Origin of the sequence: Streptomyces marokkonensis (genome assembly GCF_039539045.1) — a bacterium.
GTDB lineage: Bacteria > Actinomycetota > Actinomycetes > Streptomycetales > Streptomycetaceae > Streptomyces > Streptomyces marokkonensis.
Window position 1 is genome coordinate 1 of record NZ_BAABCQ010000044.1, and the last position, 47,348, is coordinate 47,348.

At 71.4% G+C, this 47,348-nt stretch carries 48 protein-coding genes and 3 pseudogenes; 25 read left to right on the forward strand and 26 right to left on the reverse strand.

Going from position 1 to position 47,348, the window contains the following annotated elements:
* Positions 1-23: 23 nt before the first annotated feature.
* Both ABEA26_RS13705 and ABEA26_RS13710 read right to left on the reverse strand, forming a co-directional pair.
* Positions 24-665, reverse strand: a complete 642-nt coding sequence (locus ABEA26_RS13705; RefSeq protein WP_345592331.1) for a response regulator — start codon at positions 663-665, stop codon at positions 24-26.
* The gene (locus ABEA26_RS13710; protein ID WP_345592333.1) at positions 662-1,858 is read right to left on the reverse strand and encodes a sensor histidine kinase; all 1,197 of its coding nucleotides are present in this window, start codon (positions 1,856-1,858) and stop codon (positions 662-664) included. Before ABEA26_RS13710 ends, ABEA26_RS13705 begins: the two co-directional genes overlap by 4 nt.
* Positions 1,859-2,010: 152 nt before the next feature.
* Here ABEA26_RS13710 and ABEA26_RS13715 point away from each other — a divergent pair, with 152 nt between their 5' ends.
* Both ABEA26_RS13715 and ABEA26_RS13720 read left to right on the forward strand, forming a co-directional pair.
* A complete protein-coding gene (locus ABEA26_RS13715; RefSeq protein WP_345592335.1) occupies positions 2,011-2,598 on the forward strand; it encodes a hypothetical protein in 588 nt (195 codons plus the stop codon).
* A complete protein-coding gene (locus ABEA26_RS13720; protein ID WP_345592336.1) occupies positions 2,595-2,789 on the forward strand; it encodes a DUF5708 family protein in 195 nt (64 codons plus the stop codon). The genes ABEA26_RS13715 and ABEA26_RS13720 overlap by 4 nt, the downstream gene beginning before the upstream one ends.
* Here the strand turns inward: ABEA26_RS13720 and ABEA26_RS13725 are convergent.
* Together ABEA26_RS13725 and ABEA26_RS13730 are read right to left on the reverse strand one after the other, a co-directional pair.
* Positions 2,786-3,358, reverse strand: a complete 573-nt coding sequence (locus ABEA26_RS13725; RefSeq protein ID WP_345592337.1) for a cob(I)yrinic acid a,c-diamide adenosyltransferase — start codon at positions 3,356-3,358, stop codon at positions 2,786-2,788. The two genes, ABEA26_RS13720 and ABEA26_RS13725, sit on opposite strands and share 4 nt — an antisense overlap.
* A gap of 13 nt (positions 3,359-3,371) precedes the next feature.
* Positions 3,372-3,512, reverse strand: a pseudogene (locus ABEA26_RS13730) (ABC transporter permease); the annotation flags it as partial.
* 37 nt (positions 3,513-3,549) lie between these two features.
* Here ABEA26_RS13730 and ABEA26_RS13735 point away from each other — a divergent pair.
* From ABEA26_RS13735 to ABEA26_RS13755, 5 genes and pseudogenes are all read left to right on the forward strand, one after another.
* The gene (locus ABEA26_RS13735; RefSeq protein ID WP_345592338.1) at positions 3,550-4,344 is read left to right on the forward strand and encodes an RNA-guided endonuclease InsQ/TnpB family protein; all 795 of its coding nucleotides are present in this window, start codon (positions 3,550-3,552) and stop codon (positions 4,342-4,344) included.
* Positions 4,345-4,362: 18 nt separating this feature from the next.
* Positions 4,363-4,782 (forward strand): annotated as a pseudogene (locus ABEA26_RS13740) (TetR/AcrR family transcriptional regulator); the annotation flags it as partial.
* Between the two features lie 154 nt (positions 4,783-4,936).
* On the forward strand, positions 4,937-5,785 hold the full coding sequence (locus tag ABEA26_RS13745; protein WP_345592339.1) for a 3-hydroxyacyl-CoA dehydrogenase family protein: 849 nt from the start codon (positions 4,937-4,939) through the stop codon (positions 5,783-5,785).
* A 192-nt stretch (positions 5,786-5,977) separates the two neighbouring features.
* A complete protein-coding gene (locus ABEA26_RS13750) occupies positions 5,978-6,301 on the forward strand; it encodes an STAS domain-containing protein (RefSeq protein ID WP_279561763.1) in 324 nt (107 codons plus the stop codon).
* 323 nt (positions 6,302-6,624) lie between these two features.
* Positions 6,625-9,300, forward strand: coding sequence for an ATP-binding protein (locus tag ABEA26_RS13755; RefSeq protein WP_345592341.1), 2,676 nt, complete (start codon positions 6,625-6,627; stop codon positions 9,298-9,300).
* Positions 9,301-9,396: 96 nt separating this feature from the next.
* On the opposite strand, the gene nucS is transcribed toward ABEA26_RS13755, so the two are convergent.
* Positions 9,397-10,068 carry an endonuclease NucS gene (nucS, locus tag ABEA26_RS13760; RefSeq protein WP_121749232.1) on the reverse strand — a complete coding sequence of 224 codons (672 nt, stop codon included), beginning with the start codon at positions 10,066-10,068 and terminating at the stop codon, positions 9,397-9,399.
* Positions 10,069-10,348: 280 nt separating this feature from the next.
* On the opposite strand from nucS, the gene ABEA26_RS13765 reads away from it, so the two are divergent.
* Complete coding sequence (locus ABEA26_RS13765) at positions 10,349-10,741, forward strand: SCO5389 family protein (protein ID WP_345592347.1); 393 nt, start codon at positions 10,349-10,351, stop codon at positions 10,739-10,741.
* A gap of 78 nt (positions 10,742-10,819) precedes the next feature.
* Here ABEA26_RS13765 and ABEA26_RS13770 read toward each other — a convergent pair whose 3' ends face one another.
* Positions 10,820-11,848, reverse strand: a complete 1,029-nt coding sequence (locus tag ABEA26_RS13770; protein WP_345592349.1) for an LLM class flavin-dependent oxidoreductase — start codon at positions 11,846-11,848, stop codon at positions 10,820-10,822.
* A 278-nt stretch (positions 11,849-12,126) separates the two neighbouring features.
* Between ABEA26_RS13770 and ABEA26_RS13775 the strand changes: the two genes are divergently transcribed.
* A complete protein-coding gene (locus ABEA26_RS13775) occupies positions 12,127-12,459 on the forward strand; it encodes an ATP/GTP-binding protein (protein WP_345592351.1) in 333 nt (110 codons plus the stop codon).
* Positions 12,460-12,510: 51 nt separating this feature from the next.
* Here the strand turns inward: ABEA26_RS13775 and ABEA26_RS13780 are convergent, their stop codons facing one another.
* From ABEA26_RS13780 to mce, 7 genes are all read right to left on the reverse strand, one after another.
* Complete coding sequence (locus ABEA26_RS13780; protein ID WP_345592353.1) at positions 12,511-13,380, reverse strand: ABC-2 transporter permease; 870 nt, start codon at positions 13,378-13,380, stop codon at positions 12,511-12,513.
* Positions 13,377-14,672, reverse strand: a complete 1,296-nt coding sequence (locus ABEA26_RS13785; protein ID WP_345592355.1) for an ABC transporter ATP-binding protein — start codon at positions 14,670-14,672, stop codon at positions 13,377-13,379. The genes ABEA26_RS13780 and ABEA26_RS13785 overlap by 4 nt, the downstream gene beginning before the upstream one ends.
* A gap of 142 nt (positions 14,673-14,814) precedes the next feature.
* Entirely contained in the window at positions 14,815-15,591 is a 777-nt protein-coding gene (locus ABEA26_RS13790; protein ID WP_345592357.1) for an ABC transporter permease, read from the reverse strand.
* Positions 15,588-16,574 (reverse strand): ABC transporter ATP-binding protein, encoded by a 987-nt coding sequence (locus tag ABEA26_RS13795; RefSeq protein WP_345592359.1) that lies wholly within the window; start codon positions 16,572-16,574, stop codon positions 15,588-15,590. Before ABEA26_RS13795 ends, ABEA26_RS13790 begins: the two co-directional genes overlap by 4 nt.
* Positions 16,575-16,727: 153 nt before the next feature.
* Complete coding sequence (locus tag ABEA26_RS13800) at positions 16,728-17,663, reverse strand: coiled-coil domain-containing protein (RefSeq protein WP_345592361.1); 936 nt, start codon at positions 17,661-17,663, stop codon at positions 16,728-16,730.
* 207 nt (positions 17,664-17,870) lie between these two features.
* A complete protein-coding gene (gene scy, locus ABEA26_RS13805; RefSeq protein ID WP_345592364.1) occupies positions 17,871-21,854 on the reverse strand; it encodes a polarized growth protein Scy in 3,984 nt (1,327 codons plus the stop codon).
* A 233-nt stretch (positions 21,855-22,087) separates the two neighbouring features.
* The gene (mce, locus tag ABEA26_RS13810) at positions 22,088-22,528 is read right to left on the reverse strand and encodes a methylmalonyl-CoA epimerase (RefSeq protein ID WP_345592365.1); all 441 of its coding nucleotides are present in this window, start codon (positions 22,526-22,528) and stop codon (positions 22,088-22,090) included.
* Positions 22,529-22,677: 149 nt separating this feature from the next.
* On the opposite strand from mce, the gene ABEA26_RS13815 reads away from it, so the two are divergent.
* The 3 genes and pseudogenes from ABEA26_RS13815 to ABEA26_RS13825 all read left to right on the forward strand — a co-directional run.
* The gene (locus ABEA26_RS13815; RefSeq protein WP_345592367.1) at positions 22,678-23,937 is read left to right on the forward strand and encodes an acetyl-CoA C-acetyltransferase; all 1,260 of its coding nucleotides are present in this window, start codon (positions 22,678-22,680) and stop codon (positions 23,935-23,937) included.
* 64 nt (positions 23,938-24,001) lie between these two features.
* Positions 24,002-24,961: a methylmalonyl Co-A mutase-associated GTPase MeaB gene (meaB, locus tag ABEA26_RS13820; protein ID WP_345592369.1), complete on the forward strand. Its 960-nt coding sequence runs from the start codon at positions 24,002-24,004 to the stop codon at positions 24,959-24,961.
* 159 nt (positions 24,962-25,120) lie between these two features.
* Positions 25,121-26,410, forward strand: a pseudogene (locus tag ABEA26_RS13825) (MFS transporter); the annotation flags it as partial.
* Here ABEA26_RS13825 and ABEA26_RS13830 read toward each other — a convergent pair.
* Positions 26,350-27,177: a PepSY domain-containing protein gene (locus ABEA26_RS13830; protein WP_345592371.1), complete on the reverse strand. Its 828-nt coding sequence runs from the start codon at positions 27,175-27,177 to the stop codon at positions 26,350-26,352. The pseudogene ABEA26_RS13825 and the gene ABEA26_RS13830 overlap by 61 nt on opposite strands.
* 125 nt (positions 27,178-27,302) lie before the next feature.
* Here ABEA26_RS13830 and ABEA26_RS13835 point away from each other — a divergent pair, with 125 nt between their 5' ends.
* Both ABEA26_RS13835 and ABEA26_RS13840 read left to right on the forward strand, forming a co-directional pair.
* Positions 27,303-27,971, forward strand: coding sequence for a response regulator transcription factor (locus tag ABEA26_RS13835; protein WP_345592373.1), 669 nt, complete (start codon positions 27,303-27,305; stop codon positions 27,969-27,971).
* Positions 27,968-29,485, forward strand: coding sequence for a sensor histidine kinase (locus ABEA26_RS13840; RefSeq protein WP_345592375.1), 1,518 nt, complete (start codon positions 27,968-27,970; stop codon positions 29,483-29,485). Before ABEA26_RS13835 ends, ABEA26_RS13840 begins: the two co-directional genes overlap by 4 nt.
* Before the next feature lie 55 nt (positions 29,486-29,540).
* Here the strand turns inward: ABEA26_RS13840 and ABEA26_RS13845 are convergent, their stop codons facing one another.
* The 4 genes from ABEA26_RS13845 to ABEA26_RS13860 form a co-directional block, all read right to left on the reverse strand.
* Positions 29,541-30,017 carry a MarR family winged helix-turn-helix transcriptional regulator gene (locus tag ABEA26_RS13845; RefSeq protein ID WP_345592377.1) on the reverse strand — a complete coding sequence of 159 codons (477 nt, stop codon included), beginning with the start codon at positions 30,015-30,017 and terminating at the stop codon, positions 29,541-29,543.
* A 101-nt stretch (positions 30,018-30,118) separates the two neighbouring features.
* A complete protein-coding gene (locus tag ABEA26_RS13850) occupies positions 30,119-30,895 on the reverse strand; it encodes an AIM24 family protein (RefSeq protein ID WP_345592379.1) in 777 nt (258 codons plus the stop codon).
* The gene (locus ABEA26_RS13855) at positions 30,892-31,542 is read right to left on the reverse strand and encodes an AIM24 family protein (protein ID WP_345592381.1); all 651 of its coding nucleotides are present in this window, start codon (positions 31,540-31,542) and stop codon (positions 30,892-30,894) included. Before ABEA26_RS13855 ends, ABEA26_RS13850 begins: the two co-directional genes overlap by 4 nt.
* A 1-nt stretch (position 31,543) precedes the next feature.
* The gene (locus ABEA26_RS13860) at positions 31,544-32,176 is read right to left on the reverse strand and encodes an AIM24 family protein (RefSeq protein WP_345592383.1); all 633 of its coding nucleotides are present in this window, start codon (positions 32,174-32,176) and stop codon (positions 31,544-31,546) included.
* Between the two features lie 215 nt (positions 32,177-32,391).
* Between ABEA26_RS13860 and ABEA26_RS13865 the strand changes: the two genes are divergently transcribed.
* Entirely contained in the window at positions 32,392-32,736 is a 345-nt protein-coding gene (locus ABEA26_RS13865) for a DUF3817 domain-containing protein (protein WP_279561784.1), read from the forward strand.
* Positions 32,733-33,026 carry an MTH1187 family thiamine-binding protein gene (locus ABEA26_RS13870; protein WP_345592385.1) on the forward strand — a complete coding sequence of 98 codons (294 nt, stop codon included), beginning with the start codon at positions 32,733-32,735 and terminating at the stop codon, positions 33,024-33,026. The genes ABEA26_RS13865 and ABEA26_RS13870 overlap by 4 nt, the downstream gene beginning before the upstream one ends.
* 146 nt (positions 33,027-33,172) lie before the next feature.
* Here the strand turns inward: ABEA26_RS13870 and ABEA26_RS13875 are convergent, their stop codons facing one another.
* Positions 33,173-33,469 (reverse strand): sulfatase, encoded by a 297-nt coding sequence (locus ABEA26_RS13875; protein ID WP_345592387.1) that lies wholly within the window; start codon positions 33,467-33,469, stop codon positions 33,173-33,175.
* A 134-nt stretch (positions 33,470-33,603) separates the two neighbouring features.
* On the opposite strand from ABEA26_RS13875, the gene ABEA26_RS13880 reads away from it, so the two are divergent.
* Positions 33,604-33,828, forward strand: coding sequence for a GntR family transcriptional regulator (locus ABEA26_RS13880; RefSeq protein ID WP_345592389.1), 225 nt, complete (start codon positions 33,604-33,606; stop codon positions 33,826-33,828).
* A 126-nt stretch (positions 33,829-33,954) separates the two neighbouring features.
* Entirely contained in the window at positions 33,955-34,464 is a 510-nt protein-coding gene (locus tag ABEA26_RS13885) for a MarR family winged helix-turn-helix transcriptional regulator (protein WP_279561786.1), read from the forward strand.
* A 36-nt stretch (positions 34,465-34,500) separates the two neighbouring features.
* Here the strand turns inward: ABEA26_RS13885 and ABEA26_RS13890 are convergent, their stop codons facing one another.
* The 4 genes from ABEA26_RS13890 to ABEA26_RS13905 form a co-directional block, all read right to left on the reverse strand.
* Positions 34,501-34,935, reverse strand: coding sequence for an NUDIX hydrolase (locus ABEA26_RS13890; RefSeq protein ID WP_279561787.1), 435 nt, complete (start codon positions 34,933-34,935; stop codon positions 34,501-34,503).
* Positions 34,932-35,570, reverse strand: a complete 639-nt coding sequence (locus ABEA26_RS13895) for a dTMP kinase (RefSeq protein ID WP_345592392.1) — start codon at positions 35,568-35,570, stop codon at positions 34,932-34,934. Before ABEA26_RS13895 ends, ABEA26_RS13890 begins: the two co-directional genes overlap by 4 nt.
* The gene (locus ABEA26_RS13900) at positions 35,567-36,595 is read right to left on the reverse strand and encodes a radical SAM protein (protein WP_345592394.1); all 1,029 of its coding nucleotides are present in this window, start codon (positions 36,593-36,595) and stop codon (positions 35,567-35,569) included. Before ABEA26_RS13900 ends, ABEA26_RS13895 begins: the two co-directional genes overlap by 4 nt.
* A gap of 211 nt (positions 36,596-36,806) precedes the next feature.
* Positions 36,807-37,274, reverse strand: a complete 468-nt coding sequence (locus ABEA26_RS13905; protein ID WP_345592396.1) for an ATP-binding protein — start codon at positions 37,272-37,274, stop codon at positions 36,807-36,809.
* 238 nt (positions 37,275-37,512) lie between these two features.
* On the opposite strand from ABEA26_RS13905, the gene ABEA26_RS13910 reads away from it, so the two are divergent.
* The 3 genes from ABEA26_RS13910 to ABEA26_RS13920 all read left to right on the forward strand — a co-directional run bounded on the left by ABEA26_RS13910 (position 37,513) and on the right by ABEA26_RS13920 (position 39,616).
* A complete protein-coding gene (locus tag ABEA26_RS13910; RefSeq protein WP_486388972.1) occupies positions 37,513-38,757 on the forward strand; it encodes a helix-turn-helix domain-containing protein in 1,245 nt (414 codons plus the stop codon).
* A gap of 10 nt (positions 38,758-38,767) precedes the next feature.
* On the forward strand, positions 38,768-39,241 hold the full coding sequence (locus ABEA26_RS13915; protein ID WP_345592400.1) for a hypothetical protein: 474 nt from the start codon (positions 38,768-38,770) through the stop codon (positions 39,239-39,241).
* Positions 39,242-39,400: 159 nt separating this feature from the next.
* Positions 39,401-39,616 (forward strand): transposase, encoded by a 216-nt coding sequence (locus ABEA26_RS13920; protein ID WP_425587834.1) that lies wholly within the window; start codon positions 39,401-39,403, stop codon positions 39,614-39,616.
* 250 nt (positions 39,617-39,866) lie between these two features.
* Here ABEA26_RS13920 and ABEA26_RS13925 read toward each other — a convergent pair whose 3' ends face one another.
* The gene (locus ABEA26_RS13925) at positions 39,867-40,511 is read right to left on the reverse strand and encodes a nitroreductase (protein WP_345592411.1); all 645 of its coding nucleotides are present in this window, start codon (positions 40,509-40,511) and stop codon (positions 39,867-39,869) included.
* A 183-nt stretch (positions 40,512-40,694) separates the two neighbouring features.
* Here ABEA26_RS13925 and ABEA26_RS13930 point away from each other — a divergent pair, with 183 nt between their 5' ends.
* The 3 genes from ABEA26_RS13930 (at position 40,695) to icmA (ending at position 43,528) form a co-directional block, all read left to right on the forward strand.
* Complete coding sequence (locus tag ABEA26_RS13930; protein ID WP_345592402.1) at positions 40,695-41,336, forward strand: TetR/AcrR family transcriptional regulator; 642 nt, start codon at positions 40,695-40,697, stop codon at positions 41,334-41,336.
* 56 nt (positions 41,337-41,392) lie between these two features.
* A complete protein-coding gene (locus ABEA26_RS13935) occupies positions 41,393-41,734 on the forward strand; it encodes a DUF3817 domain-containing protein (protein ID WP_345592404.1) in 342 nt (113 codons plus the stop codon).
* Between the two features lie 93 nt (positions 41,735-41,827).
* Positions 41,828-43,528 carry a coenzyme B12-dependent isobutyryl-CoA mutase large subunit gene (gene icmA / locus ABEA26_RS13940; protein WP_345592405.1) on the forward strand — a complete coding sequence of 567 codons (1,701 nt, stop codon included), beginning with the start codon at positions 41,828-41,830 and terminating at the stop codon, positions 43,526-43,528.
* Between the two features lie 197 nt (positions 43,529-43,725).
* Here the strand turns inward: icmA and ABEA26_RS13945 are convergent, their stop codons facing one another.
* Positions 43,726-45,078, reverse strand: a complete 1,353-nt coding sequence (locus ABEA26_RS13945) for a WD40 repeat domain-containing protein (RefSeq protein WP_345592406.1) — start codon at positions 45,076-45,078, stop codon at positions 43,726-43,728.
* 354 nt (positions 45,079-45,432) lie between these two features.
* Positions 45,433-46,065, reverse strand: a complete 633-nt coding sequence (locus ABEA26_RS13950; protein ID WP_345592409.1) for a TetR/AcrR family transcriptional regulator — start codon at positions 46,063-46,065, stop codon at positions 45,433-45,435.
* Between the two features lie 235 nt (positions 46,066-46,300).
* Between ABEA26_RS13950 and ABEA26_RS13955 the strand changes: the two genes are divergently transcribed.
* On the forward strand, positions 46,301-47,278 hold the full coding sequence (locus ABEA26_RS13955; protein WP_345592410.1) for a tetratricopeptide repeat protein: 978 nt from the start codon (positions 46,301-46,303) through the stop codon (positions 47,276-47,278).
* Positions 47,279-47,348 lie beyond the last annotated feature (70 nt).

The window sequence follows — 47,348 nt, forward strand, 5'->3', positions numbered from 1 at the left end:
GCCGTCAGCAGCCGGTGCGAGTGCTAGACGCCCAACTCCTGGGCCAGCACCGCGGCTTGCACCCGGCTGCGCAGCTCCAGCTTTCCCAGCAGCCGGCTGACGTGCGTCTTCACCGTGGCCTCGGCCATGTCCAGCCGCGCGGCGATCGCCGCGTTGGACAGCCCCTCGCCGAGACAGGACAGGACCTCCCGCTCGCGCCGGGTCAGGCCCCCCAGCACCGCCGGATCGGCGGTCGGCTCCCGTACCGGCTTCGCGGCGAACTCGGTGATCAGACGCCGGGTGACGGCCGGGGCGACGATCCCCTCGCCGCCCGCCACCGTGCGCACGGCCGTGAGGAGGTCCGTCGCCTCCGTGTTCTTCAGCAGGAAGCCGGCGGCCCCCGCACGCAGCGCCCCGAACACGTACTCGTCCAAGTCGAAGGTGGTCAGCACCAGCACGTCGGCGAGTTGTTCGGCGACCACCAACCGGGTCGCCGACACCCCGTCCATACGGGGCATCTGTACGTCCATCAGCACCAGGTCGGGCCGCAGTTCCCGGGCCAGTGCCACCGCCTGCTCGCCGTCCGCGGCCTCCCCGACCACCTCGATGTCCGGTGCGCTGCCCAGGATCAGCACCAGTCCCGCGCGGACGGCGGACTGGTCCTCGGCGACGAGGACGCGGATCATGTCGGGTCTCCTTCGGTCAGGGGCAGGGCGGCGCGTACCGACCAGATCTTGCCGCCCGCCGAGTCGGGGTCCGCCACCGGCCCGGCCTCGAACGTGCCGTGCAGCAGCGCGGTCCGCTCCCGCATGCCGACCAGACCGGCACCCGAGCCGGGGGCGCGCGGGGTGTCGCGGTCGCCGTACGGGCTGCTCACCCGGACGGACAGGACGTCGTCGCGCCGGGTGAGCCCGACCCGTACCGTCCCCCGCGAGGCGTGCTTGAGCGCGTTGGTGAGCGACTCCTGCACGATCCGGTACGCGGCCAGCTCGACCGGCGCGGGCAGCCCCTCGCCGGACACCGTCTCCAGGGTGACGTCGAGCCCGTTGGCGCGGGCGCCGTCGACCAGCGAGGCCAGGCCGTCGAGGGTGGGCGCGGCGGCCGGCTCCCGGTCCCCGGTGTCGTCCCGCAGGATGCCGATCAGCCGTCGCATCTCGGCCAGCCCCTCGACACTGTTCTCGCGGATCACACCGAGCGCCTGCCGGGTGGTGGCCGGATCGTCCAGGGAGAGCGCGGCCGTGGAGTGGATGGCGATCGCGGAGAGGTGGTTGGCGACCATGTCGTGCAACTCGCGGGCCATCCGAGACCGTTCGGCCGTCACCGCCTGGACCCGGTCCATCTCCGCGAGCAGCGCGGTCTGCTCGGCGCGCAGCAGGGCGGCGTCGGCGGTCTCGCGGTGGCTGCGCACGATCAGCCCCGTCGAGGCGGGCGCGAACGCCACGAAGGCGACGGCGACCCCGATGAGCAGCACCTCGGGCACCCGCCACACGGCGAACGGCACCACGGTCGCGGCCACGGTGAGCAGCCCGGTGATCCACGGAATGCGGCGGGCGAAGGCGGGCGGACCGTACAGGACGGCGGCGTACATCACGTCGGTGTACATGATCAGCGTGACCAGGCTGCCCTGCGTGAGCGTGTCCGCGATCAGCGCGGCGGTGCCGATCAGCAGCCCGGCGCGCGGCGCGGCGCGGCGCAGCAGCTCGCAGCCGGCCATGACGGTGAGCGGGACCAGCAGCGGCCAGCGGCCGTCGAACGGCACGATCGGGTCGTCGGCGGGCCGTACGCCCAGACCGATGCCCCACAGCAGCAGCCCGCCCAGCAGACCCGCCGACGCGGCGCACACGTCGAAGAGGTGCGGGCGGGGGAGTCGTACGGCCATGCCACCATCCAACACGGCCCCGGTCCCGCTCGCCTGATCCCGGGGGACGGTCCGGCGCTGCATCTTTCGATGTACCGGAGGTTCGTCACCGGCGACGACGAACGCGGCGGATTCCCACGGGAGCCTGGAAGGGTGAACGAGGGGAGTACGTCATGGTCGTCGCGTTGATCATCGCCTGCGAGGTCGGCTTCTGGGTGCTGCTGGCGCTCGGGCTGGCCGCCCGTTACCTGCTGAAGTGGCGCCGCACCAGTGTGTTCCTGCTGCTGTGCGAGCCCGTCCTGGAACTGGTGCTGTTCGCCGTCACGGCGATCGACCTGAGGAACGGCGCCGAGCCGGGCTGGGAGCACGGCCTGGCGGCGCTGTACATCGGCTACACGGTCGCGTACGGGCACTACACGATCCGCTGGCTCGACGGCCACGCCGCCCACCGCCTGGCCGGCGGCCCGCCGCCGCCGAAGCCCCCGCGGTACGGCAGGGCCCGGGCTCGGCACGAGGCCCGGCTGTGGCTGCGCACGCTGCTGGGCGCGGCCGTGGCCTGCGCGTTGCTCCAGGGCGCGGTCTGGTACGTCGGTGACGGGGACGTGTCGTCCCTGCGGGCCTTCCAGTGGGTGGCCATCAGGGTCGCCGCCATCCACGGCCTGGTGGCGCTCGGCTATCTGATCTGGCCGAAGAAGGACCCGGCCGGGACGCCGGAGGTCACGGCCGAGCGGCAGGCGGAGAAGGAGGGGGCGCGCTGGTGAGGTATCTGCCGGAGCGCAACCTGTGGGAGGGCGGGGCCACCCTCGTGGCCGGCCTCGCCCTCTGGCTGTTCGCCGGTGACGTGGACGTCCCCGTCGTCGACCTGCCGAAGGTCGGCATCGTGATGATGTGCGTCGGCGGCGCGCAGACCGTGTGGGGCCTGATCCGGTCGGCGCGCCGGCAGCGCGGCTAGCGCTCCCCGCCCGGCACCCACAGCACGTCGCCGATCTCCTTGTTGGCCACGCGGGCCAGGATGAAGAGCAGGTCGGAGAGGCGGTTCAGATAGGTCGCGGTGAGCGGGTTCATCGCCTCGCCGTGGGCCTCCAGCGCCGCCCACGTCGAGCGTTCGGCCCGCCGGACCACCGTGCACGCCTGGTGCAGCAGGGCCGCGCCGGGCGTGCCGCCGGGCAGAATGAAGGAGCGGAGCTTCTCCACCTCGGCCAGGAAGCGGTCGCAGTCCGCCTCCAGCTTGTCGACGTAGAACTGCTCGACCCGCAGGGGCGGGAACTCGGGCTGCTCCACCACCGGCGTGGACAGGTCGGCGCCCACGTCGAACAGGTCGTTCTGGACGCGGACGAGGACCTTGACGACCTCCTCGTGCAGGCCGCCCAGGGCGATCGCCGTGCCGATCACCGCGTTGGCCTCGTTGGAGTCGGCGTACGCGGAGATGCGGAGGTCGGTCTTGGGGACCCGGCTCATGTCACCGAGGGCGGTGGTGCCCCGGTCGCCGGTCCGGGTGTAGATGCGCGTCAGATTGACCATGGGCCCAGCGTAGTTAGGCTCCGGCGGTGCGGAAGACACCTGTGCCCACCGTCACGGCCAGCGCGGTGAAGGCGACGGCGACCAGGACGCCGTACAGCATGTGCGCCGTCGCGTAGCTGCCGACGTACGCGTCCCGGACCGCGTCGGCCTGATAGCCGGGCAGGGGCCCGGTCCTTCCCCCGTTCCTGCGCTTGCCGCAGGCGAAGACGTTCCGAGTCACTTTCCGCAACAGCCAGTGGCACATTGCGTTCGCCGTCATCCCTGTCCCGATCGAGGCCCCGGGAATCGGTGAGGTCATGGGCATCGACCGGGGCGTGAAGATCACCGCCGCTCTGTCGGACGGGCAGAAGCTGAACTGTCCGCAGCTCACCACTCGGGAGCGGGCACGGATTCGCAAGCACCAGCGGCGCGCGACCCGCGCTCCCAAGGGCAGCGAACGCAAGAGGGCCGAGTACGAGAAGGTTGCCGGGCTCAAGGCCCGTGAGGCGAACCGGCGCAAGGACTGGTGCGAGAAGACCTCGACCATGCTTGCCCGCACCTACGGTCTGATCCGGTTCGAGAAGCTGAACGTCAAGACCATGACCGCCTCCGCGAGAGGGACGGCCGAGCAGCCAGGCAAGCAGGTCGGGCAGAAGGCGGGGCTGAACCGGGCGATCCTCGCCCAGGGCTGCGGTTTGCTGCGCCGACGCACAGGCGAGAAGGTTCCCGGCCGGGGCGAAGACGTGCCAGCCCCGTACACATCGCTGCGGTGCAGTGCCTGCGGATGGATCGAGAAGGACTCGCGCAAGAGCCAAGCCGACTTCGCCTGTGTCTCCTGCGGATTCACCTGCAACGCCGATGAGAACGCAGCACACAATGTCGCGGCAGGACAGGGGGTGATTCCCCGCCCCCGGCGTGCAGCCGGTGCCGGAGGGGTGACAGCGGCCACCAGCCGCTCGAGTGCCCGTGAACCACAACCTACCCGGGTTGGAATCCCCCTCTTCTGAGAGGGGGAGGATGTCAACGTGTACAACTACTTTCCGGCCAAGGAGGACCTGTTCCTCGACCGCTCCAAGGGCGTCGTCGAGGTCGAGACCGTCTCGCCCCGTGTGGGGCTGATGGACGGCTACGCACAGTTCATGACGGTCATCCAGGAGTCGCCCGCCCTGCGTTCACGGATGTGGGCGATCGGCCAGGAGGTGCTCGCCGACCTGGAGCAGACCCTGCGCGAGGAGACGGGCGGTGCGGAGGACGGCATGACGGCCGCCCTGATCGCCGGTCAGATCAACTGGCTGCACGGCACGGCCCTCGCGGCCATCGGACAGCGCATGGTCGCCGGCGGAAAGCCCTCGGAGGTCTCCCGGGACGTGCTCCTGCTGCTGGGCGAGATGGAGGAGCTGTTGAACGAGAAGGTGCTCAACTACGCCGTACGGGGCGCGGGGTGACGCCCGGATGGCACACGTGGGTGTGATGTCCGTCATTTGAGACGTGACGCGCGTTACTAACCGGTCACACAGCCCCTCGGTCCCGATAATCTCCGGCCGAGAAGACAGGGCCGGGCAGGCCCTCGAGGAAAGCCTGCATCAGGGGAGTCGCACAGTGGCACGGAAGCTCGCCGTCATCGGAGCCGGTCTCATGGGATCCGGAATCGCCCAGGTCTCAGCCCAGGCGGGCTGGGACGTCGTCCTGCGCGACGTCACCGACGAGGCGCTCCGCCGTGGCACCGACGGCATCCGGGCCTCGTACGACAAGTTCGTGGCGAAGGGCAGGCTCGCGGCCGACGACGCCGAGGCCGCCCTCGCGCGCATCACCGCCACCACCGACCTGGACGCCGTCGCCGACGCGGACGTCGTCGTCGAGGCCGTCTTCGAGAAGCTGGAAGTCAAGCACGAGATCTTCCGCGCGCTCGACAAGCTCGTGAAGGACGAGGCGATCCTCGCGTCCAACACCTCCGCCATCCCGATCACCAAGATCGCGGCCGTGACCGAGCGTCCGGAGCGGGTCGTCGGCGCACACTTCTTCTCGCCCGTTCCGATGATGCGGCTGTGCGAGCTGGTGCGCGGCTACAAGACCAGCGACGAAACGCTCGCCGCCGCACGGGAGTTCGCCGAGTCCACCGGCAAGACCTGCATCGTCGTCAACCGCGACGTCGCCGGCTTCGTGACCACCCGCCTCATCTCCGCCCTCGTCGTCGAGGCCGCGAAGCTGTACGAGTCGGGCGTCGCCACCGCCGAGGACATCGACCTCGCCTGCAAGTTGGGCTTCGGCCACGCCATGGGACCGCTGGCCACCGCCGACCTGACGGGCGTCGACATCCTGCTGCACGCCACGGGGAACATCTACACCGAGTCCCAGGACGAGAAGTTCGCCCCGCCGGAGCTGATGCGCCGGATGGTGGACGCCGGTGACATCGGCCGCAAGAGCGGGCAGGGCTTCTACAAGCACTGAGGTCGCGTCAGCCCCGGCGAACGTCACACGCCGGGGTGAATTCGGTATCGGTTCGCTTACAGGTAGCAACCTCCGATCGTTTCGGCCAGTCAGAGGTTGCAACACCTGATATCGCCGAGAGACCACACGAAGCATCACGAAGAATCACCACGAAGACGAAGAGACGACAAAGACGCACGCCGGGGAGCGCATATGCACATCAGGGGCGACCACGTCGAGCTGGTCGTCGGGGGCCGCCTCGACGTCCGCAGCGCGGCGGACGCCCGTACGGTCCTGCACTCGGCCGTCGACGACGGAGTCGGCGACCTGGTGCTGGACCTGACCGAACTGGACTCCTGGGACGCCACCGGACTCGGCGTGATCATGGGGGCCCACCGGCGGGCCGGCCGCTGTGGCCGGCGGCTGGTGCTGCGCGGCGTACCGCCGCAGATGCAGCGCCTTCTGGTGGCCACCCGGCTGCACCGGATCCTGGCCATCGAGGGCGGCATCGGCGTGGAGACCCTGCCCAGGGTGTGACGCCCGGGCGTTCACGCGCTCACGCGCCGGGGTGTGACGCCACGGGCCGGTGTGGCCCGGTGGGCCGGGGAGGCCCGGACACCACTCGGCGAACCGCCCGACAATCACCCGACACACGCAATCCTCACGAGACTGTGACGTCTTGGACGGGTCGCCACCCCGGACTGTCGGGGATACTGAGCGAAGGTTTAGGGTCTGGCTGCCCGCCATTTCGTGACCCACCGGCGGGCCCGGACCAGAAGCGACAGCGCGGTGTGCGGCAAGGCCGGGAGGGGTGGTCCCGACCCGGGCCCGCACACGACGCTTTTGGGGGGCTTGAACCTATGGACCCGAACAACCGGGGACCCGAGGAGCACGGCCAAGACGGCGACCACCAGGCGCCGCGCCCACGCCCGCCCAGGGACCCCCTCACATCCGACTTCGGACAGCACTCACCCGCGCTCGCCCGCACGGTGCAGCTCGTGTCCGGCGACTTCCTGCTCACCGTCAACCCCGTCGACGGCAGCGAGATCGAGGTCTGCCCGCCCACGGAGCGGCCCGCCCGTCCCGAGAAGCTCACCGCGGCCGAGCGGGCCGAGGCGGAGCGCGTCGCGCGGCCGCCCGTCCCCCCGGGACCGGTCCGGACCGTGCTGGGCCTGCTGGCCCGCGAGGACGAGCGCGAACGCCTGGTGCGGCTGCTCGCCCGCGGCCGTTCCGTCCGCCTCACCGGCCCCGCCGGCTCCGGCCGCAGCAGCCTCCTCGACGTCGTCGCCGAGGACTGCGCGGGCCTCGCACCCGACGGAGTCGTCCGGCTCAGCGGCTTCCACCGCACGGCGGGCGACCTGCTCCACGACCTCTTCTACGCCGTCCACCGCGCGCCCCTGCACCGCCCGGAGCGCGACGAACTGCTCGCCCGGCTCCGGGAGGTCGGCGCGGTCGTCGTCCTGGACGACGTCGAGTTCGGCGGCGCCGCTCTCGACGAGCTGCTGGACGCCACCCCCGAGTGCGCCTTCCTGATCGGCGCGACCCCGGACGTGCCCGCGCCCTCGGCCGACTCGGCCGTCGAGGAGGTCTTCCTCACCGGACTGGACCGCTCGGACGGCGTGGAGCTGCTCGAGCGCGCCGCCGGCCGGACCCTCACCGACGAGGAGGCCAACTGGGCCGGTGACCTCTGGTTCGAGTCCGAGGGCCTGCCGCTGCGCTTCGTCCAGGCCGGCGCCCTGCTGCGCCGGCGCGACCGGCAGCGGGCCGGCGAAGACGCCGTCGACGAGTTCGGCGTCTTCGCCGACGCCCTCCCGGCCGACGGCACGCCCTACGACGCCGCCGAGGCCGACGAGGTGCCCCTGCCGTCCCTCGGGGAGGCCGCCGCACCCGCGCCGCTGCTCGCCTCCCGGCTGAGCGCCTCCGCGCGCGCCACCCTGGAGTTCGCCGTCGCGCTCGGCGGCGAGGTGCCGCACCAGGCGCATCTGCCCGCCCTGATCGGCGACACCCACGCGGACGCCGCCCTCGGCGAGCTGACCGACTGCGGACTCCTCTCGCCGGTCGGCTCCCGCTACCGGCTCGCCGCCGGGGTGCTCAACCAGCTGGAGGGCGCCGGATACGCCGACGACGTACGGGAACGCGCGCTGGCCGCCGCCCAGCACTACGCCTGGTGGGCCGGGCACCCCTCGGTCACCCCGGAGCGGGTCTGCGCCGAGGCCGACGCCGTGCTGGCCGCCCTGGCCGTGCTGACGCCGGCCACGGCCCCGCCCGCGGACGACGAGGACTGCCCCGCCGTCCAGCTGGCCCGGACCGCGGCGCCGGCGTTCGCCGCCGGGCTGCACTGGAGCGCCTGGGAACGGGCGCTGCGCTCCGGCACCGAGGCCTCCCGGCTCGCCGGTGACGTCGCCGAGCAGGCCTACTTCCACCACGAACTCGGCGTCCTCGCGCTGTGCGAGGGACAGCTCGACCGGGCCCGCGCCGAGCTGGAGGCCTCCATCGGGCTGCGCGGCGCCCTGTCCGACAAGCGCGGCGCCGTCGCGGGCCGCCGTGCCCTCGCGCTGGTCGCCGACCGGACCGGGGACACGCCCGGCCTCGGTACCGGCGCGGCCGCGTTCGGCGGAGCGGGGGCCGCCGCCGGATTCGGCGCCGTCGGCTTCGGTCCGAGGGCGGGGGAGGAGGTGCCCGACGCCCGGAACGAGGAGTCGGCGTCGCCGCCCGGGGGCGTACCCGCGCCCTTCCCGCCGCTCCAGCCGCCTCCGCAGTCCCCGACCCTGGTCACCAGGCGGGACCCGGCCACCGGGCCGTCCCGCAAGGCGGGCGTGAACATCAAGGGCTTCGCGCGGCGCAACCTGGTGGCCACCGGAGCGGGCGCGCTGCTCGTCGCCGTACTCGGCACGGTGGTGACCCTCGGCGCCACGTCGGAGAACGACGCCAAAGACCCCTCCGACCAGGTCGGCGTCAACCCGTCGGCCAGTCAGGGAGTGGACGACGGCAGCCTCGGCGCGGACCGGCCGAAGGACGACGGTGAGGGCTCGGGCGACACCGCCGGGGCGACCGGCAGGCCGACCGACCCCGGCCCGGACGGCACTCTCGGGACGTCGGACGACCCGACGCCGACGGATTCGGCGTCGCCGTCGGACGACGCGAGCGACCCGAGCGACTCGGGCGACTCGGGCGAGCCCGAGGACCCTGACTCGTCGGACCCGAGCGACTCGGACGAGCCGGACGACCCCGACTCGCCGTCCAAGCCGCCCACGTCCGACGAGCCGCCGCCGGACTCGACCTCGCCGAAGCCCACCGACACCGAGCCGGATCCCGAGCCCAGCACGTCGTCCGGTGAGCCCGATCCCAGTCCCACCGACACACAGCCGCCCGATCCGTCGACCCCGGAGACGTCCAACAGCGCCAGCGGCCCCGTCGCACCGTCCACCACCGTCGGCTCACCCGCCGGGACGGCCTCGCAGAGCGGCACCGCGAGCACCGGGACGGGTACGGGGACGCCGAGCGGGACCGGACCAGCGGCAGGCCGGATCATCTGACCGCTCTCCGGGACGGCGAGGAACAGCGCAGAAGGGCCGGGTCCGTCACACGGACCCGGCCCTTTCGCACGTGATGTGACGCGACGAGGCTCCCGCTCAGAACAACCGCAGCTTGTCGTCCTCGATGCCGCGCATGGCGTTGTAGTCCAGTACCTGGCAGCCGATGCCGCGGTCCGTGGCGAGGACGCGGGCCTGCGGCTTGATCTCCTGGGCGGCGAAGACGCCGCGCACCGGGGCGAGATGGGGGTCGCGGTTCAGCAGCTCCAGGTAGCGTGTGAGCTGCTCCACGCCGTCGATCTCGCCGCGCCGCTTGATCTCGACCGCGACGGTCCGGCCCTCGGCGTCCCGGCACAGGATGTCGACGGGGCCGATGGCGGTCATGTACTCGCGGCGGATGAGGGTGTAGCCCTCGCCCAGCGTCTCGATACGGTCGGCGAGCAGCTCCTGGAGGTGCGCTTCCACGCCGTCCTTGATCAGGCCGGGATCGACGCCCAGTTCGTGCGAGGAGTCGTGGAGGATCTCCTCCATCGTGATGATGAGCTTCTCGCCCGCCTTGTTGACGACGGTCCAGACGCCCTCCTCCTCGCCCGTGCCCTCCTTCAGGGCGCAGGGCGGCGACATCCAGTTGAGGGGCTTGTAGGCCCGGTCGTCGGCGTGGATCGAGACGCTGCCGTCCGCCTTGACCAGGATCAGCCGGGGAGCCGAGGGCAGGTGTGCGGTGAGCCGTCCGGCGTAGTCGACGGAGCAGCGGGCAATGACGAGACGCATGGTCGGCAACGCTACTCGACGCGCCCGGCCCGACGCGATTCGCCCGTGCCGGGACGACCCCGCACGCTGCCCCACTTCTCCCATTGGCCCCACCTTGCACACTGGCCGATTGTCTGCCTACAGGAGGGGGCGCATATAGGCATTCTCCTGGTGCGGTCACGATCGGTTGCTTACGGTATTGAACGGGAGGTCGCGAGGTATGTACGCAGCGTGTTCAATGTCGCGCACTCCCCTAACTGTCCGGCAACCCCTGCCAGTCGGGGGTGCGAGAGGAGAACCCATGTCGCTCGACGTCTCACCGGCCCTACTCGAACAGGCCGAGCGAGGCGAGGTCGACGAAGCAGCCTTCGTCGACTGCGTCCGGACCTCCCTGCCCTACGCATGGGAGATGGTCAGCGCCCTGGTGGCACAGCTGAAGGTCGACGGCGGTGCGTTCGCCGACAACCAGACGCCCCCGCCGGACGAGCAGGCGCGCGGTCAGCTGCTGCGCGCGCTCGCGAGTGACGCCATACGCGGTGCACTGCAGCGGCACTTCGGAGTGCGGCTGGCCTTCCAGAACTGCCACCGGGTGGCGGTGTTCCCGTTGGACTCCTCCGTCGACGAGAAGCTGAGCCGTTTCACCTCGGTACGCAGCCAGGTACTCAACCAGTCGCCCGAGTTCCGCGACTGCTGAAGCGACGGTCGTCCGCTTGCCGTTCCGTACGAGGGAGGTGCAGTTCGTACCGGGGCGGCAAGCTCCCCGCGCACCTTCTCAGCGGAGCTGGGGGAGTACTTCGTTCCCGAGCCGCCGTACGTTCTCCTCGGTCGCCGCGAGATCTCCGGACCCCTCGACGAGCAGGGCGAAGCGGTTGATGCCGGTCCGCTCGCCGGTCGCCGCGAGCCGGTCCGCGCACAGCCGGGGCGGGCCCACCGGGTGCAGTTGGCAGAGCAGTTCGGTGTAGGCGTAGGGGTCGCGCATCTGCCGGGCGCGGTCGTCCACCGTGACATGGGCGTCGAGCCCTTGCCGGAGCCAGCCCGGCATGGCTTTGAGCAGGGTCTCCGCCGCGTCCGTGCGGCGGTCCGCGATCTGGCAGACGCCGGCCGACACATGGGCCGCGCGGTCGATCTCCGCCGCCGGCCGCCGGGCCGCACGGGCGTGCCTGCGCCACAGGGCCACCATCTCGGCCTTCTCCTCGTCCCCGACGTGCATCCCGAGCAGCATCGGCAGCCCCCGCTCGGCCGCCGTGCGCACGCTGGCCGGAGAGGTGCAGGCGACGACGACCTCCGGACCCGTGCCCTCCGTCAGGGACTCGGAGGGGCGCGGGACGACGGGCACCTCACGGAACCTGTAGCGCTCGCCCGAGGTGCCGACGGCCGGGTCGCGCAGCCAGCGGACCAGCAGATCGAGTGACTCCGGAAAGCCCTTCTCGTAGGCCTCCAGGCCCGCGCCGAACACTTCCAGGTCCACCCACGGGCCGCCCCGTCCCACGCCCAGCGAGAACCGGCCGCCGCTGGTGACGTGCAGCAGCGCGGCCTGCTCGCCGAGCGCCACGGGGTGGGCGGTGGGCAGTACGCTGACCGCGGTGCCGACCCGGATACGACGGGTGCGGCCCAGCAGCAGCGCGGCCAGCGTGACGGCCGACGGGCACGTGCCGTACGGCACGAAGTGGTGCTCGGCCAGCCAGACCGTGTCGAGCCCGGCCTCCTCGGCCACCTCGGCCGAGCGGACCGCGCGGTGCAACGCCTCCCCCTGGCCCTGGCCCGGGAACTGGGCGCCCAACACGAAACTTCCTACGCGCATTGCCTTTTTCCTGCTTCCTCGGCCCCGACACGGAGCTCCCCCACAGGGCATAACCGTCTGACACGTGCCGAGGACACGGCCGGGCGGAGGGATTTGCGGATTGTCTACAGAATCAGCCGTTGTGGCGGTGCCGTACCGGCTGTCGTGAAGGGGCCGCGACGGCTTCCGCGAGAGCTCCGCGGGGGAGTCGGGGTGGTCGTCGACGTACGCGTATTCCTGTCCGTGCCGCGTAGGCTGGACGCCGCCCGCATTCCCTGTACAGCTCCGTGAGGTGTCCCGTGTCCCCGCGTCGCAACCGACCCAAGGAAGCCGGTTCGCCCGGCCGGAGCGCCGAGGACGACGGCTCCGGCCGCTACGGCGGCTGGCAGTCGTCGGAGAGCTGGCAGGGCGAGGACTGGAGCGTACGGCATGTGGCGGGCGCGAGCGCCCAGGGCAAGTCGTACCGCTGCCCGGGCTGCGACCAGCTCATCCCGGGCGGTGTCCCGCACGTGGTGGCCTGGCCGGCGCACTCGGGGGTCGACGACCGCCGGCACTGGCACAAGTCCTGCTGGAACGCGAAGGACCGCCGCACCACGCGGGTGCAGCGGTCCCGTAACGCGCCGAGGTTCTGAACGCTTCTGCCCATGGCGCTCCCGAACGTCGCGTTCGTGGGCGTTCCGCGCCTACACGTCCCGCCTCTCCAGCAGCGCGTACGCGCCGGCGTACGCGACGGCCGTCACGCCGAGCATGATCCACAGCGGGTCCCAGCCGGACGGGCCGGAGTCGCTGAGCGAGTTGGCGTAGAAGATGCTCATCTGGTTGGGGATCGAGTACTCGAACAGCGCCTGCTGCACGTCCCTGAGCGACTCGATGAACATGAACAGCGCGATCACCAGCGGGGCGAGCAGCGTCCCGATCATGATCGTGATGGCGCCCGCGGAGTGCCGGATGATCGAGCCGATGGCGAGCGACAGCAGTCCGAGCAGCGCGATGTAGAACGAGACACCGAACGTGGCCTTCAGCCACTCGCCGCCGGTGGGCTCGTCGACCCCGTTGCCCTCCAGGAGCGCCGTGTGCATGAGGGCGACGAGCGCCGTGCACACCAGCGTCACGACGAAGGCCACCAGGAAGAACACGATCGCCTTCGCCGCGAGGACCCGGCCGCGGCTCGGGCAGGCGGTCATCGTGGTCCGCACCATGCCGGTGCCGTACTCCGAGGCGGTGGTCATCACACCGAGGGTGATGACGCAGATGCTGCCGAGGAGCAGCCCGAAGAAACCCAGCTCCAGGGAGTTCGCGCCGGTGAGGTCGGACGAGGTGCTCGCCACCACCAGGCCGGTCAGCAGTCCGACCCCGACGACCAGCAGGACGAACACGCCCAGCGTCCACATCGTCGAGCGGACCGACTTGATCTTCGTCCACTCGGAGGCGAGCGCGTGCCCGAGGTGCGTGCGCACCACCGGGATCGGCGACGTGTAGGTGGGGTACGGAGACCCGGGCGCCGCCTGCCAGTCGGGTGCGGCCTGCTGCGTCGGGGGCTGGGGCGTGCTCATCGGGCGTCCTCGGACTTGGTCGGGTCGGTGACGGGCGCGGCGGAGGGCGGGGGCGGAGGCGTGGGAGAGGGAGCGGCGCCGGGCGGCGCGGTGACCGGGGCGGGCGCCTGCTGCGGTTGCGGGGCCTGCGGGGTCTGCGGGGTCTGCGCCGCGTAGGGGTTGGCGGGCGGACCGCCCGGTGCCGCGCCGGGCGCCGCCGGGGCGCCGTACGGGCCCGCCGGGGCCTGGCCCGGCGCGCCCTGGGGCGGCGGGAAGGGCTGGGAGCCCTGCTGGGGCGGTGGCGGGGCGTACCAGCCCGGCTGGCCCTGTCCGGGCACCGGCATCGGCGGCTGCGCGCCGGGCGGCAGCGGCTGCTGGAGCCCGGCCTTCTGGTCGGCGGTCGAGCGGTAGTCGACGGCGCCCTGGGTCATCCGCATGTACGCCTCCTCCAGCGAGGCCTGGTGCGGCGACAGCTCCCACAGCCGTACGTCACTGCCGTGCGCGATGTCACTGATCCGGGGGAGTGCCAGCCCGGCCACCCGCAGCGCGCCGTCCTGCTCGGACATGACGTGCCCGCCGGCCTCGGTCAGCGCGGACGTCAGCTTCTCGCGCAGCTGCGGCTCGCTGTCCGGCGTCCGCACGCGCGCGAAGTCGGCGGAGTTGGCCGAGATGAAGTCCTTCACGCTCATGTCGGAGAGCAGCTGGCCGCGTCCGATGACGATCAGGTGGTCGGCGGTCAGCGCCATCTCGCTCATCAGGTGCGAGGAGACGAAGACGGTACGGCCCTCGGCGGCGAGCGCCTTCATCAGGTTGCGGACCCAGTGGATGCCCTCGGGGTCCAGGCCGTTGACCGGCTCGTCGAACAGCAGCACCTGGGGGTCGCCGAGCAGTGCCGCGGCGATGCCGAGCCGCTGGCCCATGCCGAGGGAGAAGCCCTTGGAGCGCCGTCTGGCGACCTCCTGGAGGCCGACCACGCCGAGCACCTCGTCCACGCGCCGGGCCGGGATGCCCGAGAGCTGGGCCAGGCTCAGCAGGTGGTTGCGGGCGGCCCGGCCGCCGTGCACCGCCTTGGCGTCGAGCAGCGCCCCGACCTGGCGGGCGGCGTTGGGCAGCTTGCGGTACGGGTGGCCGCTGATCGTCACATGCCCGGAGGTCGGGTTGTCCAGGCCGAGGATCATGCGCATCGTCGTCGACTTGCCCGAGCCGTTGGGCCCCAGGAAGCCGGTGACGGCGCCGGGCCGCACCTGGAAGGACAGGTTGTACACAGCGGTCTTGTCGCCGTAGCGCTTGGTCAGGCCGACAGCCTCGATCATGCTCCGCACCCATCGAAAGGTTCAGGGACAGCAGGGCACACGCCCCCGTAAGGGTTAGGAGGATAACGAGGCGCTGACGGTTCCGTTCAAAGCCAGGCAAAATCTGGGCCTGAACGGTACCCGTCCAGCGTCCGCCCGGTCCTCAGGCGTCCCGCTTCTTCAGGACAACGTACCCGCCGACGAGTGCCGCGATCACCCACACGGCCATGATCCCGAGACCGCCCCAGGGACCGTACGGGACGTCGTCGTCGATCGGCGCGACCACCTGCATGATCTTGCTGCCGGCCTGGTCGGGCAGGAACCGGCCGACCTTCTCCGTCGCCGGGACGTTGCCCAGGATGTTGGAGATGAGGAAGAAGAACGGCATCAGGATGCCCAGCGACAGCATCGGTGAGCGCAGCATCGCGGCGACGCCCATCGAGAACATCGCGATCAGGGTCATGTACAGGCCACCGCCGATGACCGCGCGCAGCACGCCCGGATCGCCGATCGACGCCTTGAGGTCGCCGAGCATCGCCTGCCCGAGGAAGAAGGTGGCGAAACTGGTGACCATACTCACGACGAGGGCGAGCACCGTGGCCACCGCGATCTTGCTGAACAGGAAGGTGCCGCGTTGCGGCACGGCGGCCAGCGAGGTGCGGATCATGCCAGAGCTGTACTCGTTCCCCACGACCAGTACCCCGAAGACGATCATCGCCAGCTGGCCGAGGCTCGTCCCGGCGAAGCTGATGAAGGTCGGGTCGAAGGAGAGCTGGTTCTGCTCGCTCAGGTTGTCGAACTCGCTCTTCGACAGCGCCGAGATCAGCATGCCGAGCGCGATGGTGACGACCACGGCGAGGCCCAGCGTCCACACGGTGGACGCGACCGACCGGATCTTGGTCCACTCGGACCGGACGACCTGTGCCGCCGCCATGCTCATCCCTTCCTCCAGTCGCTGCCCCACTGCTGTTGCTGTTGCTGTTGCTGCTGCGGCGGGGGCACCGCGCCGGGCGGCTGCCCGTCGTGCGCGTGGTACTCGACGGACTCCGCGGTCAGCTGCATGAAAGCCTCCTCCAGCGAGGCCCGCTGCGGGCTCAGCTCGTGCAGCACGATCTGCTGCCGTGCCGCCAGCTCCCCGATCGCCGCGGACCAGTCGCCGTCCACCTCGAGGACCTCGGCGCCGGCCTCGACGACCGTGATGCCCTCGCCGTGCAGTACGTCGAGCAGCCGCTCGCGCTGCGGGGTGCGGATCCGGACGTAACTGCGCGAGTTCTCCGCGATGAAGTCGGCCATCGAGGTGTCCGCCAGCAGCCTGCCCTGGCCGATGACCACCAGGTGGTCCGCCGTCAGTGCCATCTCGCTCATCAGGTGGGAGGAGACGAAGACCGTACGGCCCTGGGAGGCCAGTGTCTTCATCAGGTTGCGGATCCAGTGGATGCCCTCGGGGTCGAGGCCGTTGACCGGCTCGTCGAACATCAGGATCCGCGGGTCGCCGAGGAGCGCGCCGGCGATGCCGAGCCGCTGGCCCATGCCGAGGGAGAAGCCCTTGGTCTTCTTCCGGGCGACCGCCGTGAGTCCGACCGTGTCCAGCACCTCACGGACTCGGTTCGCCGGAATGCCGTTGCTCTGCGCGAGGCACAGCAGGTGGTTGTAGGCGCTGCGCCCGCCGTGCCATGCCTTCGCCTCCAGCAGGGCGCCGATGTAGGTCAGCGGGTCCCTGAGCTGGTCGTAGCGCTTGCCGTCGATACGGACGTCCCCGGCGGTGGGCCGGTCCAGGCCCAGCACCATCCGCATGGTGGTCGACTTGCCCGCGCCGTTGGGTCCGAGGAAGCCCGTGATGATGCCGGGTCTGACGGTGAAGGAGAGATTGTTGACCGCCACCTTCTCGCCGTACCGCTTGGTCAGCCCCTCGAGCTCGATCATGGCGACCACGCTAAAACGGGACGAAGCCCTCTGCCACCCCAGTGACAGAAGGCTTCGCCCTTGCTCCGTACTCGTCCGGGGCTCCGTACTCGTCGTCCGGTGCTCCGTACTCGTCCGGCGCCCTGTGCCTGTCCGGCCGGCGTACGGCTCGCGTCAGCGGGACTGCTGGGCCGGCACCCCGCGGGAGGCGGGCTCTTCCTCGGCCGGCGTACCGGCGGCGGCCACCGCGGCGCCCGTGAGCGTCGCCAGCATCTCGCGCACGTTGGTCAGCTGCGCGTTGATGGAGTCGCGGCGGTTGGTGAGGGCCGCGAGCTCGCGCTCCGATTCCGAACGGATCCGGTCCGCCTTGGCGTTCGCGTCGGCCACGATGTCCTCGGCCTGACGCTGCGCCGTCTCGACGGTCTGGCGGGCGCGGCGCTCGGCGTCCGTGCGCAGCTTCTCCGCCTCCAGACGCAGCTGCTCCGCGCGGTGCTCGATCTCCGCGAGGCGCTTCTCGGCCTTGGCCTGACGGGAGGCCAGGTCGCGCTCGGACTGCTCGCGGCGCTTGGCGAGGTTCGTCTCGAAGTCGGCGGCGGCCTGGGCGGCCTTGGCGCGGGTCTCCTCGAAGAGGGCGTCCGCCTCCTCGCGCTTGGACTGCGCGTCCTTCTGCGCCTCGGAACGCAGCTGCGAGGCGTCGCTCTTGGCCTTCTCGACGATCCGGACGCCCTCGTCCTCGGCCTTGGACTTGCGCTCCGCGGAGTACGATTCCGCGTCGTTGCGCACCTGCTGGGCCGCCGACTCGGCGAGCTCGCGGTGCTGCTCGGCCGCCCGCCGGGCCTCCTCACGCAGGTCCTTCGCCTCTTCCTCGGCGAGACGCAGGATCTTCTCGACCCGGGCACCGAGACCGGCGTACGACGGCTCCGCGTCGTTGACCTGTGCCTGGGCGTTCTGGGTCTCGAGGTGGAGTTCCTCGATGCGCTTTTCCAGAGCGGTGATGCGGGCGAGAGCGCTGTCACGGTCGGAGACGAGCTTGGAGATGCGTTCGTCCACCTGAGCGCGGTCGTACCCACGCCGCACAAGCTCGAAGCCGTAGGGGGAAGTGTCGCTCATGGGGTTCCTGTCGAAAGAGACCGGTGAGGTGATAGAGGGAATCCTAGGCGCCAATGCGGTGCGTCATCGAGCGGATGCACGTTTGGTACGGAGAATGACACCTCTTTCGGGTGGCTGACCCCCGGATGGCTTGCCAAAGTTCTGGTCAAGGGTCTGGACGGAAACCCGGCCAAAGATCTCCAGGAAACACCGGATCCGCGCCCGGCGCTAGCCGTCTGACGACTTGCCACCCGAACGTGGGGCACCGACCGTGGCCCCCGCCTTGACCCCGTTGTCCTTGCCGCCACCCGTCGGCGCCTCGAAGGACTCCAGCGCCTCCAGCACGTCCTGCACCCGGGAGATCTCCGTGTTGATGTCCTCGCGGCGCCGCACCAGGGTCTCCAGCTCGCGCTTGCCCTCGTCGACCGTGTGCCGGGCCTCCTCGACCGCCTCGGCCCTGATCGCCTCGGCCTCCCGGACCAGGGACGCCTTCTTCTGCTCGGCCTCCTTGAGCAGCGCCTCCGCCTTCTTGACGGCGGCGATACGCACCTTGCCGGCTTCGGAATTGGCCTCCGACACCAGCTCCTTGGCCTTCGCCTCCGCCTTGGCGAGCTGCTCCTCGGCGGCCTTGACGAGCGCGTCGCAGCGGTCGCCGGCCGACTTCATCGTGTCGGCGGCCTCGCGGCGGGCCCGCTCGTGCAACTCCTCGATCTCGGACGTGAGTCGCTCGCGCAGTTCCTCCGCGCGCTCCCTTATGGCGGTCGCGTCCCGGCGGGCCCCGACCAGCAGCTCGTCCGCGTCCGTACGGGCCTTCTCCACCCGGGTGTTGCCCTCGACCGTCGCCTCCGCGACGATCCGATCGGCCTCCGTGCGGGCCGCGCCGACCATCGTGTCGGCCTGCGACTCGGCGTCCGCGGTGGCCTTCTGGGCCTGCTGCTGGGCCTCGGTGAGCAGCTTGTCGGCCTCGGCCGCGGTCTCCGTGATGAGCGTGTCGACCTGCTCGGCCGCCTCCGAGCGCCGCTTGTTGGCGTCCTTGCGGGCCTCGTCGAGGGTGCGCTCGGCCTCCTCGCGGGCGGCCGTGGTGACCCGTTCGGCCTCCGCCGCCGCCTCGGCCCGGACGCGCTCCGCCTCGGTGCGGACGCGCTCGGCGTGCTGCTGGGCGGAGCCGACCGTGTCGGCGGCTTCGGCGCGCAGTCGCTCCGCCTCCCCGGTGGCGTCCGAGACCAGCTGCTCGGCCCGGGCGCTCGCCTCGGACCGGACCCGGTCGGTCTCGGCGACCGTCTCGGCGCGCAGCCGCTCCGCCTCGCCGGCCGCCTCCGTGCGAACCCGCTCGGCCTCGTTCGCCGCCTCGGTGCGGACGCGCTCCGCCTCCGTGACCGTCTCCGTCCGGAGCCGGTCGGTCTCGGCCACCGTCTCCGTCGTGAGCCGCTCCGCCTCGGAGCGCGCCTCGGTGATCAGGGTGTCCGCCTGCGTCGCCGCGTCGGACCGGATGCGGTTGGCGTCCTCGCGGGCGTCCGCCCGGGTCCGTGACGCGGACTGCTCGGCCTCGGCGATCGCGTCGGAGGCCTCCGTGCGCACCCGCTGGGCGTGCTCGGAGACGTCCGCGCGGATCCGGTCGGCCTCCGCGATGGCCTCGGACATCGTCCGCTCGGCCAGCGCCTTGGCGGCCTCCGACTCCTCCTGCGCCTCGTGCCGCAGCCGTCCGGCGTCCTCGCTCGCCCGCTCCCGCTCCGCGTAGGCGTCGGCGCGGACCCGGTCCGCCTCCTCCTCGGCCTCGCGCCGGACGCGCTCCGCCGCGTGCTCGGCGGCGCTGCGCAGTCCGGTGATCTCCTCCTGGGCCTGCTCGTGCAGACCGGCGACCGACTCCCGTACCTGCTGCGCGTGCTGCTCGGCGGCCGACACCATCTCGGTCGCGCGCCGGTCGGCCTCCTCGACCAGCCGGGTCGCCTCGGCCTGCGCCTCCTCCACGCGGTTGCGCGCCGAGGCCAGCAGCTCCTCGCTGCGCTCGCGGGCCCGCTCGCGCTCCTGGTCCGCCTCCTGCCGGGCGTCGCCGAGCAGCTCCTCGGCCTCGCGGCGGCGCCGGGCGGCCTCCTCCTGGGCGGCGGCCAGCGTCTCGGAGGCCTCGGCGGCGATGCGCTCGGCGGCGGTCTGCGCCTCCGCCCGCACCCGGTCGGCGCTCTCCTGCGCCTCCGACTTCAGCCGCTCCGCCTCGTTCGACGCCTCGGACCTCAGGCGTACGGCGACGGTCTCACCCTCCGCGCGGGAGGCGGAGGCGTCCGCGGCGGCCTCGGTACGCAGCCGCTCGGCCTCGGTCTCGGCCTGCTGCTGGAGCGTACGGACCCGCTCCGCGGCCTCGGTGCGGAGCCGCTCGCTCTCCTCGGCGGCCTCGCGGCGGATCCGCTCGCCCTCCTCGCGGGCCTCGGTCAGCGCCTGCTCGGCCGCCGTGCGGCGCTCCTCGGCCTCGGTCTGCAGCCGCGTCAGCTCCCCGGCGGCCTCCGCCTGCCGGGCCTCGACGGCGCGCTCGGTCTCCTCGCGCAGCTCGCGGGCGGCCCGCTCGGCGTCCGCCTGCAGCTCCTCCACGCGCTCGGCGGCCTCCGCGCGGTGCCGCTCGGCCTCGGCGCGGGTGCGCTCCAGCGTCTCCTCGGCCTGCCGGCGCAGGGTCGTCGCCCGTTCGATGGCCTCGGTGCGGACCTTCTCGCTGTCCACCGTCGCGGTCTGCCGCAGCTCGTCGGCGTCCGCCTTGGCCTTGGCGAGCAGCTCCTCGGCGGTCTTCGCCGCCTCCTCGATCTGCGCCACGGCCTCCTTGCGGGCCTCGGCGCGGATCTTCTCGCCCTCGGCGACGGCGTCGGCGCGCAGCTGCTCGGCGTCTCCGCGCAGCCGGCGCGCCTCCTCCTGGAGCTCGACCGTCTTGGCGCGGTACTCCTTGGTGTCGTCCTTCGCCGCGCCCTTGAGCTCGGCGGCGATGTCGTGCGCCTCGGCGCGCAGCCGGTCCGCCTCGGCCTCGGCCTCGGTGCGGATCCGCTCGGCCTCCTCGGTGGCGGCCTTCGTGGTCCGCTTGGCGTCCTCGGACGCCTTGTTCAGCACGTCCTCCGCGGTCTTCGCCGCCTTGGACAGCTGGGTGGCCGACTCCTCGGCGGTGATCGTGCGGGCCTTCTCGGCGGCCTCGGCGACGATCCTCTCGGCCTCGGCGCGGGCGTCCGCGACCAGCTGCTCGGCCTCGGACTTCGTCGACTCGGCGTCCTTGGTGGCCTCGCCGACCAGCCGGGCGACCTGCTCCTTGGCGGTACGGGTGCGCTGCTCGTTGGTCTGCTCGGCACTCGAGAGCGCCTTGGCCGCGGACTCCCTGGCCTCGGTGAGCACCTTGTCGGCCTCGGCCTGCGCCTTGCGCAGTGCCTCCTCGGCCTCGGTCATGCGCTGCTCGGCGGTCCGGCTGAGCTCCTGGACCTGGCGGCGGGTGGCCTCCGACTCGGTGGCGGTGGAGCTGCGCAGCTGCTCGGCGTGGTCGGTGGCCTCCTGCGCCTGCTCGGAGGCCGCGTTCAGCAGCCGCTCGGCGTCGGCACGGGCCCGGCGCAGGATCTGCTCGGCCTCGCCGCGCGCGCTCTCGGCGTCGGTGCGCAGCCGCTGCCGGGCCTCGGCGGTCAGCCGCTCCGCCTCCGCGCGGGCCGCGGCCATGGCCTGCTCGGCCTCGGCACGGGACTCGTCGAGCAGCCGGCGGGCCTGCTGCTCGGTGCGGGCGCGCAGCTGCTCGGCCCAGGCCACGTTCTCGTTGACGTGCGACTCGACGGTCTGTCGGCGCTCGGCCAGCTCCTGGTCCAGCTGCTGGCGCCGGGTCACCGCCTCCTGATGCAGCTCGGACTGGAGCCGGGCGGCCTGCTCGGCGTGCTCCTGGAGGATGCGCTGGGTCTGCGCCCGCGCCTGGCTCAGCTCCCGCTCGGCGTCCGCGCGCAGCTGCTCGGCCTGCGTCTGCGCGTTGCGGAGCAGCTGCTCGGCCTGGTACCCGATGTCGCCGCCGTCGAAGGCGGGCCGGGACATGATGGTGCGCCGCGCCTCGTGCAACTTGGCGCGCAGCACCTCGACCTGGTAGCCGAGGTCATCGGCGTGCTGGATCGCCTTTTCCCGCTCGGTCTTCAGCCGCTTCATCTCGGCCTCGAACCGAGAGAGGTGGTCGACGTCAGCCGCCGGCTCTCGCTCCTGGCTCTCGTAGCCCCGCACTGCGCGGTCCCATCCGTCCCCTGGTCGCAAATCTTCCCGAACGAGCTCCGTCCGTCCGCCGGGCGGGGCCCCCGGGGAATGGTGTCAGATCAACGGCGGAGCATGCGCTTCTGCCCCGGCGTTCGCCCCCCGAAACACGACCCCGGCGGTCCCGCCACCCCAGACGACAGGACCGGGTCACCCTGGACTGAGCGGCGACCGCACCCAACCCTACCGGCCCTTATGTACGGGAGTCAGTGCTCAGGTGACTCAACGGCCGCCGAAGTGACCAGTTCTGTCAGTACGCCATGGCAGTCCTTGGGGTGCAGGAAGGTGATCCGCGACCCCATGGAACCGCGCCGCGGCTCCTCGTACAGAACGCGTACACCCTTGCCCCGGATGTCCGCGGCGTCCGCGTCCACGTCCGCCGTGCCGAACGCGATGTGGTGGACGCCCTCGCCGTTCTTGGCCAGCCACTTCCCCACCGCGGAGTCCTCCCGGACCGGCTCCAGGAGCTGGAGGTACGAGGCGCCGCCGTCCGACGTATCGTTGATCTTGAGCATGGCCTCACGCACGCCCTGCTCGTCGTTGACCTCGGTGTGGAACACCTCGAAGCCGTAAGTGGCACGGTAGAACTCGACGGTCGCGTCGAGGTCGTGGCAGGCGATTCCGATGTGGTCGATTCGCGTCAGCATGAATTGATTGCAGCGCTCCGGAGGTGGTTACGCAACGTGCGCGCGATCACACCGACCGCCGGGTGACGGGCGGGATACCGCTCAGTACATTCGAGTAAACCCTCGTTCACTCCTCGGCCTGTGCGGGCCGGAAAAGGGGATCGCAGCTCATGTCTTCTGGAACTTCTGGAACACCCGAAACCCCCGAAACCTCTGGAACACCCGAAACCTCTGGAACGAACGGCACGACCTCCGTCATCGTCGCGGGTGCCCGCACTCCGATGGGGCGGCTGCTCGGCTCGCTGAAGTCCTTCTCCGGGGCCGACCTCGGCGGCTTCGCGATCAAGGCCGCCCTCGACCGTGCGGGGATCGGCGGCGACCAGGTCCAGTACGTGATCATGGGCCAGGTGCTCCAGGCCGGCGCGGGGCAGATCCCGGCCCGCCAGGCCGCCGTCAAGGCCGGCATCCCCATGAACGTCCCGGCGCTCACGGTCAACAAGGTGTGCCTGTCCGGCCTCGACGCCATCGCGCTCGCCGACCAGCTCATTCGCGCCGGTGAATTCGACGTGGTCGTCGCGGGCGGCCAGGAGTCCTTGACCAACGCCCCGCACCTGCTGCCGAAGTCCCGCGAGGGCTACAAGTACGGCGCCGTCCAGATGATCGACGCCATGGCCCACGACGGCCTGACCGACGCCTTCGAGGACATCGCCATGGGCGAGTCCACCGAGAAGCACAACACCCGTCTCGGCATCGCCCGCGACGCCCAGGACGAGATCGCCGCCCTCTCCCACCAGCGCGCGGCCGCCGCCCAGAAGAACGGCGTCTACGAGGCCGAGATCACCCCGGTCGAGATCCCGCAGCGCAAGGGCGACCCGGTGCTGTTCAGTAAGGACGAGGGCATCCGCGGCGACACCACCGCCGAGTCGCTCGGCAGGCTGCGCCCGGCCTTCACGAAGGACGGCACGATCACCGCGGGCTCCTCCTCGCAGATCTCCGACGGCGCGGCGGCCGTGGTCGTCATGAGCCGGGCCAAGGCCGAGGAGCTCGGCCTGGAGTGGATCGCGGAGATCGGCGCCCACGGCAACGTGGCCGGCCCGGACAACTCTTTGCAGTCGCAGCCGTCCAACGCCATCCGGCACGCCCTCAAGAAGGAGGGACTGGAGGTCGGCGACCTCGACCTGATCGAGATCAACGAGGCGTTCGCGGCCGTCGCCGTGCAGTCAATGAAGGACCTCGGCGTCTCCACCGAAAAGGTGAACGTCAACGGCGGCGCCATCGCCCTGGGCCACCCCATCGGCATGTCCGGCGCCCGGCTCGTGCTGCACCTGGCGCTGGAGCTGAAGCGGCGCGGCGGCGGCGTCGGCGCGGCGGCGCTGTGCGGCGGCGGCGGCCAGGGCGACGCGCTGATCGTGCGGGTACCGAAGGCCTGACGCCGCTCTGCCGGATCACGACTTTCACCGACCGGGTTACGACCTCCCACTGAACGGAGCTGTGATGCAGGACGTCTCCTCGCTGGTTGCCCAGGCCAGGGAAGGCCGGCCGCGGGCCGTGGCCCGGTTGATCTCCCTGGTAGAGGGGGCGTCCCCGCAGCTCAGGGAGGTCATGGCGGCCCTCGCGCCGCTGACCGGCGGGGCCTATGTGGTCGGTCTGACCGGCTCCCCGGGCGTCGGCAAGTCCACCTCCACCTCGGCGCTGGTGACGGCGTACCGCGAGCAGGGCAAGCGGGTCGGCGTCCTCGCCGTCGACCCGTCCTCCCCCTTCTCCGGCGGCGCCCTGCTCGGCGACCGCGTCCGGATGTCGGAGCACGCGTCCGACCCGGGCGTCTACATCCGCTCGATGGCGACCCGCGGCCACCTCGGCGGCCTCGCCTGGTCCGCGCCCCAGGCCATCCGCGTCCTCGACGCGGCCGGCTGCGACGTGATCCTCGTCGAGACGGTCGGCGTGGGCCAGTCGGAGGTCGAGATCGCCTCCCAGGCCGACACCTCCGTCGTCCTCCTCGCCCCGGGCATGGGCGACGGCATCCAGGCGGCCAAGGCCGGAATCCTGGAGATCGGCGACGTCTACGTCGTCAACAAGGCCGACCGCGACGGCGCCGACGCGACCGCCCGTGAGCTGAACCACATGCTGGGCCTCGGTGAGGCCCGCGGCCCCGGCGACTGGCGCCCGCCCATCGTCAAGACGGTCGCCGCGCGCGGCGAGGGCGTCGACGAGGTCGTCGAGGCCCTGGAGAAGCACCGCGCGTGGATGGACGAACGGGACGTCCTGGCCGAACGCCGCCGGGCCCGCGCCGCCCGCGAGGTCGAGACCATCGCCGTCACCACCCTGCGCGAACGCATCGGCGACCTCCACGGCGACCGCCGCCTCGGCGCACTGGCGGAACGCATCGTCGCGGGCGAACTGGACCCGTACCGCGCGGCGGACGAACTCGTTGCGGGGCTGACGACGAGCGGCTGACGACGAGGCCGGAAAAGCCCGTGCGGCCGCAGCGCCGCGCCGGTATGTTGACCCGCATGTTCCTCCTCTTGGCCTAGGGCCCGCCCCCGCGCGCGACCGCCGCACCCGGCCGTCGCGCGCTTCGGCGTCCCCTCGTTGCCTTCCTCTGAGGAACCTTCCGTGTCCACGCATGCCCCGCGGCCCTCGTACGCCGCCGTCCTCCGCGTCCCCCATGCCCGCCGTACCTTCGTCGCCGCCCTCGTCGGTCGGCTGTCGTACGGCACGGTCTCCCTCGCCCTGATGCTCTCCCTGACCCGGTCCACCGGGTCGTACGCCGTGGCCGGCACGGTCATGGCGGCCTTCGGCGCGACGAGCGTCTTCCTCTCCCCCTACCGCGCGGCCCTCGTCGACCGGCACGGCCCGCGCAAGGCCCTGCTCCCCATGGCCGTGCTCTACGGCGCCCTGCTCTGCGCGCTGGCGGCGGTCTGCGCGCAGCCGGGCACGCCCGCGACCGTCCTCGCGGTGACCGCCGCGTTCGCGGGTGCCTGCACGCCCCCGCTCGGGCCCACGATGCGCGCGGTGTGGGCCGAACTGCTGCCCGACCGGGACATGTTGCGGCGCGCCTACAGCCTGGTCGGCGTCGCCGAGGAGCTGCTCTTCGTCTCCGGCCCGCTCCTGGTCGGTGTGATGATCGGGTTCGCCCCGCCGACCTTCGGCGTCGTACTCAGCGCGCTGCTCGTGGTGGTGGGCACCCTCGCCTTCGTCACGTCACCGGCGGCGGGCGTGCTGCGTCCGGCGGAGCGTGCCAAGGACAGCTCCGCACCGGTCGGGGGTACGGGGGCGGGCCAGGGACGTGCCCTGCTGCAACCCGTCGTCGTCGCCGCGGGCGTCGGCATCTCGGTGAGCGCCGTCGACCTGCTCGTCGTCGCCTTCGCGGGTCAGCGCGGCCTCGGCGGTTCCACCGTCGCCTGGGCGCTCGCGGCGCTGTCGGCGGGCAGCGCGGTCGGCGGGCTGCTCAACGGCGCCATCGCCTGGAGCTCGTCCGCCCGCGCCCGGCTGCCGTTCCTCTCGGCCGGTCTCGGCCTCTGCCTGGTCGCCGCGGGTCTCGCGTCCGGCGTCGGTACGCTCGTCGTGGCCGTCGCCTGCGCGGGCCTGTTCGTGGCACCGGCGCTGACGACGGCGTACCTGATCGCCGAGGAGAGCGCGGCGCCCGGCTTCCGGATCCGGGCGGGAGCCTGGTGCAACACGGCTGTGAACGCCGGGGGTTCCGCCGGCGCCGCGGCGGTGGGCCTGCTGGTGGAGCGGCTGCCGCTGCCGGCGTGCTTCGCGGTGTCCGGCGTGGTCGCCGTGGCGGCGGCGCTGGTGCCGGGGCGCCGCCGCGGGTCGGTCCTTCGTGCGGCGGGGGCCGCTCAGTCGTCGTCCGAGCCGGAGTCGTCAGAGTCGTCGGAGTCGTCGGAGTCGTCGGAGTCGTCGGAGTCCGAATCGTCCGAGTCCGAGTGGTGTGAGCGATCGGCCGTGACCTTTCCGGTCTCCGGGTCGACGCGCCAGTCCTGCTCAGCCTCGCCGGAGGAGCGGGTCTCGGCCTCCCAGGCCACCTTGCCGTCGCCGTAGTACCCGTCGTCGTCCAGCTCCACGGAGGTCACGGTGCCGTGGCCGGCGGCGGCCTTCGCAGCCTCGGCGGCGTCCACGGACGTGCCCTTCAGCGCGGCCCGCACCTCGTCGGTGTCGTCCTCGTCGTCCGTCTCCGAGCCGAGGACCTTGCCGTTTGCCGGGTCGATCCACACGCTGTGCCAGGTGCCGTCACCGGCGAGGACGTCGACCTCCCAGACCCTGCGCTCGTCGCCGTCGCCGTCGCCGTCGCCGTCGCCGTCGCCGTCGCCGTCGTCGTCGTCCTCGTCGTCCAGTTCGGCGGAGACGGCGGTGCCGGGGGCCTTCTCCAGGGCGGCGGCGATGGCGTCGGCGGCCGTCACCTTCGCGGAGGAAGCGCGCGCACCGTGGTCGTCGCGGCCGTGCTCGTCGCGGCCGTGCTCGTCGCGGTCGTCGGCGTCGTCATCCGCCCGATCGTTCGCGTCGTCGCCCGCGTCGTCGCCCGCGTCGTCGTCCGAGGCGCCGCGCACGTCCGTCTGGCGTGTCGTCGTACCCGAGTCGTCGTCGTCCGTGGTGGCCAGAGCCGTCGCCGTACCGCCTCCGATCAGTGCGGCGGCGGTGACGGCGGCGATCACGATGTTGCGCTTCATTCGATTTCCTCCCGAGTCGTACAGGGTCGCTTCGTTTTCGACACCTTCACTGTCACCGACCGACGCTGAGGCGAAGCTGAAGTCGCCTGAAGGGATCTTCAGCTTCGGTTTGCGACTCTTTAGGCATGCGCCTGTTGATCGTGGAGGACGAGAAGCGTCTCGCCGTGTCGCTCGCCAAGGGCCTCACCGCCGAGGGCTACGCCGTGGACGTCGTCCACGACGGCCGGGAAGGCCTGCACCGGGCCGGCGAGGGCACGTACGACCTCGTCATCCTCGACATCATGCTGCCCGGCCTCAACGGCTACCGGGTCTGCGCCGCCCTGCGCGCCGCCGGACACGACGTGCCGATCCTGATGCTCACCGCGAAGGACGGCGAGTACGACGAGGCCGAGGGCCTGGACACGGGCGCGGACGACTACCTCACCAAGCCCTTCTCGTACGTCGTCCTCGTCGCCCGCGTGAAGGCCCTGCTGCGTCGGCGGACGCAGGGCGCCGGGGCATCGCCCGTGCACGTCCACGGCGACCTGAAGGTCGACACCGCCGCCCGCCGGGTCTTCCTGGGCGAGCGCGAGGTGACCCTGACCGCGAAGGAGTTCGCCGTCCTGGAGGAGCTCGTGGTGCGGGCCGGGCAGGTCGTGTCCAAGGCGGAGATCCTGGAACACGTCTGGGACTTCGCCTACGACGGCGACCCCAACATCGTCGAGGTGTACGTCAGCGCTCTGCGGCGCAAGCTGCGCGCCGGTCTCATCCGCACCGTGCGCGGCGCCGGCTACCGGCTGGAGGGCGAGCGATGAGCCGGCTCTTCGGCTCGGTCCGGGCCCGGGCCACGCTCGGCGCCACCCTCGTGGTCGCCGTCGCCCTCGTCGCGGCCGGCACCGCCGTCCTGCTGTCCCTGCGTTCCAACCTGCTCGGCGAGGCCGGGACCCAGGCGGAACGCTCCGCGCGGGAGGTCGCCGCCGAGCTGTCCGTCGGGACGCGGTACACCGAGCTGTCCCTGGACGTGGACGACCGTCCGGTGCAGATCGTCGACGAAGAGGGCGCGCTCGTCGCCGCCAGTGAGGACCTGGAGCGGATCAGCGGCACCGGCGTCGACGCGGTGCAGCCGCAGCCGACACCCACCCCCACCCCAACCGGCGACGGCGGCGGCGACGGCGACGATGACGACGACGGCGGCGGCGACTCCGACGACGACGATGACGACGCCGGCGATGTGCTGGAGCCCGGTGAGATCGGCGAGCGGACCACCGTCAGCGACGGTTCGGCGACGATCGACGGCGACACGCAGGACTACCGCTTCGCCGCCGTACCCGTGGAGACCCGGGACGGTGACCAGCTCACCGTCTACGCCGGTGCCCCGCTGTCCGCCGAACACGGCGCCGTGAACACCGCGCTGACCGTCATGCTGATCGGTTTCCCCCTGCTGCTCGCGGTCGTCGGGTGGGTGACCTGGCTGGTCACCGGGCGCGCCCTGCGCCCCGTGGCGGGCATCCGCCGCGAGATGGCCGCCATCACCGCCAGCGAGGACCTCGCGCGCCGCGTCCCGGTGCCGGGCACGCACGACGAGGTGGCCAGGCTCGCCTCGACCACCAACCGGACGCTGACCGCCCTGGAGGCCTCGGTGGAGCGGCAGCGGCGCTTCGTCGCCGACGCCTCGCACGAACTGCGCAGCCCGATCGCCTCACTGCGCACTCAGCTGGAGGTGGCCGCGGCCCACCCGGAGCTGCTCGACCTGGAGGGCGCCGTGGAGGACACCGTACGGCTGCAACGGCTCGCCGCCGACCTGCTGCTGCTGGCCAGGCTGGACGCGGGGGAGCGGCCCGCGGACGCCCGGGTCGACCTCGGAGCGCTCGCGCGGGAGGCGGCCGAGGGCCGGACCGGAGTGACCGTGCGGGGCGAAGACGAAGGCGAAGGCGCGGGCGAGGGCGAAGGCGAGGGCGTGGTGCAGGTGGCCGGGTCGCGGGGGCAGCTGGGGCGGGTGCTGGGCAATCTGCTCGACAACGCGCAGCGGCACGCCCGCTCGGCGGTGGAGGTGTCCGTACGACGGGACGGCGACGCGGCCGTGGTCGCGGTGGCCGACGACGGGGAGGGAGTGCCGACGGGCGACCGGGAGCGGATCTTCGAGAGGTTCGTACGCCTGGACGCCGCCCGCAGCCGAGACGACGGCGGCGCCGGGCTGGGGCTGGCCATCGCGCGCGACGTCGCCGTACGGCACGGTGGCACGCTCACCGTCCACGAGGCACCGGCAGGCGGCGCCCTCTTCGAGCTCCGCCTGCCGACTGCGCGGACCTTCACGCCCCCGGTGACGTGAAACAGCGACGTGGCCGGGGACGTGCGGTCAGGGGCGCGCGATCAGGGACGTGCGGTCAGGGACGTCCCCGCTGCCCGCGCAGATGCTCCGCGATCGGCTTGAGCGCCTTGTCGAGTTCCGTCAGGGTCTCGGGCGCCAGCAGGTCCATGAAGTGCCTGCGGACGGACGCCACATGGTGCGGCGCGACCTTCCGCATCGTCTCCAGACCGTGCTCGGTGAGGACGGCGTAGAGCCCTCGGCGGTCGGACTCGCAGTTCTCCCGCCGGACCAGGTCCGCGTTCTCCATGCGGGTGACCTGGTGGGAGAGGCGGCTCTTGGACTGCATCGTGGCGGTGGCCAGGTCGCTCATCCGCATCCTGTCGCCCTCCGACTCGGAGAGGTTCACCAGGATCTCGTAGTCGTTCATTGTCAGGCCGAACGGCTGCAGGTCCTTCTCGAGCTGGTGCGTCAACAGCCTGTTGACCTCCAGGTGGGTGCGCCAGGCACACTGCTCCGTATCGGTCAGCCAGCGGGTGGCCGTCTCGGTCTCCATGAATGAAGTCTACCTAAAATGTTGAAAGGTGAACTAGCGACGGGTTGTCCGTGACGGTGACGGTGCGCACGCGTTCGATGTCACACTCCGCAGATTACCGCTCACAGCCCGAAGCGGCGCTGGAGGTCCCCCAGCTGTCCGGGAAGCCCCGGTACCCCCGGCCGGCCTCCCGGCGCCCCGGACGCCCCGCCTCCGGGCACCCCCGCCTGCTGTGGAGTGGCCCCCGTGGCCTGCTCCGCCATCAGCGCCTCGCTCGACTGCAGCAGCACCGTTCCCGCTCCCACGAACTCGAACTGGTGCTCCTCGTCGGAGGCCCCGCCGAGCCCCGTCATCGCACGTAGACCGCCCAGCAGGCCGGTCATGTACCCGTGGTCGTAGTGATGGCACGGAGACGGGCAGTCGGCCCAGCCGACCAGGGCCTGCGGGTCGACCCGGATCGGGGGTTCCATGAACACCACCGGACCGTTGGACGCCGCCACGAACTTCCCGGTTCCGATCAGTGTGAGGAAGCCCGGCACGATCGACTGCTTGAGAGCGAGACTTGGCTGAAAAGCAAGCAAGTTGCCTGAGTGAATGGTCAGGTTGCCGTCTTCCAGGTCGTACGAATTCACGTCGAAGGCCCGGTCGGCGAGGAGCATCTTGCCCGAACCCTCCGCCACGACCCAGTCGCTCGCGTGCAGAGGCGAATGGAAGGACGTCCGCACCAGACGGTCCAGCCGCCCGTGCCCGATCCCGTTGAACTCGATCGTCCCGTAGTAGGCGATCATCTTTCCCTTCTGCAGGAACCACTGGCTCCCCTTGAGCTCCACACAGAAGGTGTACGCGTTGACGCTGTCATCGGCCGGCAGCGTCGCCGGGTCGTGGTGAACGGTGCTCACAGCTTCTCCTCGGACGCCTGGACGTACACCGTGCCGCTGCCGCTGAGCTCCAGCTGGAACGCCTCGCCGGAGCCGCGCCCCACCATGTCCCGCCAGCCCATCGCCGTGGACAGCTTGTTGCGTACGTCGCCGTGGTGGGCGACGTACGCCTGCGGGTCGACGCGCACCGGGCGCTGCGGCGTGATCGGGATCTCGAAGACGCCCCCGTGGGCCATCACCGCCACCGAACCGTGACCCCTGAGGGTGGTCGTGAACAGCCCCTGCCCGCTGACCTGGCCGCGCACCATGCCCATGACCCCGCCCTGCGAGCCCAGGAACACCGTGCCCTGCTCCAAGGTGCCCTCGAAGGCGAGGAGGCGGTCCGCCTCGACGTACAGGGTGTCGCCGGCGAGGCCGACCACCTGGACATGGTGGCCGCCGTGCCCGAAGAGCACGGTGCCGCTGCCCTCGACGGTCATCAGCGGCGTGTCCTCGTTCGCCACCCGGCGGCCGATCATCGACATGACGCCGCCCTGGCCGCCCCGCAGGTTGGGGGTGAAGGACACCTCGCCCTGGTAGGCGAGCATCGCGCCGCGCTGACTGAACAGCCGCTGCCCGGGCGCCACGGTCGCCTGCACCATCTTGGAATTGATCTCCCGGAAGGCCATCTCACACTTCCCCCGCGATCGTGTTCCGCTCGCTGGGCTGCACGTACACCAGGCCGTCGCCCTCGAAGCGGATCTGGAAGGCCTCCCCGCCGCCCTCCCCGAACAGCGTGCGGAAGGTCACGCCCGACTGGAAGGACTGCCGCAGATTCCCCTGGTGCGCGACGTACGCGCCCGGGTCGACGGTCAGCGGGTACTGCGCGCCGACCCGCAGCACCACCGCCGGCCCGTCCGACATGATCGCCACCTGTCCGTGCCCCTCCACGGTCGTGGTGAACAGCCCGTTGCCCTGGGAGGCGCCGCGCGTTCCCGTGAAACTGGTGCCGGTCCGCAGCCCGGCGTCGGCCGCCAGGAAGTTGCTGGACTCGACGTACAGCGTGTCGCCCTGGAGACCCACGAGGCTGATCTCCGAGGCCCGGTCCGCGAACCAGCAGGTCCCGTGCCCCTTCACCTCCATCACCGTCATCTGCTCGCCGGTGATCCGCCGGGTCACCATCCCCCGGATCCCCTCACCGCCGCCGCTCAGCTTCTTGAAGGCCATCTCCCCGTCGTACGCGACCATCGAGCCGTTCTTCGCCTTCACGGCGTCCCCGGTCATGTCGACGGCGAGTACCTTGCTGTCTTGAAGTCGGAACATCGCCACAAATGTGACGCTAGCGTGCCGGGTGGGCCCGCCGACAGATCTCACGGGCGGATACCCGTCGATCGCCTCCCCGGAATTCGGTGTCGCCGCCCCCCTCACCCGGGCGCGTCGGGGGTTTGCCACAATGGACGCGCGCTTGTGCGCACGTTCACAAACCGCCGTCCCGGCGGTGCCCGACGTATCGATACCTCTCCCACCGAAGGTGACCCGTGGACCTCAAGACCGCCTCCGCCCTCCGCCGCCTCCGCCTGGTCTCCGGCCCCGAGGCGATCTCGTTCCTGCTGCTGATGGTCTGCTCCGTCCTGAAGCGGACCACCGACTTCAACGCGGTGCCCGTGATGGGCGCGGTCCACGGCTTCCTCTTCGTCGTCTACGTGCTCTTCTGGGCGGACGCCTGGAACCGCGCCAAGTGGTCGCTGGGCACCGCCGCCTTCTACTTCGTCATGTCGGTCCTGCCGACCGGCGGCTTCTTCGCCGACCGCAGGCTCAAGCGTGAGGCCGAGAGCGCGGTCATCGCCTCCCGCGCCCGCCAGGAAGGTGTCGTGGGAGCGTGATCGTCGCCTTCTCCGTCACGCCGCTCGGCGTCGGCGAGGACGTGGGGGAGTACGTCGCCGACGCCGTCCGGGTGGTCCGCGAGTCGGGCCTGCCGAACCGCACCGACGCGATGTTCACGTCGGTCGAGGGCGAGTGGGACGAGGTCATGGACGTCGTCCGGCGCGCCGTCGCCGCCGTCGAGGCACGGGCCCCGCGCGTCTCCCTGGTCCTCAAGGCGGACATCCGCCCCGGCGTGACCGACGGCCTCACCTCGAAGGTCGTCACGGTGGAGCGGCACCTCGCGGAGTAGCCCTACGCGGCGGGTGATGCTCACCCGGACCCAGTGGCTCCGAAGTGCCCCGGCAGATCCACTGGGTCCCTTCGCGTGTCCGCCCACCGCCGCTGCTACTGGCCGAGCCCGTCCGCCTCCCCGGGCGGCAACCGGCGGGCGGCCTGTCAGTCCGACGGCTCCGGGCTCTCCAGTCCGAGCCGCTCACCACGCAAGGTCGCGACCAGGGCCGCGTCATCCACGGAGTGTGCGACGAAGCGCAGGGCGGCCCGCAACTCCGGCGTCGTTGCCTCCACGTCGTCGGCCAGACCCCGCGCTCGGGCGGCGTCGGTCTGTGCGGTTTCGATCAGCTCCTCCTCCAGGATGTCGGCCAGCCGGTTGACGATCCCGTCGCCCGGCGAGACGAACACGGATCGATCGTCCTCCCGCCAGGGCAGGCGTCGAAGCTGGGTAGTGTCGTGCATGTCGTCGCTCCTTCGTAGCGTCGGCCACGCCCCGGGGCCGTTCGCGCGGTCGCCGGGGTCTTCGCTCGGCCGACCTTACGCGGTTTCGCGGTTACGCGGTAGCACACGTACGCAATCACGCGGACGCTGGAGGCATGAACCTTGATCGCGCCGTTCCCGTTTGGCCCCAGGTGGCCGCCGACCTTCGTCGACGCCTGGACGCCGGCGAGTGGCAGCCCGGTGAGCGATTCCCCGGCACGGTCACGCTCGCGGCGGAGTACGGCGTGACCCAGTCGACGGTCCAGAAGGCTGTCGTCGCACTGCGCGAGGAGGGCCGCCTGCGCACCGTTCTCGGGGCGGGGAGCTATGTCCTGCGGTGACGCTCACACACTCCGTGACGGAACGGCACCGCGACGCCTCATCGGTTGGCCCCCCGCCGCGATCGGTGGTATCGAAGGGCGAGACGGGGCTGACCGGGATATGGCCGGCCGGTAGGGTCTGATGCCGTGCCGAAGCCCCTCAGTCTCTCCTTCGATCCCATCGCCCGTGCCGACGAACTCTGGAAGCAGCGCTGGGGCGGCGTGCCCTCCATGTCCGCCATCACCTCCATCATGCGGGCGCACCAGATCCTGCTGGCCGAGGTCGACGCGGTGGTCAAGCCGTACGGGCTGACCTTCGCGCGCTACGAGGCGCTGGTGCTGCTCACCTTCTCCAAGTCGGGCGAGCTGCCGATGTCCAAGATCGGCGAGCGCCTCATGGTGCATCCCACCTCCGTCACCAACACCGTCGACCGGCTGGTGAGGTCGGGCCTGGTGGACAAGCGCCCCAACCCCAACGACGGCCGCGGCACGCTCGCCACCATCACCGACAAGGGCCGTGAGGTGGTCGAGGCGGCCACCCGCGACCTCATGGCGATGGACTTCGGCCTGGGCGCGTACGACGCCGAGGAGTGCGGCGAGATCTTCGCGATGCTCAGACCGCTGCGGGTCGCCGCGGGGGATTTCGCGGCGGAGTAGCCCGGCCCGGACGTCAGTACGCGCGTCGGTGGCGGATCAGTCCCTGTCCGTGAACAACCGGTCGGCGAGCAGGAGCGCGAGGGGACCGGCGGGCAGGAGGAAGCGGCCTTCGGTGGCTGCGGTGACTGCGTCGGCCAGGGGCCACCAGGTGAGCTTGAAATCCTCTTCGCTGTCGTTGAGTTCCTGAGGACCGAGGGTGAGCTCTTCGGCCAGGTAGAGGGAGATCCGAGCGGCGCTTCCGAGGGTGATGGCATAGGTGCCGAGGTGACGCCACTTCGCGGCGGTGACACCCGCTTCTTCCCGAAGCTCGCGGCGGGCACACTGCTCGGGCTTCTCGCCGGGGTCCCGTCTGCCTCCTGGGAGGAACATCCCTCCGTGCTGAGCGTTGCGGGAGCTGAGGACGGCGACGCGTCCGCCCTCGTCGAGCGCGACGATGACGGACGCGTCCTGAAGGTCCGGAGTGTTGGTCATGTGCTCAGTTCTGTCAGGTGGTCGGTGATGGTGTCGGCGAGTTCGCCGGGTGTGCGGTCGTCTGTATCGATGATGACGGCCGTGGTGTCGTCTGCTGCTGCTTTGTCGAAGTTCGAGCGGAGGCGTTCCAGGCGTCCGGGGACCGTGATCATGTCGTGGTCGTCCTGGTTGTAGTCCTTCTTGCCCGCCATTCGGGTGCGGAGTGTTCGGTTTGTGCACCGTAGATAGAACGTGAGGTCAGGGGCAGGAAGGTATGGGCGGAACGGGGCAAGGAGCTCCGCGACTTGAGCCATCTCGAGTTCGTGGACGGCGGAGTGGTAGGCGAGCACCGACGACACATAGCGGTCGGAGACGACGGCCCCGCGTTCCAGATGGCTCCGGACGACGTCGGAGGCGTGGAGGACCCCGGACAGATAGAACGCGAGCTGTGGCAGGGCGCGAGTGTTCGCGTTCATGACCGGCGCCCACGGCATGTAGAAGTCGGGCACGGTGTGCAGGGTTCCGGCGTTCAGCCGCTCCGCGAGAAGGCGGGCGAGGGTGGATTTCCCGATGCCGGAGATCCCTTCCAGAACGATGAACGGGCCGTTTCCACGGGCGGGGACGCCGGGCGTGTAGGCGCCGTACAGGGGGCTCACAGGGTGCCCTCGGTGAAAGCGGACAGGTGGCGGGCGATCGCCGTAGCGGTGGAGGCCTGGTTGGCGAGGAGGAGCCGGAGGTCCAGACGCAGGTCATCACGTAGGAGGCACGGCTGTACTCCGCCGGCGTGGTCCATGCGCAGCGACCAGAACCCCTCGACGCATCGCGGCTTGACGGGGCAGGTGCCGCACTGCCCGACGTGGTGGCGCCCCAGGATCCGTTGGATGATGTCGATCTCTACGCCGTCGACGCGGAAGACGCGGCGGCCCTGGCCGACTCCCGCGATCTCGGTACGCTCGTCAGTGGTGAGGCTGCGGAGGTGCTGGATGAGTCCGTCAGCGGTGACGGCGGAGTCACGGTGGGCCTCGTTGAAGTCGGTGTCCACCAGCTCGATGAACTGCACCGGGAGCCGTCGTTTCAGGGCGTAGTCGAGGATGGGCAGGATCTCGTGTGCGTTCTCGCGCTGGAGCAGCGTGTTCAGCTCTACGCGCTCGAACAGTTCCCGGGCCGCGTCGATGCCGTCGAGGATCTGGTTGATGCCGAACCGCACGCCCGCGATCTCGTACAGACTGTCGTCCGAAAAGTAGTGCAGGGAGATCTTCACCTTGTCCAGGCGGGTGGTGGAGAGCCATGCCGCATTGCGGCGGACGAGGCTGCCGTTCGTGATCAGCGTGTAGGAACCGTCGGCGCCCGCGTCGGGAAGTTCCGTGAGGACGGGCCTGGCGAGCGGGGAGAGGAGTGGTTCACCACCGGTGAAGTAGACGCGCTTCAGCCCGGCGGCGATCACGTCACGGAGCACTGTGAGGTAGTCGGCGGCCGTCAGCTCTCCAGGGCGCGGGCGGTCCTTGCTGTGCATTCGGGTGTGCGGCGGTGGTACGTCTCCTTCGTTGTGACAGAACCAGCATGCCTCGTTGCACAGCGGGGTCAGGGAGACCCGGAACTGCCCGCGCAGGGCGGCGAAGTTCCGCAGCGCCGTCCAGTCCGTGGCGGGCGGAGACGAGGCCGACAGGATCGGGATGGTCATGGGATGCCCTCCGATGGTCGTGTCGAGTGATGTTGTGCCGTCCCGCCCGATGTGCGGGCGGAGGTAGGACTTCGCTCCGCCAGGGCCACCAGAGGTGCGGCAGTTGGTGCCATGGCGGGTGATTCGTCCGCTGGTTACGACAGGAGGGCGGGGAAGCCGACGGTCGGGCCGGGAGGCCTGGGTGACTCCGGGCGCGCGCTGGATCCCCCGCTCACGGTTGGGCTCTCAGCAGGGCCCAGACGGTCTTGCCGCCCGGGCGGTGGGTCACGCCCCAGTCGGCGGCGAGGGCCGCCACAAGGATCAGGCCACGGCCATTGGGTTCGTCCTCGCCCGGCTCGCGCTTCGCTGGACGGGTCATGGAACCGTCGGATACCTCGATCCGGACCGCGTCCGAGGCCGGGCGCTCCAGTGTCAGACGGCAGTGACCGGGCTCCTGTACGTTGCGGCTGCCCGAATGCCGGATCGCGTTGGTTACCAGCTCGCAAGCGATCAGTTCGGCGTCCGCCGTCAGGTCCTCGGACAGCCCCCAACACTTCATCGTGGTCCGCGCTGCCAGGCGTGCCACGGCCGCGCTTTGCGGCAGGCGGACGAGACACACGTCATAGCCCGGATACCCGGTCCCGTGAGCGTGCAGTTGGGGGACGGCGGTTGCTGATCGTCTTGCCGTCATGCTGGTCATCGGGGGCCTCACGGTCGGGCGGCTGGGGGACGTGTCGGCTGTTCCTCAAAGGGGCGAGGGACGGTCGCCGAGTCCAGAACGGCCCGTGGTGTGGGGCTCGTTGCTGTCCTGATGACCAGTCAATGATTACTCAGTGCTGTGGGACCATCACAGATGCGGCACCCGCATACAGATATGAGCTGAGCGGGTACGGACAGGCGCACGGTGCCGTGGGGACTCGTAACGTGGGGGGTGTGCCGTGAAGTGGCAGGCAGCAGCGGTCCGAGAGGCGTCCCGGACCGGGGACTACGGCAAGGTCATTGAACTTGTCCGGCAGGACCAGCGCATGACCCAAGCGCAACTGGGTGGGGCGATCGGTCTTTCGCAGTCGGCCGTCTCCCGGTTGGAGAAGCGCGGCGCGCGTACGTACAGCACGGACGTCCTGGCAGCGGCGTGCGCACACCTGGGCTTTCCACCGGCGTTGGTGGGGCTCGCGGACAGTCGCCCACAGGGGCAGGCGAACGGTGATGATGACGTGGACCGACGACAATTCCTGGGCGGCGTCGCGGCGACAGCGGCGACGCCGGCACTGGCTGCATTGCCCGCCGAGACCGGTCCGGGGAGCGGCCAGGCCGCCGCGCTGCGGCTGTCGACATCGGCGTACCGGAGGCTCGACGGTTCGACACCGTCCCGCGATCTCTCCGAGGCCGTGAGGTCACACATGCGGCTGATCCAGAGCGTCAGCGGCACGGCGGCGGGCGACGGCGATCGCAACCGGCTTGCGGCGGTTGGCAGCGAGGCCGCGAGCCTGGCTGGCTGGCTGGCATGGGATATGGGCGACAACGGTTCCGCGCGTGTCTGGTACGGCTCGGCGGTCAAGGCGGCCCGATCGTCCGGGGACCCGCTCCTGGCGGCCTACCAGACCGGGAGCCTGGCCCAGTTCGAGGCGCACGCGGGAAACGGTACCGAGGCCCTGAACCTGGCCAGACGGGCCCGGCGAGTGCTCGGGGACCGTCGGCCGCCGGTCGCGGAGGCCTGGTTGCTGTCCGTGGAAGCCCTCGCCCATGCCGCCGACGGCGACCGCCGCTCGGCCGACAGGGCGCTGACCGCGAGCCGCGCAGCAGCCGAGGCGCTGCCCGAGGAGCCGCCGCCCTGGCCCTGGGTGTTCGCGTTCGGCCCGGAGAAGGTGACCGCGTGCCGCGTGACCTGTGGGGCGCGGCTCGGTCTGGCTGACTGGGTGCTGTCGGACGATGTGGCAGCCCTGGCCACCGGCCACGCGAAGCAGCGTGCCCTCCTGGTGATCGACATCGCCGCCGGACACCTGGCCGGCGGACGTGTGGAGTCGGCGTTCGCCCTCGCTCGGCGGGCACTCGAGACCGGGCTGACGTACAAATCCGGGCGCATCGTGGAACGGGCCCGCGCCCTGCGCCGGACCCTCACGGCCAACGCGCCGCCCAAGGTGGTGCGCGACTTCGACGAGCGCCTGCACGGTGCATATCTCTAGGAGGACAGGCATGCGGGTGGGAATCACTGGTCATCGCGGACTCGGCGCGGAGGTGGAGAGGCGCGTGCGGGAAATGCTCGACGAAGCGGTGAGTGCCTACGACGCCGCTGATCTGGTCGGCGTTTCGTGCCTCGCGGACGGTCCTGACGCCTGGTTCGCCGAAGCCGTGGTGAAGCATGGTGGCCGTCTTGAGGTGGTCATTCCGGCGACCGGGTACCGAGACGCGCTCCCGGAGTGGCACCACGCCACCTATGACGCTCTGCTGGGGCAGGCAGCCGATGTCCACGAGACCGGCATGGACGAGTCGACGTCCGAGGCGCACATGGTGGGCTCGGAGGTCCTCGTGGGACTGTCCGACGACCTCCTCGCGGTGTGGGACGGCAAGCCGGCCCGGGGCTTCGGCGGTACCGGGGACGTGGTCTCGTACGCGCGGCGAAGCGGCATCCCGGTGCGGGTCCTGTGGCCGGAGGGCGCCACCCGCTGATCGTCACCGCTATTGGGCCTGTCGTAAAAGTGGATTCTGAGCTGTCGTGATCATGGTGTGGTGCGAGGGGACTTGACGGACTGGCAGTGGGCTGGACTGGAGCCGCTGCTGCCGGCGGGGAGGAGGCCGGGGCGGCCGCGGACGTGAACACGTCGGCAGTTGATCGACGGGATGTGGCGGACCCGGGCGGGCGCGCCTTGGCGGGACGTCCCCGAGCGGTACGGCCCGTGGGGCCGGGTCTATGACCTGTCCCGCCGCTGGCAGCGCGACGGCATACGGAAGCGAGCCGCCCGGCGGGGTCGACACCGAGCCGGACGACCACGGGCTCGGACGCTCCCGCGACCGACCAGGGGCACAAGCCACTGTCCCTGCTGATCACTGCGGACCACCGCCACGACAGCCCTCAGCTCCCACCCGTCCTCGGACGCATCCGCCTGCCTCGCACCGGTCCCGGACGCCCGCGCACCACGCCGGACAGGGTTCGTGCCGACCAAGCCTCTGGATCCCGCGCGCACCGCTCGTACCCGCGAGGGGGGGATACGACGAACCCGCCGTCCGATACGAGGCGACCGTGCTGGTCGCAGTCCTCGACGAGTGGCTGTGACCAGCATGGTCGCGACCGGCTCTAGATGTGGAACGTGGTGGTTGCCTCCAGAGCCGCCCGGCCGGTCACGACCCGGTTCACCGGCGCGTTCTCGTCGGCGTAGCCGAAGGAGATCCCCACGAGCAGCTTCCCCTCGTCCACTCCGAGCTGGTCGCGGACGGCGTCGGAGTAGAAGCTGAGCAGGCCCTGCGGGCAACTGGCCACGCCGTAGGCGGTCATGGCCAGCAGCAGCGTCTGCAGGTAGGCGCCGGCGTCGGCGGCCAGTCGCGGCCCGCCGTCGCCGGTGACGAACAGGAACGCGGCATGGGGCGCCCCGTAGAAGCCCAGGCTCTCCGCGTCGTAGGCCGCGCGGGCCGTGTGGTCCTCGGGGCCGATGCCCAGCGCTCCGTACAGATCGGCGCCGAAGGCGGCCCGCCGCTCCTGGTGGACGGGGGTGTACATGTCCTCGGAGTACGGATAGTCGGCCGTGACGCGTCGCTCGGCGTGGGCCGTTCGCAGGGCGTCGGCCAGACGGTCTCGCCGTGCGCCGCCGACCACCTCCACCCGCCACGGCTGTGCGTTGGAGTTGGACGGCGCGGCGCCGGCCAGGGAGAAGATCCCGCGCAGAGTGTCCTGGGGCACCGGGTCGGGACGGAAGGCGCGGGTCGCGTGGCGCCCGCGGATCAGCTGCTCGGCGTACTCTCACGCTCGTGTCCCGCCGGTGGGCGCCTCGCTCGTGCGTGTCGGGGTGAAGACCGGTCCGCTCATGGAACTCTCCTTGGATTCGTCGAAGTAAACGGAACCGTTTACCTGGAACGCACTATAACCCCAGCCGCCCCTCTGAAGTAAACGAGAACGTATACTTACGCCATGACCACGGTGACGACGGCGTCTCGACGGCAGGGACGCGGAGGACGCGAGCGCATCCTGGCCGCCGCGGCCGGACTGTTCGCAGCCCAGGGGATCAACGCGACCGGCATGGAGCAGATCGCGGAGCGGGCGCCGGTGTCCAAGCGCACCCTCTACGCGCACTTCAGGACCAAGGACGAGCTGGTCCTCGCCCACCTCGATGACCTCGCCTCGACGGGGCGCACGCTGGAGGGCGCGCTGACACGCGAGGACACCCCTCCCCGGGAGCGCATCCTCACGCTGTTCGACCCGCCCCCGGCCGGTACGGATCCGGTGCGCGGATGCCCTTTCATCGACGCCGCCGTGGAGTTCCCCGACCCGCGGAACGCGGTCCACTCCTACGCCCGCGAACGGAAACTGCTGATGGTGCGGCTGGTGGCCGACCTGGTCGCGGAACTGGGCTGCCGCGAGCCCTCCGTCCTCGCCGAGCAGCTCGTGACCCTCGCGGACGGCGCCGCCAGTCGCGCCATGGTGCTGGGCGACTCGAACTACGGCCGGCACGCGCGGGCAGCGGCGGAGATCCTCCTGGACAACGCGCTGCCGCCCACGAGCTGGCCGGCCGGGCCGCCGCGGGTCGCCGCGGAGGACTTCGAAGTGGGCTGAGCGAGTCGCCGGGCCCGCTCGAAGATCGCGCGAAACGGACGGTTACGCTCGTACGCATGAAAAAGAGCGTGCTGACCCGCTACCGGGTCATGGCGTACGTCACCGGTGTGCTGCTGATCCTGCTCTGCCTCGGCATGATCGCCAAGTACCTGCTGGACATGGACGGTGCCGACGGCTTCACCCACGTCGTCAGCCTCGCGCACGGCTGGCTGTACGTCGTCTACCTCGTCTTCGCCTTCGACCTGGGCTCCAAGGCGAAGTGGAAGGTCAGCAAGCAGCTGTGGGTGCTGCTGGCCGGGACCGTGCCGACCGCCGCGTTCTTCGTGGAACGCAGGATCAGCCAGGAGCTGGAGGCCAAGGTCGCAGCTGCCGAGGCGCCCGCGCCCGTCAAGGCGTAACCGGCTCTTCCCGGGCCCTCTCACCGCCGTGCGGACACCCGTACGGCGGTCACCCATCGACATTTACTTGGACGTCCTAGTAAATTCGAGGGTATGGACGCTCACGCCATAGAGGAGGGCCGCCTTCGCTGGCAGGCCCGGTACGACGCGGCGCGCAAGCGCGACGCGGACTTCACCACGCTCTCCGGAGACCCCGTGGAGCCCGTGTACGGGCCCCGGCCCGGAGACGAGTACGAGGGCTTCGAGCGGATCGGCTGGCCGGGGGAGTACCCCTTCACCCGCGGCCTGTATCCGACCGGCTACCGGGGGCGGACCTGGACCATCCGGCAGTTCGCCGGGTTCGGGAACGCCGAGCAGACCAACGAGCGCTACAAGATGATCCTCCGCAACGGCGGCGGCGGGCTCTCGGTCGCCTTCGACATGCCGACGCTGATGGGCCGCGACTCCGACGACCCGCGCTCGCTGGGCGAGGTCGGGCACTGCGGGGTGGCCATCGACTCGGCCGCCGACATGGAGGTGCTGTTCCAGGACATCCCGCTCGGCGACGTCACGACCTCCATGACGATCAGCGGGCCCGCCGTGCCCGTGTTCTGCATGTACCTGGTCGCCGCGGAGCGGCAGGGCGTCGACGCCTCCGTACTCAACGGCACGCTCCAGACCGACATCTTCAAGGAGTACATCGCCCAGAAGGAGTGGCTCTTCCAGCCCGAGCCGCACCTGCGCCTGATCGGCGACCTGATGGAGTACTGCGCGGCCGGCATCCCCGACTACAAGCCGCTCTCCGTATCCGGGTACCACATCCGCGAGGCCGGTTCGACGGCCGCGCAGGAGCTGGCGTACACGCTGGCGGACGGCTTCGGGTACGTGGAGCTGGGGCTGTCACGCGGGCTGGACGTCGACGTCTTCGCCCCCGGCCTGTCCTTCTTCTTCGACGCGCACCTCGACTTCTTCGAGGAGATCGCCAAGTTCCGGGCGGCCCGCCGCATCTGGGCCCGCTGGATGCGCGACGTGTACGGCGCGCGGAGCGACAAGGCGCAGTGGCTGCGCTTCCACACCCAGACCGCCGGTGTCTCGCTCACCGCCCAGCAGCCCTACAACAACGTGGTGCGTACCGCCGTGGAGGCGCTGGCGGCGGTGCTCGGCGGCACGAACTCCCTGCACACCAACGCCCTCGACGAGACCCTCGCGCTGCCGAGCGAGCAGGCGGCGGAGATCGCCCTGCGCACCCAGCAGGTGCTGATGGAGGAGACCGGCGTCGCCAACGTCGCCGACCCGTTGGGCGGCTCATGGTTCGTCGAGCAGCTGACGGACCGGATCGAGGCGGACGCGGAGAAGATCTTCGAGCAGATCAGGGAGCGGGGGCTGCGGGCCCACCCCGACGGGCGGCACCCCGTCGGGCCGATCACCTCCGGCCTCCTGCGCGGCATCGAGGACGGCTGGTTCACCGGCGAGATCGCCGAGTCCGCCTTCCGCTACCAGCAGTCCCTGGAGAAGGGCGACAAGAAGGTCGTCGGCGTCAACGTCCACACCGGCTCCGTCACCGGCGACCTGGAGATCCTGCGCGTCAGCCACGAGGTCGAGCGCGAGCAGGTGCGGGACCTGGGCGAGCGCAAGGCCGCGCGGGACGACGCGAAGGTGCGCGGCGCGCTCGACGCCATGGTCGCGGCCGCCCGCTCCGGCGCCAACATGATCGAGCCGATGCTGGACGCCGTACGCGCGGAGGCGACCCTCGGCGAGATCTGCGGTGTCCTGCGCGACGAGTGGGGCGTGTACACGGAGCCCCCCGGCTTCTAGACCCCACGCCACCCGGTCGGGGCGGCGGGGGCAACCACCTGCGCGGCCGCCTCCGCCGTCGTGCCGCCCGGGACGCGCCGCCGGTCAACGTGTTCCGGCGTGGAGCCGGTGTCCTGCTCCGAAACCACGCGGATACGAGGTCGCCGTGGTCCGCGGTCCTGATCCGGGCCACGGCGACCTTCGCGCCGGAGGCCATGTCAGCGGCGGGTGATCTCCACGGTCACCTCGGCGGAGGCCGTGGTGTGCCAGGGGTCACCGGCGTACGTCACGCCGTACCTCGCCCGACCGGTCCTGCGCGGCGTGTCGGTCACGGTGAAGGTGCCGTCGGCCGCCACCGTGACGGTACCCAGCGAGGTGCCTTCCGGAGCGGCGGCGTCGTAGCGCGTCACGGCGACGGTGGTGCCGGGCGCGAAGCCGGCTGCCGGGGCCAGGGTGCCGGTGACGGTCAGTTCCCGGTACCTCCTGCTGGTCGGGGGCGCCTCGAGGGCAAGGGTGGTCTGCACGGTGGTGGCGACCTGCCGCGCATGGAACCGGAGTCCCATGACGCCGGTCTGCCGTGTCACGGCGAAGACCCGGCTCCCGTCCGGCGCCCAGGCAAGCCCCTCGTCCACCAACCTCTCGATGCCACCGCCCACCTCGACCGTGGTCAGCGGAGCGGGAGCGCCCGGCGCGTAGAAGGACAGGTCCGGCACGTCGACGCTGTTGTTGGAGGTTCCTCCGGCCACCGTGCCGTCGGGTGCGACGGCGACGGCCAGGGGAGAGGGCGAAGCCGCAGGGGTTGCCTGGTCCGAGAGGTCGTCGAGACGGAAGGTCTGGTAGCCGGGCGACATGAGGGCGGCCACGACGACGCTCCGGCCGTCGGGTGTCACGGCCAGGTCCCGCAGACCGTTCATCTCGGTCCCGGAGAACACCCGCCGGGCGGCCACCTCGGGGGATCCGCCGTTCACGTCGTACACCGTGAGGGTGTTGACGTTGGGGTTGCCCGTGCCGGCCACCAGCACGTCGGGGTCGGCGGGGGAGGCGACGAGCTCCGCCCCCCGGTCCAGCGAACCGTCCAGACCGAGCTCGATCACCGGTTCGGCACCGGACACGTCGACCGACCCGAGGTCCCCGGTGGTGCCGTATCCGAACCACAGCTTCCCGCCCGCGAAAGCCAGGCTCCACGGGGCGGTGTCCTCGCCCACGAAGTACCGTGCGGTCTCCGTCAGTGTCGCGGTGTCGTACGCGACGATGGTGTCGATGTCCCGCGCGGCCACGTAGAGGGTCCGGGAGTCGGGCGAGAGGGCCAGCCCGCCGGCGCCCGGCAGGCCGCCCAGCCAGGTGCTGTTGCCGCCGTCGTAGTCCGTCACCACGACCCGGCCGTCCGCCCCCGCGGGCATGCTGAGAAAGACCCGCTTGCTGTTCCCGTCGACTTCCATGTCGGCGAGGGAGTACAACGGCAGCGGCACGCCGCCCGCCGCGAACGCCGGGGCGGCTCCCGGAACGGTCAGCAGCAGCGAACCGAGGGCTGCGGTGAGCGTGGTGCCCAGCGCCCGTCTGAGTATGCGCAAGGTAGTGCCCTTCTGTGTCCCATGAATCACGGTGGCACACCGGTTGGACGACCGGAGGGGGCGGCGTGGGGCGCCGCCCGCCAGAATTCTGCGGCGCGGAGTCCCTTGAATCACGGCGGCGCACCGGTTGGACGACCGGAGAGGAAGGCGCGCGGCGCCGTCCGTCGGGATTCTGCGGCGCGGAGCCAGGAACTCGGGACTCCGTATCTGCGGCTCGGCGCGCGTCCCCGATTGGTGCGGCACGGAACCCGCCCGTGGAGCCCTACTCGCACCGCCCGTGAAACCCCACCCACATTTATGCGGATGTCGTGAGCATCTATCCGAAATAGGGCACCGATCCGCTGTGACGTTTGGCTATCCTGGAGGGTAGGCACCCGCAACCGCGAGGCCCGACAGCAGGACCCGGGTGAAGTCGTGCACCCACTCCTCGTCGGCCGGTTCCGCGCTCACCAGGGTGCGGTGCACCACCGCGCCGGCCACCATGTCGAAGATCAGGTCGACCGTGCGGGCCGCCTCGCCGGCGTCGGACTCCGGCGGCAGCTCGCCCCGGGCCTGCGCCCGCGCCCGGCCGGCGAGGATGAGGCGCTTCTGCCGGTCCACGATCGAGGCGCGGATGCGCTCGCGCAGGGCGTCGTCGCGGGTGGACTCGGCGATCACCGCCATCAGGCCGCTGCGGGCCTCCGGGCGGGCCAGGATGCCGGCGAACTGGAGCACCACGCCCTCGATGTCGGCGGCCAGGGAGCCGCGGTCGGGGAGCCGGAGCTCGTCGAAGAGCTCGGCGACCGCGTCGACCACCAGCTCGTTCTTGCCCGCCCAGCGCCGGTACAGCGTCGTCTTGGCAACCCCGGCCCGCGTGGCGACGTCTCCCAGGGTGAGCCTCGACCAGCCCAGGTCGATCAGGGCCGCCCGCGTCGCGGCCAGGATCGCGGCGTCCGCCGCGGCACTGCGCGGGCGCCCGGCACGGCCGGCGGGGGAGCTGCTCTGCATTCCCCGACCTTAACCGGCGGGTAACCAGGGAGCGGGCGTGAGGCAGATCACTCGATCGGGCCGTGCCGGCGGCCCGTCGCGGTATTACGCTACGGGTCGTAGCGAAAGCACGGGTCCGCCCGTGCCCCAGCGACGACCACGGGCGAGGGTGGGGACCCGGCGCCAACAGCACACTTCAGGGCGGGCTTTCGGCCCGCTTTTCACGCACGCGCGGAGTACGGGGGAGGATAGACCCATGCAGCCACGGAACATGTCCATGAGCGGGGTCGTCGACCTCGCCGCGGTGAAGCAGGCCCAGGAGGCCAAGGCGAAGGCGGAGCAGGCGCGCGCCGAGGCGGCCCGACACGGTGGGACGGGGGCCGTCTCCCCGGCCGACCTCGTCATCGACGTCGACGAGGCCGGCTTCGAGAATGAAGTCCTGCAGCGGTCCACCGAGGTCCCGGTCGTCATCGACTTCTGGGCCGAGTGGTGTGAGCCCTGCAAGCAGTTGAGTCCGGTCCTCGAGCGGCTCGCCGTCGAGTACGGCGGCCGCTTCCTCCTCGCCAAGATCGACGTCGACGCCAACCAGATGCTGATGCAGCAGTTCGGCGTCCAGGGCATCCCGGCCGTCTTCGCGGTCGTCGCCGGACAGGCGCTGCCGCTCTTCCAGGGCGCCGCCAGTGAGACGCAGATCCGTCAGACCCTGGACCAGCTGGTGCAGGTCGCCGAGGAGCGCTTCGGCCTGACCGGTCTCGCCGTCGACCCCGAGGCGGAGCCGGGCGCGCAGCCCGCCGCCGCCCCCGAGCCTCCGGCCGGGCCGCACGACGCGGCCCTGGAGGCCGCCGTGCAGGCGCTGGACGCGGGTGATCTGTCCGGAGCCGTCCAGGCGTACAAGAGCGTACTGAGTGAGGACCCGGGTAACACGGAGGCCAAACTGGGCCTGTCCCAGGCCGAGTTGCTCCAGCGCGTGCAGGGCGCCGATCCGCAGCGGGTCCGTCAGGACGCGGCCGACAAGCCGGGCGACGCCCAGGCGCAGATTGCCGCCGCCGACCTGGATCTGGTGGGCGGTCACGTGGAGGACGCCTTCGGGCGCCTCGTCGACGCGGTGCGGGTCACGGCCGGGGACGACCGGGACGCCGTACGCGTGCGGTTGCTGGAGCTGTTCGAGGTAGTGGGCGCCGACGACCCGCGGGTTGCCGCGGCGCGCAGGGCGCTGGCCCGCGCCGTGTACTAGAGGGCGGTTCGGGCGCCCGTTACCGACCGGTCATCGACCGTTCGTCCGGATGGTGCCCGTGTGAAAGAGC

What these genes read in the sequence shown, in the direction of transcription:
- ABEA26_RS13705 (WP_345592331.1), bottom strand. Translation starts at nt 665, where the DNA reads ATGATCCGCGTCCTCGTCGCCGAGGACCAGTCCGCCGTCCGCGCGGGA.
- ABEA26_RS13710 (WP_345592333.1), bottom strand. Translation starts at nt 1,858, where the DNA reads ATGGCCGTACGACTCCCCCGCCCGCACCTCTTCGACGTGTGCGCCGCG.
- ABEA26_RS13715 (WP_345592335.1), top strand. Translation starts at nt 2,011, where the DNA reads ATGGTCGTCGCGTTGATCATCGCCTGCGAGGTCGGCTTCTGGGTGCTG.
- ABEA26_RS13725 (WP_345592337.1), bottom strand. Translation starts at nt 3,358, where the DNA reads ATGGTCAATCTGACGCGCATCTACACCCGGACCGGCGACCGGGGCACC.
- ABEA26_RS13750 (WP_279561763.1), top strand. Translation starts at nt 5,978, where the DNA reads ATGCACATCAGGGGCGACCACGTCGAGCTGGTCGTCGGGGGCCGCCTC.
- ABEA26_RS13755 (WP_345592341.1), top strand. Translation starts at nt 6,625, where the DNA reads ATGGACCCGAACAACCGGGGACCCGAGGAGCACGGCCAAGACGGCGAC.
- nucS (WP_121749232.1), bottom strand. Translation starts at nt 10,068, where the DNA reads ATGCGTCTCGTCATTGCCCGCTGCTCCGTCGACTACGCCGGACGGCTC.
- ABEA26_RS13765 (WP_345592347.1), top strand. Translation starts at nt 10,349, where the DNA reads ATGTCGCTCGACGTCTCACCGGCCCTACTCGAACAGGCCGAGCGAGGC.
- ABEA26_RS13770 (WP_345592349.1), bottom strand. Translation starts at nt 11,848, where the DNA reads ATGCGCGTAGGAAGTTTCGTGTTGGGCGCCCAGTTCCCGGGCCAGGGC.
- ABEA26_RS13780 (WP_345592353.1), bottom strand. Translation starts at nt 13,380, where the DNA reads ATGAGCACGCCCCAGCCCCCGACGCAGCAGGCCGCACCCGACTGGCAG.
- ABEA26_RS13785 (WP_345592355.1), bottom strand. Translation starts at nt 14,672, where the DNA reads ATGATCGAGGCTGTCGGCCTGACCAAGCGCTACGGCGACAAGACCGCT.
- ABEA26_RS13790 (WP_345592357.1), bottom strand. Translation starts at nt 15,591, where the DNA reads ATGAGCATGGCGGCGGCACAGGTCGTCCGGTCCGAGTGGACCAAGATC.
- ABEA26_RS13795 (WP_345592359.1), bottom strand. Translation starts at nt 16,574, where the DNA reads ATGATCGAGCTCGAGGGGCTGACCAAGCGGTACGGCGAGAAGGTGGCG.
- ABEA26_RS13800 (WP_345592361.1), bottom strand. Translation starts at nt 17,663, where the DNA reads ATGAGCGACACTTCCCCCTACGGCTTCGAGCTTGTGCGGCGTGGGTAC.
- mce (WP_345592365.1), bottom strand. Translation starts at nt 22,528, where the DNA reads ATGCTGACGCGAATCGACCACATCGGAATCGCCTGCCACGACCTCGAC.
- ABEA26_RS13815 (WP_345592367.1), top strand. Translation starts at nt 22,678, where the DNA reads ATGTCTTCTGGAACTTCTGGAACACCCGAAACCCCCGAAACCTCTGGA.
- meaB (WP_345592369.1), top strand. Translation starts at nt 24,002, where the DNA reads ATGCAGGACGTCTCCTCGCTGGTTGCCCAGGCCAGGGAAGGCCGGCCG.
- ABEA26_RS13830 (WP_345592371.1), bottom strand. Translation starts at nt 27,177, where the DNA reads ATGAAGCGCAACATCGTGATCGCCGCCGTCACCGCCGCCGCACTGATC.
- ABEA26_RS13835 (WP_345592373.1), top strand. Translation starts at nt 27,303, where the DNA reads ATGCGCCTGTTGATCGTGGAGGACGAGAAGCGTCTCGCCGTGTCGCTC.
- ABEA26_RS13840 (WP_345592375.1), top strand. Translation starts at nt 27,968, where the DNA reads ATGAGCCGGCTCTTCGGCTCGGTCCGGGCCCGGGCCACGCTCGGCGCC.
- ABEA26_RS13845 (WP_345592377.1), bottom strand. Translation starts at nt 30,017, where the DNA reads ATGGAGACCGAGACGGCCACCCGCTGGCTGACCGATACGGAGCAGTGT.
- ABEA26_RS13855 (WP_345592381.1), bottom strand. Translation starts at nt 31,542, where the DNA reads ATGGCCTTCCGGGAGATCAATTCCAAGATGGTGCAGGCGACCGTGGCG.
- ABEA26_RS13860 (WP_345592383.1), bottom strand. Translation starts at nt 32,176, where the DNA reads ATGTTCCGACTTCAAGACAGCAAGGTACTCGCCGTCGACATGACCGGG.
- ABEA26_RS13875 (WP_345592387.1), bottom strand. Translation starts at nt 33,469, where the DNA reads ATGCACGACACTACCCAGCTTCGACGCCTGCCCTGGCGGGAGGACGAT.
- ABEA26_RS13880 (WP_345592389.1), top strand. Translation starts at nt 33,604, where the DNA reads ATGAACCTTGATCGCGCCGTTCCCGTTTGGCCCCAGGTGGCCGCCGAC.
- ABEA26_RS13890 (WP_279561787.1), bottom strand. Translation starts at nt 34,935, where the DNA reads ATGACCAACACTCCGGACCTTCAGGACGCGTCCGTCATCGTCGCGCTC.
- ABEA26_RS13900 (WP_345592394.1), bottom strand. Translation starts at nt 36,595, where the DNA reads ATGACCATCCCGATCCTGTCGGCCTCGTCTCCGCCCGCCACGGACTGG.
- ABEA26_RS13905 (WP_345592396.1), bottom strand. Translation starts at nt 37,274, where the DNA reads ATGACCAGCATGACGGCAAGACGATCAGCAACCGCCGTCCCCCAACTG.
- ABEA26_RS13915 (WP_345592400.1), top strand. Translation starts at nt 38,768, where the DNA reads ATGCGGGTGGGAATCACTGGTCATCGCGGACTCGGCGCGGAGGTGGAG.
- ABEA26_RS13930 (WP_345592402.1), top strand. Translation starts at nt 40,695, where the DNA reads ATGACCACGGTGACGACGGCGTCTCGACGGCAGGGACGCGGAGGACGC.
- ABEA26_RS13935 (WP_345592404.1), top strand. Translation starts at nt 41,393, where the DNA reads ATGAAAAAGAGCGTGCTGACCCGCTACCGGGTCATGGCGTACGTCACC.
- icmA (WP_345592405.1), top strand. Translation starts at nt 41,828, where the DNA reads ATGGACGCTCACGCCATAGAGGAGGGCCGCCTTCGCTGGCAGGCCCGG.
- ABEA26_RS13950 (WP_345592409.1), bottom strand. Translation starts at nt 46,065, where the DNA reads ATGCAGAGCAGCTCCCCCGCCGGCCGTGCCGGGCGCCCGCGCAGTGCC.
- ABEA26_RS13955 (WP_345592410.1), top strand. Translation starts at nt 46,301, where the DNA reads ATGCAGCCACGGAACATGTCCATGAGCGGGGTCGTCGACCTCGCCGCG.